The organism is Kribbella sp. CWNU-51, from assembly GCF_054073265.1.
In genome coordinates this window covers 48,773-104,903 of sequence record NZ_JBSXMZ010000026.1, presented here as the reverse complement: position 1 = coordinate 104,903, position 56,131 = coordinate 48,773, and the positions used below count along the sequence as shown (strand labels likewise).

Below are 56,131 nucleotides of genomic sequence, written 5' to 3'. Positions count from 1 at the left end.
TCCGCGCCGGCCGATCCTGCCCGGCAACAAGCTGTTCGAGTCGCTGCCCGGCGCCGCCGATCCGGCTGCGGTCACCGAGGTAGCGCACCGGACCGCCGAATTGCTGGTGCGTGGCGTCCGCAACTCCGAAGACACCGAGGTCCACGCGCGGGTGGTCAAACTGGCCGACGACTACGGCCTGGACGAACTCGCCGAACTGTGGTCCGACTCGCCGTCGGACTCCCTGCCGGGCGCGTTGTGGCGGCTGTACCTGCTGCGCTCGTGGGTGCACACCAACGCCGAAGAGGTCTCCCGCGAGTTCGCGGCCGGTCGCGAGTACGCCGAGGTGCACGCGGTGGTCGCGGGTGTCGCGGAGCCGCCGGGTCCCGCCGAGGTGCGGGACATGGTCGACGCCGTACTGCGGGGTGTCGCGACCGGGGACTTCGCGACGACCCTGGACCGGGCGGCCGCGTTCGCGCGGATCGTCGCGACCGGCCGGGCACACCTCGCCGACGACGGTCACGACCGGGTGCTGTCGGCCTCGAAGCTCGTCGAAATGGCGGATCAGCTGCAGACCGCGGCCCGGTCCGAACGCGCCGGGCAACTCTGGTAGTTGCGCGTCCCGGCTTCGGGTGCTATGGCGTCTTGAAGCCCGAGATCCCTACAGGACAAGGGGTTTGAGCGCCGGTTATACTGTTCGAGGTGTCGGGCCGGTGCAAGCCCCGGGTCCCAAAATTAGCCGCTACGAGCGGCCACGCGCCGTGAGGCGCTTCCCGGTCCGACGCCACCAACTCACCTGAAGATCACCCCGGCCGACCAGGCCGGGGTGATCTCGCTGGCTAGCGGATTCCGTAGAAACGGCTCAGGGTCTGCGTGACGGACTTACCGTTGGACTCCGTCAGTTCGACCTTCAGGGTGACGAACGCCGTCGCCTTGGAGTTGTTGACCAGGGCCACGGCTTTGGTGCCGAGGTTCACCACCGGAGTCTGATTCCAGCTCGTGCCGTCGTCGTACGACGTCCAGACGCGAGCCGACGTGAAGCGGCCGGGTTTGTACCACTGGCCCGACTCAGCGGTGATGCTGACCGGGAACACCGGGATCCGCGGTGCGCGGTCGTTCAGGTCGACAGCGAGGTCGTAGTCGGGGAAGAGCAGCGGCAACGGCTTACCCGCGTCCGCTTCGGAGCCCTTCCACTTCCACCGGGTCTCGACCGTCGACGGCGACTCCCACTTGTAGTCACCACGCTGCCACCGGTTCAGGTCGTAGACCAGCTCGAGATTCGTCGCCGCGGCCGGGACGTCCCAGACTCCCTGGCCGTAGTAGCCGTACTCCCCCAGCGACACCCCGTCCGCGAGCAGCTCGGTGCCACCCAGGTCGAGGAATCCCTGGCGCGAGAAGTGTCCCGGTTCGGTATCCGACCAACTCGCGAAATTGCTCCAGACCGTGTTCCCGTCCCGCGCCGCCGGCTCATACTTCAGCCCGGTCGTCTGATCGGTCACCAGCCCGGCCGCAACCCCGCCTTGAACCAGCTCTCGCTGTGCCGGCTGCCGGCCTTGTACGCCGTCGCCGTCGACGTCATCAGCGTCGCGAACGGCCACGCCATCGCGTCCGCATGCCCGACCATCTGCGTGACCTTCGTGTCCCGATCGGCCGTGACCAGGTGCTGCACCCGGGTCGGCGCCGCCACGGTCCCCCGGTCGCCGGTCGGGATCAGGTTGATGCTCCACGGTCGCCACACGTCGACGTACTCGGAGTAGTTGTAGGCCTTGCCCGGCGTGTAGTACGTCGCGTCGATCGTTGCCAGGTCCCGGTCCCGGACCCGATGGTCGGGCTTGCCCTTCACCTGCTGCTCGTGCGTGAACGCCAGGCTGTACAGGTACGGCGACTTCGCGCCGGCCGGTGATCCGTACTGCCAGCCCTCGACCACCTCGAAGGTGCCGCGGCGAGCCTTCGGCGTCGTGCCGAGGTAGATCGACTTCACCTGCGTGCCGTAGCCGCGGCTCGACGCGAGGATCCAGTTGTCGACAATCCGGCCGTAGGTCAGGCTGCCGCCCTTCCGTTCGGTCGGACGCTGGGTCGTCACCTTCGCCTCGGCCGCCGTCCGGGCGTCGTACGTGATCGTGGTGTCCTTCGTCAACGTGAGCTCCGGGTCGCCGAGGAACGCGTACGAATCGACGAGTCCGTTCGCGTCGTCGTGCGCGATCGTCGCGGCCAGTGAGTACGTGCCCGCCCGCAGGTGCAGCGTCTGGTCCGCGCCCTCGAAGCCGACGCGCTGCGCCGCGATGCTGTCGAGGTCGAAGACATCGAGCGAAGTGATCGACGCGGCGGGTTTGCCGTCACGATCGATCAACTTGAAGGTCACATCGACGTACTGCGGCTCGAGGTAGAAGCCGAGCGGTGTCACCACCGTGCGCCCGTCGTTGCCCGTAGCAACCACTCGCGCGCTGACCGCGCCATAGGCACCGGGGTCCAAGGCAGCGCTCGGATCGATCGTCACCGGAACATCTACCGTCGCACCGGCGGCGACCGTCGCCGACGGGTCGAAGCTGATCAGTCCCGCCGGTAGCGCTTTGCCGTTGTTGCCCCGCGCATCGGCGGTCAGTCTCAACGTCACCGGCTCGGTGCCGCTGTTGTGGTAGGTCAGCTGCTTGGTGAGCTTCTGGTCCGGCGTGTGCGGCCAGGCGAACGTGCCGAGGTCGACCGTGCCCGGACCGGTCACCTGCTGCGTGACGGCCTGGGCGACGTCGAGTTCACCGGCGCCCTGCTCGTAGATCCCGACCTTGCTCTCCGAGCGCACCGAGTTCTGCAGGGCCGCCTTCAGTTGCTGACCCTTCCAGTCGGGGTGCTGCTGCTTCAGGATCGCCGCCGCGCCGGCCACGTGCGGCGTCGCCATCGAGGTGCCGCTCATGTCGACGTACGCCGAATCGCCGCGACCGCCCGCCCGTGCCGCGGTGATGTCCACACCAGGCGCCGCGATGTCGGGCTTGACCGCGTGATTGGCCAGCACCGGTCCACGGCTGGAGAAGTCCGCGGTCGTCTGGGTCAGGTCGGTGGCCGCCACCGACATCGCCGAGGCAGCACACCCCGGGCTGCTGATCGCCTCGGACGGTCCGCCAAGGTTGCCGGCGGCAACAACGAACAGCACGCCCGACGATGCGCTGATCCGGTCGACCGCGGCCGCCATCGGATCGGTGCAGTCGACGGGTTCCGACGTACCGATGCTCATACTGATCACGTCGGCGCCTTCGGCAACGGCCCATTCCATGCCGGCGATGATCCAGGAGAGGTCACCACTGCCGGAGTCGTTCAGGACCTTGCCGGACAGCAATTGTGCGCCCGGTGCGACACCCTTGTTCCTGCCGTTGGACGCGACGCCGCGACCGGCCACCGTCGACGAGGTGTGCGTGCCGTGGCCGTCGTGGTCGGCGGCATCCGGGCTGTCGGTGAAGTTCTGCTGGGCCTTGACCGCGCCGACGAGGTCCGGGTGCTCCGCGTCGACACCCGAGTCGAGGACCGCAACCGTCGTACCGGTTCCGTCGTACCCGGCCTGCCAGGCCTGGGGCGCGCCGACGTACGGGACGCTTTGGTCGAGGGTCTTGTGGACCTTCGCGTCGAGCCAGAGCTTCTGGACGTCACGACCGGTCGAGAGCGACTGCCAGGTGTCGTGTGCGTGTGCCTTGTCGGTCCGCAGCGCGCTCGCGCCCACGGAGGAGAGCGTCCGGGTGCGCGTTGATCCGGCGGGCACTGTCTGCTGTGCGGCCCGGGCGGTCGCCTTGTAGGTCGCGATGACGGGGATCTGGCTGGTGGACGCGTCGTCGTACCCCTGCCGGATCAGACCGCTCACGTTGAAGAGTGCCTGATCCACCTTGCCGCTGTTGACCAGCCGAGCCGCACTGTCGGGTACGACGTACAGGTCCTTGCCGACTGTCCGGGTCTCGTAGCCGGCGTGGGCGGAGTCGGCGGGGACGAACCGCACACTGCTGCGTCCGGAGCCGGCTGGGGTGACCTGCACCTTGTCACCGGTGAGCAGCGTGACGACCTTCGCGCTGTCGACCTGCACCGGCAGGGTGGGTTGACCAGCGGAGCCCGGAGGACCAGCGGTGGCCGGAAGGGTGGTGATCGCGAGGAGGGCGGTAACAGTCGCGCCGACCAAGGCTTTACGGACCAGATGCATGGGGAGAACCACCTTCGGGACGGTTGACGGGTAGTCCATCGCAAAACCGCCAGCGAAGGATGGCTCTCTCCTGGCAAGATTGCGACAATTCACCAACCCGCCAGGGTCCGGCCGCCACACCGTCGTCTGCTGGGAGGCATCGTGCTCGACGTGCTCGGACTGGATGACTCCGAAGAACTCGCGTACCGCGCTCTCGTCGAGGTGCCGTCGTACGACGTCGCCGAGCTCGCGGCCCGGCTCGGCTGCCACCCGGTCGAGGCCGCACGCGCGCTGACCGCGCTGGAGACGCTCGGCCTGGCCGCCCGGTCCAGCAGCGGCGACGACCGGTACGTCGCCTCGCCACCGTCGGTCGCCCTTGCCGCCCTGGCCGTGCAACGCGAGGAGGAGTTGCGGCGGGCGCAACGCGAGATCGAGTCGCTGGCCGAGGTCTACCGGGGTACGGACGCCGAGCGTTCGGTCAGTGACGTGGTGGACGTCGTCCGCGGCGCCAAGGCGGTCGGCCAGCGGTTCGCGCAACTGCAGATGTCGGCGCGCGAGGAGGTGCTCGGGTTCGTCAAGGCGCAGATCGCGGTCGTGCCGCCGGAGGAGAACAAGGAGGAGGATGCCGCGGTCACCAGAGGCGTGCGCTACCGGGTGGTGATCGAGCGGAGTGCGTTCGACCGGCCCGGGTTCTTCGCGGCCGCCTCCGACTCGCTGAGGGCGGGCGAGGATGTCCGCGTTGTGCAGGAGCTGCCGATCCGGTTGCTGATCGTGGACCGCCGGATCGCCTTGGTGCCGCTGCTGTCCGGGGCCGGAGGCAGCATCGGCGCGCTGATCGTGCACAGCAGCGGCATGCTCGACGCACTGCTCGCCCTCTTCGACCGCGTCTGGCGTGACGGTCTCCCCCTGGTGCTGGGCACGAACGGGATGGTCGAGGGCCCGACCGACGGCCTGCCGGAGCTGGACGCCCGCATCCTCGGGCTCCTGCTCGCCGGCCTCACCGACCAGGCAGTCGCCAACCAGCTCAATCTCTCCATGCGCACCGTCCAGCGACGCGTCCGCGCACTGATGGACCTGGTGTCGGCCGACACCCGTCTCCAGCTCGGCTTCCACGCCGCCCGCCGCGGCTGGATCTGAGCCCGGACCTGCGGCGGTCAGGGTCGATCCGGGGAAAACCCCCTATCGATCCCGCGCGAACGCGGGCAGACTCGGTGGAAGTTGTAGATCGGTCGTCTGGGGTGGCCGCTGATCAGCCAGGGAGGGCGATCGGCAATGGAGGGGACAGTTACCGATGTCACCGAGGTCGTGGACGCGACCGACCTCGTACGGGTTTATGGCGAAGGGGATACAGCGGTTCACGCGCTGCGCGGTGTGGGTGTGCAGATCGAGCCCGGGCAGCTCACGGCGGTGATGGGACCGTCTGGTTCGGGCAAATCGACGCTGATGCACATCCTGGCCGGCCTGGATCGCCCGACGTCGGGCTCGGTCAAGATCGACGGCATCGAGATCACCACTCTTGGTGACGACGCGCTGACCAAGCTCCGCCGGCGGCACATCGGCTTCATCTTCCAGTTCTTCAACCTGCTGCCGATGCTCACCGCCCGCGACAACATCCTGCTGCCGCTGACGATCGCCGGCGTGAAGCCGGACCAGGAGTTCTTCGACGGTCTGGTCGCACGGGTCGGCCTCGCCGATCGCCTCGAGCACCGGCCGGCCGAACTGTCCGGCGGCCAGCAACAGCGGGTCGCGATCGCCCGGGCCCTGGTGTCGCGGCCGACCGTGGTGTTCGCCGACGAGCCGACCGGCAACCTCGACTCCCGGACCAGCGGCGAGATCCTCACGCTGATGCGGTCGTCGGTCGAGGAGTACGGCCAGACCACGGTGATGGTGACCCACGACGCCAAGGCCGCCGCGATGGCCGACCGGGTGCTCTACCTGGCCGACGGGGAGATCGTGAAGGAGACCGGCCGGTCCAACCAGCACGAGATCCTGCAGATCATCGACACGCTGGATCTGCAGTGATCCGGTTCGCGTTACAGGGCCTGCTGGCCCGCAAGCTGCGGACGGCGCTGACCGCGATCGGTGTCGTCCTCGGGGTCGCGCTGATCTCGGGCACCTATGTGCTGACGGACTCGATCACGTCCGCGTTCGACTCGATCTTCACCGAGAACTACAAGAACACCGACGCCGCCATCACCGGGAAGAACGCGATTGACGCATCCGAGGACGGGACCGTGACGGCGCCGCCGTTCGACGCCGGTCTGCTCGAGAAGGTCCGGGAGCTGCCCGAGGTCGGCGCGGCCGGCGGCGGGGTCGGCGGCGAGGCGCAGCTGATCGGCAAGGACGGCAAGGCGGTCGTCTTCGGCGGCGCCCCGAACCTCGGCTTCAGCGTCGATCCCGCGCTGCCGCAGTTCAACTCGCTCTCGCTGGTCTCCGGATCCTGGCCGGCGCCGGACGAAGTCGTGATCGACACGAAAACCGCCAAGGAGAAGGGTTTCGCGACCGGCGACACGATCCGTGTCCAGGCGCGTGGCCCGGCGCAGCAGATGCGGATCTCCGGGCTGGTCGAGTTCGGCGCCGTGTCGTCGATCGGCGGCGCGACGCTGGCCGGGTTCGACCTCGGGACCGCGCAGCGACTGTTCGACAAGCCCGGCAAACTCGACCAGATCCTGATCGCGGCCAAGTCCGGGACGAGCGACCAGCAACTGGTCGATGCGGTCCGGCCCATCCTGCCCCCGGCGACGCAGGTCCGGACCGCCGACGAACAGGCCAAGGAGGACGCGGCGGGTACGTCGAGCTTCCTGAGCTTCCTGCAGACGTTCCTGCTGGTGTTCGGCGGTATCGCCTTGTTCGTCGGCTCGTTCGTGATCGCCAACTCGCTGTCGATCACGATCGCCCAGCGCACCCGTGAGTTCGCCACCTTGCGCACGCTCGGCGCCTCGCGCCGGCAACTGCTCGGCACAGTGGTGCTGGAAGCACTCGTCACCGGCTTCGTCGCATCGGTGGCCGGACTGTTCCTCGGCCTCGCGATCGCGACCGGGCTGTTCAAGCTCTTCGATGCAGTCGGCTTCACACTGCCGAACAACGGGCTGGTGTTCCGGACCCGGACGATCGTGGTCGCCCTGATCGTCGGCGTGCTGGTCACGGTCATCGCGAGCCTGCGACCGGCCTGGCGGGCGACCCGCGTGCCACCGATCGCGGCAGTCCGCGAAGGCGCGACGCTCGCGCCCGGGCGGTTCAACCGGTTCCGCCCGGTCGGGGCCGCCCTGCTCGCCGTCGCCGGAATCGCGTTGGTGCTGGTCGGATTGTTCGCCGACGGATTGTCGACAACGGCTCTGCTGTCGCTGCTCGGTGCGGGTGTGCTGCTGCTGTTCATCGGCATCGCCCTGTTCTCGGCACGTCTCGTCCGGCCACTGGCGGTGGTGGCGGATCCGATCGCGCGCTGGTCGGTCGTCGTACTGACCGCGGTGATCTGGCCGTTCATCCTGCTGCCGTACTGGCTGATACGGCGTCTCTTCGGCCGGCACCCCGAGTTCCCCCGGGTACTGCCGGATAGGCCGGCGGTTGCGATCGGTGGACAGAACAGCAAGCGGGATCCGCACCGGACGGCATCGACCGCGGCCGCGCTGATGATCGGGCTGGCCCTGGTCACACTGGTGGCTACCTTGGGCGCGGGCATCATCCGGCCGTTCGAACAGGCTGTGGACGGGATCTTCAGCGCCGACTACGCGATCACCGCGCAGAACAATTTCAGCCCGCTGCCGCCACCGGTCGCCGCCGAGGTCGCGAAGGTGCCGGGGGTCGAGCAGGTCACCAGCGTGCGCGGTGGTGAGGCGAAGGCGTTCGGCAAGACGATCACGATCACCGCGGTCGACCCCCAGGCCCCGGACCTGCTCACCTTCGACTGGCGCTCCGGCTCGCAGGCCTCGCTCGGCGAGCTCGGCGCCGACGGAGCGATCCTCGATTCCGCGTACGCCGACGAGCACGGCCTCGTCCTCGGGTCGCGGTTCCCGATGCAGACCGCGACCGGGAAGACCCTGCAGTTGCAGGTGAAAGGTATCTTCCGGCCACCGGCCGGTGGCTCGCCGTTCGGCAACGTGACGATCTCGACGGCCACCTTCGACGCGACCAGTTCACAACCGCTGAACCTGTACACCTTCGTGAACATGAGCGGCGGTGTCACCGCCGCGAACACCGCGGCCCTGACCAGTGCGCTGAGCACGTTCCCGAACGCGAAGGCGCAGACGCGGGAGGAGTTCAAGAAGGCGCAGACCGACGGCATCAAGAGCATCCTGAACGTGCTGTACGTCCTGCTGGCATTGTCGGTGCTGGTCAGCCTGTTCGGCATCGTCAACACGCTGGTGCTGACCGTCTTCGAGCGGACCCGCGAGCTCGGCATGCTGCGCGCGATCGGCCTGACCCGCGGCCAGGTGAAGCGGATGATCCGGCAGGAGAGCGTGATCACCGCGCTGATCGGCGCGGTGATCGGGATCGTGCTCGGCCTCGTGCTCGCGTCGCTGCTGGCCGCCCGGCTGGACGAGATCTCGTTCACCATCCCGGTCCTCCAGCTGGTGATCTTCGCCGTCGTCTCGGTCGTCGTCGGAATCTTCGCCGCCATCTGGCCGGCCCGCCGCGCAGCCAAACTGAATCCGCTGGAGGCCTTGCAGTATGAGTAGTCGTCCGCGCGTCGTGTAACCCTCGGCGGTGTTAGCTTCGCTGGCTGTGAAGCGAATCGCCGCCCTGGTAGTCGTCCTCGTCCTCACCGGTTGTTCGACCGTCGAGTCGAAAGACATCCGGACCAGCGGGATCACCGCCAACCTCGTTGTCACGCTGTCCGAAGGAACTGACGCCGCGGACGTCAGCGCGTCGTTGCGGGTCGGCACGCTCACCTTCGTCGAGCTCGGTGACGGTGAGCAGATCACCGCGTCGGGCGGCGGGAAGGACGTCGGACTGCGGCATCGCCGGGCCGCGGGGGTGACCGACTACAGCAACCGCCTCGACGGCGTGGTTGCGCCGGGCACCGAAATCACGGTCGACCTCGAACGGGGCAAGAACAACGATTCGGCACCCCGGTCGACGGTGCGACTGCCCGAGCGGGTCCGCCTCGTCGCACCCGTGGCCGGCACGACCTCCTCGCGCCGCCGCGACATCGTCGTACGGTTCGAGAGCGAGCCGTCGCAGTTGCCGTCGATCCTCACCTGGACCGGCCAGTGCATCCAGCCCGGCAGCCTGGAGCTGGAGCCGGGCCGCACCTCGGCCACGATCGCCCGCGGCTCGATCAAGGCCGCCGCGACCACACCGACTCCAGGGGTCGCGGCGCCTGCGTGCCAGATCGACATCACGCTCACCCGCCGTAGCGAAGGCACGCTGGACAAGGCGTTCAAGGACGGCAGTGTCACGGCCGAGAGCCAGTCCGTCCGGCGGATCAACTCCGTTCCGTAGTCGTCCGGCGACACGCGGCGGTCACCGGCCGGCCTTTTCTCGGCTACCTTCACGAGGGCACAGGTCTTCCTGCGGCAGCCAGCCTCAGGGACGTCCGCCCAAACCTCCGAAAGGTTCCCCTCATGCGCCGCCTCCCCCGCGCGCTGCTTCCGTTCGCCCTCGTCGCCGCGGTGGTCCTGCCGGCGGCCCCGGCTGCCGCCACCCACGGCGACTTCGACATCCAGGCCCACCGTGGCGGTCTGGGGCTCACCGTGGAGAGCACGATCGCGTCCTTCTCGCACGGCCTCGAGCTCGGCGTCAGCACGCTGGAGCTCGACGTGCAGATCACCCAGGACGGGTACGCCGTGGTCACCCACGACCGCCAGGTCACGGGCAGCAAGTGCCGCGACACCGCGCCGTACACGCCGAACGACCCGGAGTACCCCTACGTCGGGAAGTTCATCAACACGCTGACCCTCAAGCAGGTCAAGCAGCTCGACTGCGGATCGCTACCGCAGGCGGGCTTCCCCGGCCAGCAGCCCGACCCGGGCGCCCGGATGCCGGAGCTGCGCGACATCTTCGCGCTCGTGCACCGCTACCACGCGTACGACGTGAAGCTGAACGTCGAGACCAAGGTGGAAGCCGGTGCGCCGTCGGAGACCGCGCCGCGGGAGCAGTTCGTCCAGGTGGTCGCGCGGGAGATCCGGAAGGCCCGCATCGCCCGCCAGGTGACGATCCAGAGCTTCGACTGGGGCTCACTGATGCGGATGCACCAGGTCGCGCCCGAGCTGCCGCTGGTCGCGCTGGACAACTTCGACTTCCTGCAGGTCGGCAAGCCGGGCAAGTCGCCGTGGCTCGGCGGCATCGACATCGACGACTTCGGGGGCGACCCGATCAAGGCGGTCACGTCGTTCGGCGCGTCGGCGATCTCCCCGGTGGACGGCTTCCCGCAGGGCGGGAAGATCACCGATCCGGCGTTCCGGCCGTACTTCACCAAGGACCTGGTGAAGGCGGCGCACAAGGCCGGCCTGAAGGTCATCCCGTGGACGGTCGACGACCCGGCGACGATCCAGTGGTTCATCGACCAAGGTGTCGACGGCATCATCAGCGACTACCCGGACCGGGTGCGCGACGTCGTCCGCGCGAACGGGTTCCGGCTGCCGCGCGCGTACGACGCTCCCGCCGTACGGGCGTTGCCGTCGGCCCACGCGCACAACGACTACGACCACCGCCGGCCACTGCAGGATGCACTGGACCGTGGGTTCAACAGCGTCGAGGCGGACGTGTGGCTGGTGGACGGTGAGCTGCGGGTCGCGCATGACCTGGACGACGCCGTGCCGGGCCGGACTCTGGAGAGCCTGTACCTGAAGCCGCTGGCCGACCGGGTGCGGGAGAACCACGGGCAGGTGTACCAGCACGGTCGCGACTTCCAGTTGCTGATCGACATCAAGAGCGACGGACCGTCGACGTACGCCGCTGTCGACGAGGCACTGCAGAAGTATCGCGGGATCAGCACGGTCTTCATGAACGGGCGGGTGCTCGAGGGCGCGGTGACGTCGGTGATCAGCGGCAACCGGCCGCTCGACGTACTGAAGGCGCAGAAGGTTCGCTACGCCGGGTACGACGGCCGCCTCGGCGATCTGCAGTCGGGGATGCCGGCGTCGCTGATGCCGCTGGTGAGTGACAACTGGACGAACGTCTTCACCTGGAACGGCGTTGGCCCGATGCCGGAGGCCGAGAAGACCAAGCTGCACGACATCGTGGTGACCGCGCACCACGCCGGCTACCGGGTGCGCTTCTGGGAGACCCCAGACACGCCAGGTGCGGCCCGCGAAGCACTGTGGGGAGAGCTGTCCGCGGCCGGCGTCGACTACATCAACACCGACGACCTGCACGGACTCGAGGACTTCTTGCGGAGCTAGGGCGTGACTTCCGTCAGGGCCAGGACGTCCTTGCCCTCACGGAAGGCCTTGCGTTGTTTGACAGCGCCGTTCCCGTCCACCAGTGCGCGCTGGATGCCGTCGCGCACCAGGTCTACCGCGTCGAGCTCCTGAAGCGCCGGCTCCACGTGCTGCCGCAGTCGCTCGACGACCTGGGACATGGGCAGTGGCTCGCCGCTTCGCACATCCAGCCCGCCACCGGTGAGGCCGTCGCGCGCTGCCAGCCAGTAGGCGGCCCGTAGTATCTCCGGCTCGAGTTTCGGCCCCCGGCCGCCGTCTTCCACCGCAGTCATCACCAGCGCACGGATCAGCGTGGCCAGCAGCACAGTCTCGTCGATGGTGAGGGGGACGTCGCTGACCCGGACCTCGACCGTCGGCAGATGCGTGGACGGCCGGATGTCCCAATAGACCATCCGTTGGTCGATCAGCGTGCCTGCCGCCATGTGCATCGCCACCAGCGCGTCATAGTGCTCGACCGACTCCAGGTACGGCGGTGGGCCGGCACACGGCCAGCGTGTCGTCATCAACCAACGCCAGCTCGCGAAGCCGGTGTCCTGTTGCAGATAGATCGGTGAGTTCGCGGTCAGTGCGAGGAGCGCCGGCAGCCACGGCCGCAGGTGGTTGCTGACCCTGGTGGCTCCCTCCCGGTCAGGTACGTCGACATGCACATGACAACCGCAGACACATTGCTCCCGTGCCAGCAACCCCCACTTGTCGGCCAGCTCCTCGTAGCGCGGTTTCATCGTGATCGGCTGAGCCGCCTCCCCGTGCGGTAGCACGCCGATCGCCAGCAGCCAAGCGCCCTCCTCGGCAGCGGCCTTGGCGAGCTTGGAGCGCATCTCCGCCAGATGCACACGCAACTCGCTCGACGTGTCACACACCGGAGTGTTGATCTCGACCATGGCTCGCGTCAGCTCGAGCTCGACGTCCTGCAGGTCCGCCACCACCGCCACGCTGCGCGGGAGCGGATGACCGCTGGCGGAAACGAGCAGGAGTTCTTCCTCGACGCCGAACGAAGGATGCCTCACCCCGAGCCGGTACCCGATCACAAACGGGTTAGGCTCTGCGGCGTGAGTCTGCCGATCGTCACCGCGACCCGCTACGTGCTGCCGTTGCGCGAGGGCGGCTCGCTCCCCGGTGTTGTCGAAGGCAACGATCTCGGCACCTACGTGATCAAGTTCCACGGCGCCGGGCAGGGCCCGAAGGCGCTGGTCGCCGAGGTGATCGTCGGCGAGCTGTTCCGCCGCCTCGGCCTGCGCGTCCCGGAGCTGAAACTGATCCAGCTCGACCCCGCGATCGGCAAGTCCGAGCCGGACTTCGAGATCCAGGAACTGCTGATCCGCAGCGCCGGGCTGAACCTGGCCGTCGACTTCCTGCCGGGCTCCTTCGGGTACGACGGCTCGGCCGGCAACCCGGGCGACGACGGGATGGCCCGGATCCTCTGGCTGGACGCGTTCGTCGCCAACGTCGATCGGTCCTGGCGGAACACGAACATGCTGGTCTGGCACAAGAACCTCTGGCTGATCGACCACGGAGCCGCGTTGTACTTCCACCACTCCTGGATGTCCGCGGAGAAGTTCGCCGGCCTCCCGTACGACGCCTCGGACCACGTGTTCTCCATCGCGGCACCCGGCGTACCGGCGGTGGATGCGGAGCTGGCGGCCGCGATCACGCCGGCCTTGCTGACCGAGGTGATCGGGCTCGTGCCTGACGAGTGGATCGATGACGGTGACCGCGAGCGGTATCTCGGCCATCTGACCGCACGTCTGGAAGACCGGTCCGCCTGGCTGCCAGGAGGTGTCCGGTGAGCATTGACCTGGTGCCTTTCGACTACGTGATTTTGCGGGCGGCGCCGCGGATCCAGCGCGGTGAGTTCGTCAACGTGGGTGCGGTGCTCTACTGCCGCGCAATGGACTTCCTGGGCGCGGCCTGGGACGTGGAGCCGTCGCGACTGAAGGCTCTGGACCCTGCGGTCGACGTGGACGTGGTGTGCGCGTCACTGGAGCAGATCCGCGCAATCTGCGCCGGTGACCCGCACGGTGGGCCGGCCGCGGCCACCCGGATCGGTGAGCGCTTCAGGTGGCTCGCCGCGCCCCGCAGTACCGTCGTACACCCCGGACCGATCCACAGCGGGCTCACCAACGACCCCGCCGCGGATCTGGACCGGTTGCTCGACGCGTTCGTGCGCTAAGCCAGCGCTGCGGACACCACCTCGCGGGCCCGCTCGAAGACCTGCTCCAGGTGGTCGGCGCCCTTGAAGGACTCGCCGTAGATCTTGTAGAGGTCCTCGGTGCCGGACGGGCGCGCCGCGAACCAGGCCGACTCGGTGGTGACCTTCAGCCCACCGATCGGCGCCCCGTTGCCCGGTGCACTCGTCAGGCGGTCCACGATCGGCTCACCGGCCAATTCGGTCGCTGTGACCGCGTCGGCGGACAAGGCTGCCAGTTTGGCCTTCTCCTCACGCGTGGCGGGCGCGTCCACCCGCGAGTACGCCGATGCACCGAACCGCTCGACCAGTTTGGCGTGGGCCTGTGACGGCGTCTCACCGGTCACCGCGGTGATCTCACTTGCCAGCAACGCCAGCAGGATCCCGTCCTTGTCCGTGGTCCACACCGTGCCGTCGAAGCGCAGGAAGCTCGCTCCGGCCGACTCCTCACCGCCGAAGCCGACCGAGCCGTCGATCAGCCCGGGTACGAACCACTTGAAGCCGACCGGGACCTCCCAGAGCCGCCGGCCCAGGTCGGCGACCACGCGGTCGATCAGCGACGACGACACCAGTGTCTTGCCGACCGCCACGTCCGGACCCCACTGGCGGTTGGCGAACAGGTAGGAGATGGCGACGGCCAGGTAGTGGTTCGGGTTCATCAGGCCGGCGTCCGGGGTGACGATGCCGTGCCGGTCCGCGTCCGCGTCGTTCCCGGTGGCCACGTCGTACTTGTCCCGCTGGGCGACCAGCGAGGCCATCGCGTACGGCGAGGAGCAGTCCATCCGGATCTTGCCGTCGTGGTCCAGCGTCATGAACGACCAGGTCGGGTCGATTCTCGGGTTCACGACCGTCAGGTCGAGCTGGTGCCGCTCGGCGATCGCGGCCCAGTAGTCCACACTCGCCCCACCGAGCGGGTCCGCGCCGATGTGTACGCCGGCGGTGCGGATCGCGTCCAGGTTGAGCACGGAGGGCAGGTCGTCGACGTAGTGGCCGACGAAGTCGTACTCCCCCGCGTGCTGACGGGCCTGCTCGAACGGCTTGCGCCGTACCTCCCGGTTGCCGCCGGCGATCAGGTCGTTGGAGCGGGCCGCGATCCAGCCGGTCGCGTCCGCGTCCGCCGGGCCGCCGTGCGGCGGGTTGTACTTGATGCCGCCGTCGCGGGGCGGGTTGTGCGACGGAGTGATGACGATGCCGTCCGCACCGGCGCCGGCACCGCGGTTGAGCCGCAGGATCGCATGTGACACGGCAGGGGTCGGCGTGAGCCGGTCCGCGCTGTCGACCAGGGTCTGCACGTCGTTGCCCGCGAGTACTTCGAGCACCGTGCGCCAGGCCGGCTCGGAGAGGCCATGGCTGTCCCGGCCAACCAGGAGCGGGCCAGTGGTCCCTTCACCGGCCCGGTACTCGCAGATGGCCTGGGTGATGGCCAGGATGTGTGCCTCGTTGAAGGCACCGTCCAGGCTCGAGCCGCGGTGTCCCGACGTACCGAAGACGACCTTCTGAGCTGGGTTCTGCACGTCCGGGGTGATGTCGTCGTACGCCTTGAGCAACGCGGCGATGTCGACGAGGTCCTCGGGCTGAGCTGGCTGGCCTGCGCGTGGGTCCATGACCTCATGCAACAAGCCCCGGCGTCAGATCACAACTCCCCGGGAGCCGTGTCTCATCCGGCGTACGGCGTCAAGAGTTGATCGACGGGAGCGTAGTCGTCGGTGAGCACCGGCGCGTTGCCGACGAAATCCGTCAGCTGGTCCCGGACCTCGGTGCCTGGTCGGAGGCCCGCCTCGATCGCGCCGACGTCGATCGGCCGGTCGGAGCCCACCAGGACGAAGTTGCCGCCGGTCCGCCCGGCGAACTCGTCCGTCGTGGCGATCACGGCCACATGCGCGAACTCCGCCTGCAGCGTCTCGACTTCGGCCTTGGCGAAGAGTGCGTTCCCGTGGTCGATCACGTTGACCAGGTAGACGCCGTCCGGCCGCAGCACCCGCTTGACGTCCGCGACCAGCTCGCGCGTGGTCAGATGCCAAGGGACGGACAATCCGCTGAAGGCGTCCATGATGACGAGGTCCTTGCTGTCCGTCGCCTCGTCCCGGACTCCGAGTCGGCCGTCCCGGACAGTGACCGAGAGATCCGGACCGGTCCGCACTCCGAGCTCTTTCTTGTCCAGCTCGACCACGGCCCCGTCGATCTCGTACACCTGGTTCTTGGTGTCCGGACGGGTCGCGGTCAGGTACCGCGGCATGGTCAAGCCGCCACCGCCCACGTGCAGCGCGTCCAAGGGTTGTTTGGCCGGCCAGCTGCCGTTGATCGCGGCGGCGAAGTTCTTGATGTAGTCGAACTCCAGATACGTCGGGTCGTCGAGGTCGACGTACGAGTGCCTGAGCTGGTCCAGGTACAGCGTCCGTCCGCCCTCACGATTGGGGTCCGCGACGACCCGGGCGCAGTGGTACGCCGTCTCGACCTCACAGGGCCGTGGCGCGACCAGAGTCAGCGTGGCACCGACCAGTGCGAGTGCCACCGGCTTCACAGCCGCTCGAGCACCTCGCAGTACGACGGTCAACGCGGCTCCGGCGACGACCAGCAGCCCACCGAGGCTGAGCACGATCGTGCTGATCGGAGTCTTCGCCACGAACACGAACCCGGTCAGCACCGTGCCCACGATCCCGCCGACCGTCGCATAGGCGGACAGCCGGCCGACCACGGTGCCGGTCTGGGCCAGACTCGCCAACCGCAGCTTCGTCACCATCGGCGTCACGGCCGCGAGCAATGCAGCCGGAGCGAACAGAGTCAGCGCGAGCACCAGGAACACGTAGTTGCTGGCGTCTTCCCGGAGCGCCTCACCGGTCCAGCGGACCACGGGGAGGATCAGCATCACCAGTGCGCCGGCGAAGAGGATCAGTGGACCCAGAGTCCGGCTCGGCGGCACCATGTCCGCGAACCGTCCGCCGAGGGCGGCTCCGGTCGCGATGGCGGCCAGCGCGACTCCGATGACCGCTGTGTTCGTCTCCAGCGTCAGCCCGATGTACGGCGCCACCAGCCGCAGCGAGACGAGCTCCAGCACCATCACGGCGGCCGAACTGCCGAACGCCAGCGTGATCGCCAACCTCTGCCCGACCGGTCCAGCTTCACCCTTGCCCACCGCGTCACCCTACCGGTCCAATGAAAGCGTGATGGACGCGAAAACCAGCGCGGAGCTGTACCACGCCAGCCGGGAACGAGTGACGGCCGCGGTCCGCGGCCTCGCCCCAGCCGATCTCGACCGCCAGGTACCCGCTTGCCCGCAGTGGAGTGTGCACAACCTCGTCTCCCACCTCGTGGGCGTCTCGGCCGACTTCGTGGCGGGCAACCTCGCCGGTGCGCCACGACCGCCCTGGACTGCGGTCCAAGTGGAATTCCGGCGCAATCTGCCGATCGACGCCGTCCTGGACGAATGGGCCACTGCGGGGCCTGCGCTCGAGCGGCTGGTGGTCAGCGGTACGACGTCTCATCCGCTCGTCTGCAATCCGTACGTCGACGCGAGTGCGCATGAGGCGGATCTGCATGGTGCGATCGGGAGTGGGCGTCCGCCCCCGGAGGTCTGGAGTGCCACCCTCGACTGGATGCTGGACTCCCCCGGACCACTGACGGTCATCACCCCGGACGGCACGTACTCGGCCGGCTCCGGCGGTCCGGCAGCAGTCGTGCGGACGTCGTCGTACGAGCTGTTCCGGGCGATCTTCGGGCGCCGCAGTGCTGCCCAGATCCAGGCGTGGGACTGGGATCGACCCGACTACGCGGCCGGGTGGAGTCTGGAGCTCCCTAGCCTGCCGCAGACCACGGTGCCGCTGAACGACTGACGTGACTAGGGCTCGTCCAGACGGGCGATCAGTGTCTTGGGGGCGATCTGCCGGTACGCGCCCTCGACCAGGTCCTCGAAGTGGTCCCAGTCGACCTCGACGTCCAGGTAGACGCCGAGCCAGCCGCGATGACCGACGTACGGCGGCCGGAAGAAGTGCTCGGGATCATCCGCGACCAGCGCCTCCTGGACGCCGGGCGGCGCCGCCATCCAGACCGCGACCCGGTCGTCATGGTGCTGATCGGCGTACATCACGAACACCTTCTTGTCGCGCACGAACCAGGTCGGCTCGCCGTGACTCGGCCGCTCGGTCGCCTCAGGCATCCCCAGGCACAGACCGCGCACGCGTTCCAGAACGTCCATCGACCTAGTGTCGCGGACCCGGGACGACAACGCCCGCTTCGTAGGCGTAGACCACTGCCTGGGCACGATCGCGCAGATCGAGCTTGGTCAGGATGTTGCTGACGTGCGTCTTCACCGTCTGCTCCGCCAGCACGAGCTCGGCCGCGATCTGCCGGTTGGACAGTCCCCGCGCGACCAGCCGCAGTACGTCGGTCTCGCGCGGTGTGAGGTGGACCGGCGTGATGGGTACGACGGGTTGGGCCCGGGCGAAGTCCTCGACCAGCCGGCGCGTGACCGAGGGCGCCAGCAGCGCATCGCCGGCGGCGACGATCCGGACCGCCGCCGCCAGCTCGTCAGGGGTCGAGTGCTTCAGCAGGAAGCCGCTCGCGCCGGCCCGGAGTGCGGCGTACACGTAGTCGTCGAGGTCGAAGGTCGTGAGCATGACGACGCGCGGCGAGTCCCCGGACGCTGCGGTCGCGAGGATCCGGCGGGTCGCGGCGAGGCCGTCCATGACCGGCATCCGCACGTCCATCAGGATCACGTCCGGGTGCAGTTCGGCCGCCAGTTCGACCGCTTCGGCGCCATCGCCGGCCTGTCCGACGACCTCGAGATCGGCCTGTGCGTTCAGCAACGCGCTGAACCCGGCCCGCACCATCTCCTGGTCGTCAACCACCAGCACCGTGATCGCCACTCGCCACCTCCTTCCCGACCGGTATCGACACCGCCACCAGATAACCGCCTTCGGGGGTCGGACCGGCGTTCACCGTCCCCTCCACGAGCGCAACCCGCTCGCGCATCCCCACCAACCCGTGTCCACTCCCCTGAGCGTCCGGCACCGCTTCCCGCGCCAGCCCGTTGGACACCTTGACCTCGAGCGCGTCGCCGACCCGCTGAAGTTCCACGCGCACAACGGATCCCGGCGCGTGCCTGACAGCGTTGCTCAACGCCTCTTGCACGACCCGGTACGCCGTCAACTCGACCGAGGGGTCGAGTCCGGTCGGCACCTCTGCTTCCAACCGCACATCCGCTCCGGCCCGCCGCGTACTCGCGACCAGGTCCGCCACCTGATCCAGCCCCGGCTGCGGTCCCAACTCCCCCAGCGGCGGCTCCACCGGCTCCCGCAACAGCCGCAACACCTGTCGCATCTCCGTCAGCGACGCCCGCGCCGCGTCGGCGATCTCGGCGAACTCCGCGCGTACGTCGTCCCGCACGTCAGGCAACCGATGCGGTGCACTGTCCGCACGGACCACCACGACCGACAGGTGGTGCGCGACGACGTCGTGCAACTCGCGGGCGATCCTGGCCCGCTCCTGCAGCCGCGACCGCTCGGCTCGCTCGGTCCGGCTGATCGTCTCCTGCTCGGCCAGCTGCCGGTTCGTCTCCGACCGCGAGTGGATCAGATCGCCGACCACGACCGCGATCGCGGACAGCACCGCCATGGTGACCAGGCCGGCCCAGCCACCTCGGTCTGGTGCGAGGACCGTCGCCACCAGACCCACGACCTGGGTGGCGGCCCACCAGCCCACCAGCTCACGGCGTCCGAGTCCACGCGCACCGACGATCGCGAGGACGAACGACTGCCCGAACGCCGCGGTGGTCCCCCACGGCCACGGCTCGTCCGTGCTGACCGGTGTCGTCACCACCGCCGTGATCGCCGTGCTCGCAAGCGATACGACCAGCGCCGCCCGTGGCCGCAGCCAGGCCAGGCCCAGGCTGAGCGCTCGCGCCATCGCCAGCGCCAGGACGGCGCCGAGCGACACGTAGTAGTGCTGACTCAGATCCATGACGGTCAGCACCAGCAACGCCGCGACGCCGAGCCCGGCGACCCACGCCCACCGCCCACGCGGCCACCGGTTCGGCATCCCCAGCTCAGCGCTCACGGTTGGACCCTAGTTCACAGCTGCTGCAGCCACGACCAGAAGAACAGCAGTCCTCCGGCCGTGAGAGCGATAGTTGCCGGGAGCACCCACCGTCGGGTCGTCGTCTCGTCGAGCCCCCGAACCAGCGCCGCCTGCAGCCACGCGATCCCGCGCAACGCGAGCAGGAACACCACGATCGCGGGCAGCGATACCGCCGCGTGCACCGCCCAGGCCCCCGCCTTCGTCGGCCCGCCCCACGTCCCGGGCCCGAACGGCCCGTCCTCCACGAACCCGTAGAACGGCCCACGCACCACCGCCGTCACCGCGAGCATCAGCAGGAACCAGCTCATCAGCCCCAGCACCGAACTGAGCAGCCCGTACCCGAACACCCGTCCTACTCCGGCCGGCGACGCTCCAGCCGCCGCCTCCTCCTGGCTCAGCAGCCGGCCCAATCTCTGCCAACGCCGAACTGCCGTCTTCGCCTCACCGAGCACCGCGTCGGCCATCGTCCGTACGCCGACCGGCACCAGCAAAGCGTCGTACGCGATCGACCTGGCCAGACGACTCAGCCGGCGGCGGCGCGCATCCGGCCGACCGGATAGCGGTCGATCCGGGGTGGTGTGCAGCGTGTCCGTCATGATCTCTCCTCGGGTCTCAAGTCCTGAGATCGAGGCTAGGAATCAGCGGCGCCCGGCACATCGGGCCAGGGAGCCAGGTCGCGGGCAGTACCCCGGTAGGGGGTCGATTGTGATCCAGGTCACAGTGACCACGATCCGGATTGTGACGTTACACGGTCAGTGCCGGATGGCGTGCACGGCTCGCAGTGCACAACGGGGGTGCCCGACGGCGCGAGCGGCGATGCCGCGTCCAACAGGAGGTTCGGACCCCATGCGCAATCGAAACCTGGCGGTGATCGCCACGCTGATCCCGGTTTTGATGCTCGCGGGCTGCGGCACCGACACCGCGTCCGGCGTCGCCGCCTCGGCCCCCGGCGCCAAGAAGGCGTCCAAGCATGCCCTCACCGACGAGGTGGGCGGGCAGACGGACCCGGCAGGCGCGGATGATCCAGTCGTCCGCGCGTACTACGACTACCGGGTCGCGCTGGACCAGATGATGCGCAGCGGCGGCAGCAAGACCAAGCAGCTCGCGCCGGTGATGACGGCGAGGGTGTTCCAGGCGATCAGCGTCCAGGCGAAGTACTACCGCACCAAGAGGCTCCACAACACCGGCATCACCACAGTCCTGTGGGCCAAACGCACCCTGGCGTCGAACGGCGTCATCGTCAGCGCCTGCTACGACACCACCGCAGCCCGCACCGTCGACGCGAAGGGCCGCGCGGTCCTGCCCGCCTCCACGCCGACGCGCTGGCTGGACCAGATGCGCGTCCAGCCGCTCCATGGCCGGTGGGTCGTCGACGGGGGCACCACCACCCCCAACGCCTGCTGACTCCCGCGGGCCGCACATCGTCTCCGGATCGCTGCCACCCGGCACACCTCGCGACCGGAGCCCCGCAGCGCGGAGAGTTCAGCTCTCCGCGCTGCTGCGTCCGTCAGGGGTGGCGGACCATCTGCTGCAGCAGTCCCTCGACCGCACCACGCAACTCGGCGTCGTGCTCGGGACCCGACCACACGACCACGCAGCCCTTGTCACCGAGCCTGCTCGCGATCAGTTCGCGCGCCGGCGTCGGATCGCCTTGATTGAGTACGACGACCAGCCGCCGGCCGTCCCGCTGCAAGCGATCCAGCAGCGGCGGCAACGTCGACCCCCGGAACACTCCGGGATCGCTCTTCACCTTGGTCTCGACCATCACCCCCCGCCCGCGCACGACCAGCAGGAAGTCGGCGCGGTCCCGGGTGAACTCACGATCGTGGTAGATCCGCGCCTTCGGCCACAGCCGCTGCAGCGCCGCGTCCACGTCGGCGTCGTACCGGGCCGCCAGCCGGCTGACCCGCGAACTCGTCCCGCGCGGCCGGAACAGCTCCGGCGTACGCCGACCGTCGCGGCGGCGCCCGAACAACGGGCGCAACCAACGCCTCAGTCTCGTGTCGATCATCGGCGGACCCCTCGACCTAGCCGGCACTCACCCCGAGTCTGCCCAGGTCACTTCCGTGGAATCCCCACCACACCCGATCGTGATCGCACCGCCACAAACCCGACGTACCGCTGACGGTTGGGCTTGCCGGCGGACGAAAAGATCCCGCGGCCGACGGCCGCGGGATCTGTCGTCGGTTCAGCCGTTCTTGATCGCGGAGACCTCGATCTCCAGGGTGACCTTCTCGCTGACCAGGACGCCGCCGCCCTCGAGCGCCGCGTTCCAGCTGACGCCGAAGTCCTTGCGGTTGATCACCACGGAGCCCTCGAGGCCGACGCGCTCGTTGCCGAACGGGTCGGTCGCCGTGCCGGTGTACTCGAACGCGATCTCGACCGGCTTCGTGACCCCACGGATGGACAGGTCCCCGGACACCACGAAGTCCGCGTCACCGGTCTGCTTGATGCCGGTGGACGCGAACGTGATCTCCGGCTGGTTGTCCATGTCCAGGAAGTCGTTGCTGCGCAGGTGGTCGTCGCGCTGGCTGTTCCGCGTGTTGATGCTCTTGGCCTGGATCGTCACCTTCCCGGACGACTTCTCCGGGGTCTCCCCGTCGATGTGGATCGAGCCCTCGAACTCGTCGAATGACCCCCGCACCTTCGTCACCATCGCGTGCCGGGCGACGAAGCCGACCCGGCTGTGCGCCGTGTCGATCGTGTAGTCACCGGACAGGGCGGCGTACTCGTTGGACATACCGGAATCCTCCAGGGAGAGTAGTTGAAGTTTTCACAGTCCAGCTTTCACCTATCGCGCCCAGATGTCTACCCCCGGTACCGCGGGTCCGGCCCGCGGACCCGGACCGCGGGCCGCGCCGGGTCCCGACCGTTGCCTGCAGCAACGGGTTATTCGGTTGCGGGGGTACGACGGCACCGGGTGTCATAGGTGGTCGAAAGATCGGAGGGACCGTCGTGGAACCGCTCAGCGCCGACGAGATCAGGCGCTCGTTCGTCAACTCGTCCAAGAGCCAGATCAAGGCGATGACGCTGCCGCCCGGGTTCACCGAACTCCCCTGGGAGTCGCTGGACTACCTCGGCTGGCGCGACCCCAAGGCGCCCAATCGCGGCTATCTGGTGGTACGGCGCGAGGCCGGCGTGATCGGCATCGCGGTGAACACCCAGGCCTCGGGTGCGCCGCGGCGCGGCGCCGGGCTGTGCGACCTGTGCAACACCGCACACCACCTCACCGACGTCGCCCTGTTCGCCGCTCGCCGGGCCGGGACGGCCGGCCGCGCGGGCAACACGGTCGGCACGTACATCTGCGCGGACCTGGCCTGTTCGCTCTACGTCCGCGGCCTGCGCGAACCCGACGTACCACAAGGAGAAACCACCGCCCCCGAGGTGCGCGCCGAGCGGCTCGCGGCGCGGATTGAAGGTTTCGTAAATCGCGTGCTTGCCTGACGTACCGGACGGGCACCGGGACACTACTCTGGAGTCCAGCAAAACCGGCCCGCGGGGGCGATAAGGAGAGCGAGTCGCGATGACCGAGTTCAGAATCACGCACGAGATCCACAAGGTTCACCCGGACATCCGCGAGATGCTCACCGCCACCACCATCGAGGCGATCAACGAGACCAGCTCCCGGTCCGCCGAGGACGCCGCTCGCGTGCTGCGCCACAAGCTCGCCGAGATCGGCGTCCACATGAGCGAGGAAGCCTGCCTGGCCGCCATCGAACGCATCCGCTCCGGCAAACAACTCCGCTTCGAGATCGAACGCGAAACCGACGACGCGGAGTGACGCCGCCGGTCCCGGGACACTAGATCTGGAGGGTTCCCGGGGTCCCGATCTCCAGCCAGTTGAGGTCCGCCTTCGCCGACGAGAACGCCGACTCGATGCCGGCGCGACCTTGCCGGAAGTGACTCCAGCCCTCGTAGTGGACCGGGACGATCGTGCGCGGCCGCAGCAGCGAACACAGCTCCACGCCGTCGCGACCGGTCATCGTGTACCGAACCGGCCCGCTGATGCCGAACTGCACGGCGCCGAGGTGCAGCAGCACAGTGCCGACCTCGCATCGGCCGCCGACCTGCCGGATCCCGTCGTACAGCACAGAGTCCCCGGAGATCCACAGCGCGCCGTGTTCCTGCCCCGGCCAGCGCAACGCGAAGCCGATCACGTCGCCGGTGATCCGGCGGCTGAGCGGCGGCCCGTGCCGGCACGGCGTCGCGGTGATCTCGAGCGGTGGTCGTCCAGGCTCCCGCAGCGTGTGGACCGCCCACGGCACCAGACCGATCGTCGCGCCGCCGAGCCGCGCAGCACCAGCCGCGGTGGTGACCACGGTGCCCACCCTCGGCAGGAGAGCCCGGCCGGCGTCGTCCAGATTGTCGGCGTGGTGATCGTGCGTCAGCAGTACGGCGTCGATCGGCGGCAGCTCGTCGACCGCGATCGCCGGCCCGGTCAGTTTGCGTGAGGCCGATCCCCAGCCGAAGGCGTAGCGTCGTCCGGGCGGGTCGAAGGTCGGGTCGGTGAGCAGCCGCCATCCCTCGACCTCGATCAACGTCGTCGGGCCGCCGATGTGGGTGATGCGTGCCTGGCTCACGAATGCTTCACTGCCCAGTCCAGGACCTCGTCCGCGATCTTCTCCCACCCGGCCTGGGCCGGCAGCAGATGCGCGTAACCGTCGTACTCGCGGATCTCGGTGATGGTCTGCGACTTGTAATGCTTGGCGTTGGAGCGCTGAATCTCCGGCGGCATGATGTGGTCCTCGGAGCCGGACACGAACAGCAGCGGCGCGCGTGCGTCGTTGTGGTAGTCGACCCAGGTGTCCTGGTGACCGGGCTGGAAGTTCGCCAGCACGCTCCCCCACAGGATCCCGCCGTTCGCGGGGATCGCGTAACGCTCGTACAGCGCCCGCGCCTCCTCCTCGCCGAACGTGTTCGTGAACGCGTACTTCCACTCGTCGTACGACAGCGGGATCGCCCGGTGCCGGTTCGCCGGGCTCTTCAGCACCGGGAACGTCGACTTCACCTGCGAGAACGGCACCACCCGGACGCCCTCGGTGGGCGCCGAGTTCAGCGCCACCCCGGCGGCTCCGAAGCCGTGGTCGAGCAGGATCTGCGTGAACGCCCCGCCGGCCGAGTGCCCGATGATGATCGGCGGCGTGTCCAGTTCGCGGATCACCGACTCCAGGTGCTCGATGATCGCCGGGACGGTCACCTTCATAATCGGGCCCGGGTCGGCGTTCAGCGCCTCCACCTCGACCTCGAACCCCGGGTAGCCCGGCGCCAGCACCCGGAACCCGCGCGCCTCGTAGTGGGTGATCCAGTGCTCCCAGCTCCGCGGCGTTACCCAGAATCCGTGCACCAGTACGACGGTGTCAGCAGGCATGATCGCGTCCCTTCCGTCCGGGATGTTGGCCGAAACCGTAGCTGTCCGTACGGCGCGCTCCGTAGGATGTGCCTGCACGGATCTGGGCTGTGTCTGCACAGTTCGCCCACCAGACTCCAGGGTCTAGGGGGTGGGCATGGCGGTGTTGCTCGACACCGCCGGGCTGCCGCGGCGGGACCGGCCCGAAGCGTTCTACGCCGCGATGATGTCGGCGAGTGTGCCGGCCCGTGTCGAGCACGAGGACCCCCACGGCGACGTGCACGCCAGGATGGACTTCTGGCAACTCGGCACGCCGGACCTGTTCCGCAACGAGGGATCCGGGATGCGCCTGGTCCGGACGCCGAAGCACGTCCGGATCGGAGGCCCGGAGCGCCTGGCCCTCGCCGTGCAGGCGATCGGGTCTGGCGTCTTCAGCCAGGGTGACGTCGATCAGCGCGTCCGCACCGGCGACCTGATGCTGGTCGATCTGACCGCGCCGTACGACTTCGCCTGGAGTGGGCATGGTGCGTCGCAGGCCTTCCAGATCGACTACGCCGACCTCGGACTGAGCGTCGAATCGGTCCGCGCGGCCGCTCAACGATTGCCCAGCAGCCCGCTCTACACCCTCGTGCTGCACCATCTCACAGTCCTGCCGAGCATCCTCGAGTCGTTGCACGGCACACCGTCGGCCGACCTGGTCGGCACGGCCACCACGCAACTCGTCCGCGCCCTGCTGACCTCGGCCGCGGATCGCGACACCCAGCCGCCGGCGATGACCGACGTACTGTTCGCCCGCATCACCTGGTACGCGCGCCGCCATCTCACCGATCCAGAGCTCAGTCCCACTCGCATCGCGGCGGAGCACAACATCTCGCTCCGCTACCTCTACAAGCTGTTCGCCGAGCACCATCTCAGCCTCGAGCAGTGGCTGATCAGCGAGCGTCTCAAGGGCGCCGCTCGCCAGCTCGCCGAGCCGGCGAGCAGGCGTCGCCCCATCGCCTCGATCGCCGCGGGCTGGGGGTTCCTCGACGCCGCGCACTTCACCCGCCGGTTCCGCCAGGCGTACGGCATGACACCGCAGGAGTGGCGCCGGCGCTAGCCGAGGTGTTCTGGGGTGAGAAGCGCGGTCAGAGTCAGGCCGGCTTCGGTCAGCGGGGCCGGGGTGGTCGAGTTGCGGTTGATGACGCACAGGGCATCGGTGATGTGAGCACCCAGAACACGGAGGTCGTTGGCGGAGAGCACGATCTGGCCGCCGGTGGTGACGACGTCCTCGACGATCGTGACCCGCCGGCCCGCGGTCTCGGCGCCCTCGGCCAGGCGGCGCGTCCCGTAGGGCTTGGCCTGCTTGCGGACGAACGCGCACGGCAACCCGGTGTGCCGGCCGAGCGCGGTCACGACCGGGATCCCGCCCATCTCCAACCCTGCCAGGACCTCGGTGTCAGCCGGCACGAGCGGCACCATCGCCTCGGCCACGGCATCCAGCAACGCCGGAACCGCCTCGAACCGGTACTTGTCGAAGTACTCACTGGTCGTCTGCCCCGACCGCAACACGAACTCCCCGGTCAGATGAGCAGTCGCATAGATCCGCCGTCCCAACTCCGCAAGCTCCACCCAAGCACCCTAACGGGCCGCATCAGCGGTCCCCCTGCCCGGTGGCCGGTGGCCGCTAGCCGGCCTTGCGTTCGGTTTGGGCGGACAGGAAGCGGCGGAAGTCTTCTGCGGAGATGATCGGGATGCTCAGCTCACGGGCGGCGCGTGCCTTCACTGACAGGCTGTCCACGTCGGCGGCCACGACGAACGTCGTGTCCGGGCGGACCGCCTCCTGCGGGACGAACCCGGCCGCCACCGCCCGGTCCCACCAAACCTCGCGTGGCGCGACCATGTCCCCGGTGAAGACCATCGTGCTCCCCAGTGGGAACCCCCTCGCCCCAGGACGAGCGGGTACGACGTACCGCCCGCCGCTCGCCCGCACCAGCGCCTCGTCCACATCGGAAGCCCGGCGCCCGAGCATCACCGCCACCTGGTCGAGATCGCTCCGCTGATCCGCAGTTATCGCGCCTCCGCCCCACGACGCCTCCGCCAGCGCGGACACGTAGTACTGATGCAAGTCGTGCACCTGCGAACGCGTCAGGCCGAGGTCGGTCGCGACCTGGACGAGCTGATCCGCGTCCGCCGCGGTGATCTCCCGATTGGCGAGGATCATGTCGAGCAGCGCGAGATACGAGTCGGCCTGTGGCGGCTCGGGGACGCGCGGCAACTGATCGACGAGCCTGCTCATCCAGCCATGCCGCCCGCCGGCATGTACCGGCCGCACGGTCGGCGCGACGTTGCTCGAGGGCAACGCCGGCCACCGCAATCGACTGACTTCCTGATAAGCCCACTGCCACGGCGGCGGTGACGGAAACGCCTTCAGATACTGGCCGAACAACTCGGCCGTGGCCCGCGTGTCGGCCAGCGCCGAATGCCATCCCTCGATCGAGATCCCCGCCGCCGCACAACACGCACCGAGCGTCCGCTTCGCGCCCGGGTAGAGATAACCGGCCAGCGCCATCGTGCACATCGACCGCTCGGTGATCAGCGGTACGGCGACACCCAGCCGGGCGAACTCCGCCCGCAGGAACCCGAGATCGAACTCGACGTTGTGCCCGACAACCATCCGGCCCGCCAGCAGCTCACCCAACGGCCGCGCGACATCCGCGAACTCCGGCGCGGCGAGCACATCGGCGGTCAGGATCCCGTGGATGTGCTGCGGACCGAGATCGCGCTGCGGATTCAGCAGCGTCACCCATTCGTGCTCGACCTGCCCGCGGGCGTCCAACAGCACGACGGCGACCTCGATCACCCGATGCCGATGACTCGGCAGCAGGCCGGTCGTCTCGGTGTCGATGACGGCATACATCCACGGGCCTCCCCCGGCTCGATGACCGACTGGAACAACCCAATCACACGTCACCGACAGTTTCCGTCCGGTCCGGAATCGGCGTCAGCGACCCGGCCGCCCGGCCTCAGTCGCCGGGGATCTCGACCGCGATCTCGTCGCCCAGCCGGGCGCCGTCGGCCAACTCGAGTTCGTCACCGCTCCAGAAGCGTCCCGGGTCGTACCAGTTGGGCCGCCGCCCGGGCAGCAACCCCATCTCCTCGTACGTCACCGCGACCACCTCGGCGCAGTACGCCGACTCCAGCTCCAGCTCCCGCGATCCGCGCCGGAACGCCGGCACCCGGCCACGCACCCACCTCGTCGCCAGGCGAGCCGTCGACGGGAACGGCGTACCGTCCAGCCGGGCCACAGTCCGCAGTACGGCGTCCTCCATCTCCCGCGTGACGGGATGATCGAGCTGCCGCAGCCAGGCCCGTTGGCCGTACTTGCGCGCCCACACCAGGACCGCGTCCCGCAGGTCGTGCAACTGCACACCGCGGTGATGCGTGCCGCTCCACACGTCCGGCAGCGACCGACCCAGCTCGGCGTGCCACATCAGCGGGGGCAGATCGTCGATCACGATCGCCATGCCGACGTGGTTGACCGGGCTGTTCGTCGTCAGCTGGATGGCGCGGTCGGCGGCTTTGTCACCACGGAACAGCCAAATGTCACCTGTTCGTGTCAGTTCCGTAGCGTCATCCAGTGCAATCCGGCTGTCCACATCGCTAGGTTAGACCGCATGAAGGTATGGAAGGTGGTAGGACTTGCGGGGCTCGTCGGCGTGGCCGCGACGGGCGTAGTGGTCGCGCGAGGCGAGCGGAAGCGTCGCGCCTACACGCCGGAAGAGGTGCGCGACCGGCTCAAGACCCGGGCCAAGGAAGCAGCGAACGCCTGACTCAGGCACGACGCTCGGCCGGTCGTGCGGGTACGCCGTAACTCGGTGGTACGGCGTAGGGTCCCGCACGGCCGGCCGAGAGTCGTTGTCGGCCGCAACCATCTCAAAGGTTGTGAAGAGCAACTTCTTTCAGGCTGCCGGCGGTGATCGTCGCGGTCTGGTAGGTGCAGTACGGCTGCCGGCGCCGATCCGTCGGCGACCCAGGGTTCAGTAGCCGCAAACCGCCCGCGGCCGTGGTGTCCCACGGGATGTGACTGTGGCCGAACACCAGCAGGTCCACGCCCGGATAGTCCTTCTCGCAGCGCTCCTCGCGTCCCTTGGCCGGCCCGGTCTCGTGGACGACCGCGACCGACAGCCCGTCGAGCGTCACTCGCGCGACCTCCGGCAACCGCGCCCGCAACTCCGGGCCGTCGTTGTTGCCCCAGCACCCGACCAACCGGGCCGCACGAGACTCCAACTCGTCCAGCAACGCGACGCTCACCCAGTCCCCGGCATGGATGACCACGTCGGCGCGCTCGACCGCTTCCCAGACCGGCTCAGGCAGCCTCTTCGCCCGCACCGGCAGATGAGTGTCCGAGATCAGCACCAACCGCATCCGCCTACTCTCTACTCCGGCAGCGACTCGATCAACTCCTTCTCCTTCGCCGGGCTCAGGCCGGCACGGCGCTCCCGGTCCAGACCGAGCTCCCGCTCCCAGGCCAGCGTGTCCACGAGGAAGTCCCGCCGCGGGCGATGCGTGAGCCCGGCCGCGAACGCCGCCGCGCCGCTGCGGCTCGACCAGCCCTCGTACCCGGGCTCGGTCAGCCACATCGTCAACGATTCCGGCCCCATGTACTGCTCGACCTTCTGCTCCTCCAACCACGTCTGCGGCGCGAGCACGACCGGTCCGGTGTGACCGCCCACCTCGCGCACGAGCTCGATCCACTCCCCGAACGGCACGACCGGGCCGACGGCATTGAACGTCCCGGTCCGCCCTTCTGTCGCACAGTCCAGCAACCAGGCGGCGAGATCGCGGACGTCGATCACGGACGTCGGCAGCTCAGGCGTGTCCGGCACGAGCAGCGGCTCCTCCGGCGCCCGGGCCGCCCGTGCCACCCACGCCCCGGCCCGATCGCTCGGGTCCCCCGGCCCACCGATCAGGCCGGCCCGCGCGATCACCAGCCTATCCCCGACCACCTCCCGCGAGGCCAGTTCGCAGGCGACCTTCGCCTCGCCGTACTGGTCCCGCCCGGCCACGTCCAGCTCCATCGGCTCCCGCAGTACGGCGGACTCGTCGGCACCCGGCGTGTCGAACTTCTCGTAGACGTTGCCCGTCGACACGTACGTCCAATGCTTGGCCCGCGGACCGAAAGCGGCCAGCGCGCCGCGCACGAACCCCGGCTGCCAGGACACCTCGAACACCGCGTCCCAGTCCTGATCGGGCACAGCGTCGTACGCATCCGGACGGCTGCGATCGGTGGCGATCAGCGTGGCGGCGTCCGCGATCGCACCACTCTCACCACGGGCGAGACAGGTGACGGAATGCCCGCGCGCCAGCGCCTGCGTCGCGATCTCGCGACCGAGCCATGCTGTCCCACCGAGGATCAGAATCTCCATGCAGGCAAGCCAATCAGGCCCGGCCGACAAAACCCAGCCACCTCTGCGTAGGGCAGAATCGACGCGCCGTGATCTCGTGCCAGCGTCACGTCACCGTAAGCGTCGACCCCTTGCGGCGCAGGCGATCCGGGCGCACTGTCGGCAGCAGGAGGCACCTCAGAATTGGTGCCATGGACAAGGGGGAGTAATGGCTGGTTTCGTTCAGATCATCGAGTACCGGACGTCGAAGCCGGACGAGATCGCGGCGCTGATGGAACAGTTCAGCAAGAACCGCGCAGCCGAGGGTGACGGGCCCGCCCCCGTCCGCGGGATCACCTGCGCCGACCGGGACGAGCCGGGGCGCTACTTCGCCATCGTCGAGTTCCGCTCGTACGAGGAGGCGATGGCGAACTCGCAGCGGGCCGACACGACCGAGTTCTCGACCAAGATGATGGAACTGTGCGACGGACCGGGCGCGTTCTACAACCTCGATCTGGTCCAGACCATGGAGTACAGCTGACCGCTGGCGGGCTCGGGCCCATCAGACACGGGCTTAGCCCGAGGTTGGTGGGTGGCCGGCGCGGTGAGGGAGGTTCGGCGCCGGCCACCCACGATCAGTCCGGGTCCGCGGCGCCGGACCCGGGCCGGCTCAGCGGAACACCCGGTACGACGACCCCCCGGCCGGCGGTGCACCGCCGTACGAACCGAGTTCACGGTCGCTGTGCAGGGGGTCGGGATCCTGTGGCTCGGGGGCGGAGTGCAGATCCGGCCACGGCCGGGGTGGGAGGACTTCGCGGGGTGGCAGTTTCAGGTCGGGATCGGGGCCTGGGTCCGGGTCGATCCACTCGACCTCGGTGGCCCCGCCGTGACCGTGGATGGCGACGACGGAGTCGATCCCGTCCCAGACGGTCGTGGTCGGATAGTCGCCGTACCAGCGGAGCGCGACCGCCCCATCGGTGAACTGCACGCCCTCGGCGACCGGACCGGTGCCACTGACACCGGAGACGTCATGATGGCGGATCAGCCGGAAGCGACGCGGACTCATTTCGGCGCTACCTCCCAGAGCCGCTCGCCCGGCAGCGCACGCTCCGGGCCTAGGTCGGTGCCGGGGATCGGATCACTGGTCACGCGCAGGCCGGCGAACCGGCGCGACATGGCAGCGGCATAGCGTTCGGCCAACTCGGCCTCGGCCCGATAGTCCGCGACGACGTGGTCCCCGAACCACACCCGCACGCGACGTCGTTCAACAACCCTGACCGCAGCAGAGGGAGGCTCACCATCAGCGTTGCCGGCCATTTCAAGGCACCCGAAGCCCGGTCAAGCCAGTTCCCATCAGCAGCCTCGAAGAACAACCCTTCACGTCAATCACATCCACTTCCCTGTGGGATTGCGTTCACAGGTAGTGACGGCCACCTCCCCACTTCATGACGCGGGTCCGCAGAAATTTCAGCGCAGGGATGTCGGGGTTGTGCACAAGCAGCATCGGGAGGTCAGGCGACCGACATCAGCCGCTCGGCCTCAGGTGACGACCCAAGGGCGCCAGGTGTCGATGGCGTCGGCGTCGAGGGAGGTGCGAGGCGGGAAAGCGTAGGTCCCGGCACCGGGCAAGTACGCCGCCACGATCCAGGACATCGCGTGGTCCAGGACCAGGGCCACGTCGGGCCGGGTCGCAGCTAGCTCATCGAACACGGCACGGGCTTCCCGGGCCTGCGCCTCTTCGTTCTTCCGGCCCGAGAGGCGTACGTCGGCCACACCCGTGTAACGGTCGATCGCCGAGACGTCTTCGGGCTTGGGATCGACCTCGCCATAAATGTTCGGCCCGACCACGAGCAGTACGTTCCCGTCGGCGGTCCGTGCACGCCCCCGGAAGAAGTGCTCGTTCTCCTTCAACTCCGGATCATCCAGCCGTTCCAGTCCCAGGACATCCGCCAACCAGCCGGCCGTTCTGTCAAGGGGCTCACGCGAGGCCAGGAAGATGGTGTCGCTCGTGGACATCAGTGCTCCTTTGTGTAGGTGACCAAACGCCCGTCACCGAGAATGACATGAACAACGCGTGCGACCGTCGAACCTGGCTGGCCGCACGCCCTCCGGAATGACCGCCAGGCAACGTCCTCGGACAGCCGCACCGGTCGACCGTCGATCAGAATCTCGCCCAGCTCCCCAGCCTGCTCGCTGGCCTCATGTATGTTCCGCTTGATCGCATTGGAGCTACCACTCTGCGGGGTCTTGAACTCGATGATCACGCCCGAATCGTGCCTGCCCTTGCGCACCATGACATCCGGATTCTTCACCTTGTCGCGGGTGTGGTCCGGCGGCCTGGCGTCGACGCGCCATCCTTCCTCGGCGAGCCGGTCCGCGATCAGCCGCTCCTTCGGATTGAACGAATTGTGCGGATCGAACACGAGCGGCGCGAAGTCCACCGTCAGCGGGCGCTGATCGAAGGCGGGGTCGAAGGCCGGCTCGTCGACGTCCGGCAGTTCGATGTCGACCACGATCGGTTGCGGGCGTTTGTCGTCGGGGTAGTCAAAGGTGGCTTCTACGCGGTCGGTGGTGATGGTGAGGGTGGCGTGTTGCCACTTCTGGCCGGCGGATTCGGCCATGGCGGCCAGGAGGGTTTTCACCGGCTCGGTGAGGTCTACTTCGATTGCGAAGTCTTGGCGGAGGTGGTCGTTGCCCTTCTCGTCTCGTTCCTCGAACTCGATCTCGCCGGACTCGGTGATGGTGATCTCTACCTCGAGTGGCTCCTCGGGGAGGTCGCGTTCGTGCTCGTCGTTCTCATGACGTTTGCGGAACTTTTCGAAGGCTTTGCGGGCGACCGTGATGAGAGGCGGTTCGTTGTCTTCGGCAACTTCGAGGTCCTCGAAGGTGGCGGCGAGGCGTTTGGTGCGGCCGTGGGAGTCTCGTTCGGCGATGTCGCCGGTGCCGCCGGTGGTCTTGTTGCGGTCGGCGGAGTTGGCTGACGGGCGGCTGGTGGTGGAGCCGTCGCCGGTGAGGTGTTCGGCCCAGGCCCGCGCCTTCGGTGGGGCCAGGGACAGGTAGTGGGCGGCGGCCTCGCAGGCGCGGGCGGCCGCGTCCAGTTGCTGAGCGGCGACGGTTGCCCGGCCGTGGGAGGCCAACAGGGCAACTTGGGCGTTCTCGCGGCAGCGGGCGGCGGTGCGCCGCAGATCGGCAACGACGGCAGGCACCTCGTCGAGGCAATCCACCAGGCCCCGAGCGACCCGTTGCAGCTCAGACGGCACGACCGGTCAGATCTGGTCGGCGTAGCTCTTGCATCCGGCCGACGCGATCTCCAGCGCCTCGGCGGCCTGCTCGACCGCTTTGCCGGCCGCGTCCAGGATCTCCGTGATGTCCCGGTCGACGCCGGTCGCCGTACCGGCGATCAGGCTCTCCACCAGCTGACTGTGCTGGGTGAACCGCAGCTTGAACCCGGCCAGGCCACCCGCTGCCTGCTTGGCCTCCATCGAGACCTGGTGCAGCTGTTCCTTGAGCCGCTGTACGTCGGACACCTAACCCACTCCCAAACTAGTTGCGCTTCTTCGGCAGCACGATCGCCGTACCGGACACGATCACCGGTACGGCGATCGCGAGCCACCACGGCAGACCGGCCGCCATCGCGACGACGACCGCGGCCGCACCACCCCAGCCCCACCACCGCGCGCCCGGCAGCCGCGGCAGGCCGAGCGCCCGGGACGCGGCCAGCATCGTGACGGCGGCGATCGCGGCCGCCTCCACTCCGGCCAGGAACGACCCGGTCACCACCCACACCACCACGAACCCGACCAGCATCAAGGCCGCGCTGATGGTACGTCGCTTCCGTCGCTCCTGCTCGGCCCGGGCCGCTGCACGGACCTCCTCCAACTGCTCAACAGTGTCGCTGAGCTGTTTGGTGATCCCGGCCGCGACGGTCTCGATGTCGTTCAGTACGCGGATCTCGGGCAACGCATGGTTCGCCCGCTTCCCGTCCACCGGCAGTCCGGCTCGCTGCAGACTCGCAGCGGCCTCCTCGGCCAGTGCGTTCAGCCGGAGCTCCAACTGCCGCCCGCGCTCGGCCATGGCGTCAGCCTCCGCCATCGCAGTGGCCTCAGCCTTCGACTTGTGTGCCGTCAGCCGGTCCTGCGCCTGCTGCGCGTCCGCACGGGCTCCTGCGACCGTCCGCAGCGCCCGCGCGTACTCAGCCCACTCCTGCGCTTCCGTCTTCATCGCCGAACCAACTCCACCGCGCGATCCACCTCGTCGGATCGCAGTGCGGCAAACGGTACGACGACCTGGGCCTCAGGATGCAGTCCGTCCCACAGCAGACCCCGGTGTGGCTCCGACGCCCACCGCACCAGCGGACCGGCCACCGCGCGCACGCCGTCCTGCGGGTGCCGGAGGAACAGGTGAGTCGCCACGTTCGCACGCCCGTACCCGAGCTGCTCGGTGCACACGTGCAGCCGATTCCACCACCCGAAGGTGATGAGCCCCTGCGCGGGTCCGTCGCGCACGATCTCCTGCAGCGCGTTCGCCGGGCTCTCGAAGAACCCCTCGGCATGAAGCTGCATCCGAGGCACGCCATGGAACCCGAACCCGAGCAGATAGGTCTCACCAACGTGCCCGTTGCGCACCGACTCCCGCAGCGAGAACAGCCGCGGCACGATGTCGGCGTGCTTGTCGACCGTCTCGACCTCGCACCCGAGCTGCCGCAATGCCTGCACCAGCGCATCCTTGCCCTCAGCAACAGCCGGCGACGAGTCCGTCCCGTCCAGGAACACGAACCGCGGCGGATCCACAGCCGCGGCCGCCGTCGACAACGCGAGCCCACTCAGCACGCCGAGTGCGTCGACCGGGCCGTCACCGAGCACGAGTACGCCGGCACCCGGCTCGGGCCGTACTTCGACCTGCACCGGCTCCTCCGTCACCGCGATCGGCAACCCGGTCCACGGCCGCCCAAGCTCGGGCTTCACCGCGGCCGCCGTGTCCGTCAATCGGGCCGGCTCGGCCAGATGGAAGATCCGCGGCGGGTGGACCGCCGTACCCGCGCGCTGCCACAACTCACGCCGCAGCGAGTCCAGCACCGCCTTGTCCGCGAAGCTGACCAGCACATGCTGGTTGTCGTCCGGCGAACCGAAGTTCGCGTTCAGCACCGCCTCGCCGCGGAACTGCAGCTCGGCCGCCGCAGTGTTCCCGCTCCGCAGGATCGCCTGCGAGTCGGCCGGCGTTGTCTTGAGCGCGATCCGGTACGGCACCTGGCCGAAGATCGAGTCCCTCCGCGTCGCCAGCCGTTTGACGCCTTCGATCGTCTGCGTCGCCAGTACGACGTGCACGCCGTACGCGCGTCCCAGCCGGACCAACCGCTCGAGCAGCTTGGCCGCCTCATCCGCGAGCTCGTCATCGTCCTCGAGCAGCACCTGGAACTCGTCCAGCACGACGAGGATCCGCGGCGGCCGATCGGGGCCGGGGGCAAGCTCCGCGATGTCGGCGACGTTGCCGTGCGACTTGAAGATCTCACTGCGCCGCGCCAGTTCGTCCGACAGATGACGCAGTACGGCGAGACCGAACGCGCGATCGCTGTGCACGCCGAGCACCCGCACCTGCGGCAGCCAATGCTCCCGGTCCCCGCCTGGACCGAGCGCGGAGAACTCGACACCATGCTTGAAGTCGAGCAGGTACATCTCCAGATCCGCCGGGTCGTAGCGCGCGGCGAGACCGTGGATCATCACGAGCAGCAGGTTCGACTTGCCCTGGCCGACGGCGCCGCCGACGAGGACGTGCGGGAGGGCCGGGTTGCCGCTGCGCAACCGCACCACCGCCGGCGTGCGATCGTCGTACCCGATCACGGTGCCGATCTCGTCCGTGACCGATTGCCACCAGGTCGAGCGGTCCGGCAGGGTCCGCTCGAAGTCGATGGTGGGGAGTACGGCGATCTCCGCGAGCTCGGCCACCACGTCACAGATGCCGGCGGCAATGTTCGCTTCGAACGGCGGATCCAGCTTCGCGGGGACGCCGGGCAGTTGCGCGACCTCGACCCGTTCGTTGGTGATGGCCACCGGATTGAGGAGATCGAGCAACTGTTTGGTCTCGACGTCCAGCTCGGCGGACGTCGACGGGTCGTGATGGACCAGGAAGCAGATGCCGCGCCGGCCGGCGGTCGCGGCCAGCCGGAGCAGGTCGCGCTGGGCGAGCGTGTCGATGCCGGCCGGGTAGTCGAACAGGATGATCAGCCGATACGGCTCGGTCACCCGCCCGGTCTCCCGGATCAGATCCTCGAACCGCTCGTGCCCGAGCTGTGCCTGCCGGCTGGCCCGCAGCGACGAGACGTCGACCAGCCCGGACAGCACAGCGTGCAACTGCTCCGCGGTATGTGTTGCCCTAGGCACCAATTGCGGATACTTCGTGGTCAGGTGACCGAGCAGACCCATCATGCCGGTCAGCTTCGGGTCGTACGCGTCGATCCTGAGCCGGAACGGTTCGGCGGCCGCGACCAGCCGCAACGCCACGCTCTGCAGAAGTCTGCGCGCGAACTCGTTGCGATCCGCGGTCACCTTCCAGCCGTTCGTCCGCAGCAGCGGCGCGACCACCGGCGTGCCGCCGTCCAGCTCACCGACCCGCACGTACGACGAGACTCCCGCGCCGACCAGTTGACGCGAACGCCAGCGCGCGTCGTTCGGCGGGATCGCGGCCAGACCGGGCGCGAGCCGGTCCGCGAGTAGGCGGGCCTTCGGCTCGGCGGTGGACAACGCTTCCGCGGTCTTGGCGTCGACGAGTGAACGCGACTCGCGCCGGGCGATCGCGGTCTGCTCCTGCAGCTGACGATGCAGCTGCACGGCTCGCTGATGCTCGGCGTACGTCAGCCGGTGTGCGTTGTCCAGCAGTTGCCCGAGCGCATGCTGGAGACCGCGGATCCGCGCCTCCAGGAGCTCCGGTGCCGATTCTGTCGTCCGCGCGGAGCGCGAAGCCGATCCGGGCGTATTTCCCCCGTCAGGCTTCTCCGTCACGAGCACCGTCCTTCCACCTTGCCCCGCGACCACTGCTTGCCTGGAGTAACCATGTCATACGGGTAATCCCAACCGTCACTCAAGGCATCAGTAGTCTCACCTGCTAATCGGGAGCCACGATCTCGAGTTCGTAGCCGTCGGTGTTGTGCAGGAAGGCGGCGTAATGCTGCGGGCCGCCGGCGTACGGGTGCCGGTCGGCGAACATCAGCGTCCAGCCGTGCCGGCCGGCCTCCGCGACGATCGCGTCAACCTCGGCCCGGCCGGCCGCGTTCAGGGCGAGATGGTTCATCCCGGGCCGCAGCCGGTCGTGCTCGCCGGCCGACATCGCCGGGCTCTGCTCGACCACGACATAGCTGCCGTCGGGGGCCGCCCAGGTCATCCCGCCGGGCCAGCCGTCACCGTCCGTCCAGCCCAGCCGATTGAGGACCCAGCCCCAGCTCTCCTGGGCCCGGGACAGGTCCGGGACCCAGATCTCGACGTGATGCACCGCGGCGACCATCGGAGCATTATCTGTGCTCGTCATCTGTGCTCTTCGCCATGGGGTTCGACACCGCCATCGAGATCAGTCCCGACAGCACCAGCCAGACCAGTGCCGCGACCAGCCACGGCCACCACGCGCGGCTCTGCGCGGCCTCGGCCACGGCCTTGCCGAACAGGCCGCCCGCCGGCGCGAAGACGAACACGAGCAACACCCGCGCGATCGTCGTCTCCCTGGTCATTTCTTCATTGTGGGAGCGGATCGCCAGGCCTGCAGAAACCTTGGCGTTTCGCGCCCCGTCACCTTTCTGTCCGTGGCAGGGTTTACCGTCTGCGGTGACAGTCGAGCATCGGGGGTTGTGGTGAGTAGCACCCGGATCGAGAGCACGGCGTACGGAGCGGCCGCGCTCGAGTGCCTGGAGGCCGTGGTCGCGCGGCTGAAGGCGGACGATCCGATGACCCCTGTCACGCTGCTGCTGCCCAACAACCTGGCCGGCGTCATCGCCCGCCGCCACCTCGCCCGCAGCGGCATCGCCGGCCTCTACCTGGCGACGTTGGAGCGACTGGCCGAGCAACTCGCCGCGGGCGTCCTGGCCCCGCGCCGGCCGGCGACCCGGCCGATCGTCGCGGCGACCTGGCGGACGGCGCTGTCGAAGGCACCGGGCATCTTCGAGGAGGTCGCCGAGCATCCGTCGACCATCCAAGCGCTTGCCTCAGCCCATCGCGAGCTCCGCGACCTCACCGACCCCGCCCTCGAGAAGGTTACGCACGCCTCGACCCTCGGCCCGGATCTCGTTCGCCTGCACCGCCACGTCACCGCCGAGCTCGCCGCGGATTGGTATGACGAGACGGATCTGTTGAGGGCCGCCGCCACGCGCATCGCGGCCTCGCCCGCCGTTGTCGGCGAGCTCGGTGCGCTCGTCCTCTTTCTTCCGCAGGAGCTCACCCAGTCCGAGGCAGCCTTCGTCGAGGCGCTCGGCACCGCCGCGGCCGATCTCACGGTGATCGTGGGGCTGACCGACGTACGACGAGCCGACCGTGCCGTCCGGCGGTCGCTCGAACGCATCGGTATCGACCTGCCGTCGTCGATCTCGAAGAACTACCCGGTCGCCACCGAGATCCTCAACGCGTCCGACGCCGACGACGAGGTGCGGTGTGTCGTCCGCGATGTGGTCGAGGCGCTCGACCACACCCCGGCGCACCGGATCGCGGTGCTGTACTCGGCCGCCTCGCCGTACGCACGGTTGCTGCACGAGCACTTCGGTGCCGCGCGGATCGAGGTCAACGGACCCGGCACCCGACCGGTGCACGAGCGCGCCATCGCGCGGACCCTCCTCGAGGTGCTCGCGCTCATCGATCAGGATCTGCCGCGCGCGGATGTGTTCCGTGCGCTCGCCAATGCGCCGACGCGCGACTTCGCCGGCAAGCGGATCCCGGTGCCGCAGTGGGAGCGGATGTCCCGGGCCGCCGGTGTGGTTCGCGGCGACGACTGGGATACCCGGCTCGCTCGGTACGCCGAGTCCGAGCGTCGTACCGCTGATCAGGAAGAGGCCGCCGAGGATCCACGTCCCGCCGCGGTGCGGCGCGCGCAGTACAACGCCTCGATGGCCGAGCGGTTGCACGCGTTCGCTTCCGAGCTCCGCCGCCGGTTGGGTGCCTTGGCGTTGCTGGAGACCTGGTCCGAGCTTGCCGGCGGAGTCCTTCAGCTCTTCCATGATCTGCTCGGCGACTATTCGTCCTTGCCGATCGAGGAACAGTACGCCGCAGCCGCGGTCGAGAGCTCGCTGAAGGGCCTGTCCACGCTGGACGAGCTGGGGACGCCGGCCGGTCTCGCCGTGCTGCGCGACGTGCTCGATCTGGAGTTGCAGCAGTCACTCCCCCGCGTCGGGACATTCGGCACCGGTGTGCTGGTGGCGCCGCTGTCGGCGAGCATCGGGCTGTCGGCGGACATCGTGTACGTCGTCGGCCTGTCCGAGGATCTGTATCCGGGGCGCGTCCACGAGGATGCGCTGCTGCCCCATCGCGTCCGCGAGGCGGCCGCGCCGGAGCTGGCGTCGTTCCGGGATCGGCTCGACGAGAAGCAACGGCATCTGCTGGTCGCGTTCTCGGCCGGGTCGCGGAAGGTGGTGGCGTCATTCCCGCGCGGCGACTTGCGTCGATCCTCGCGCCGGTTGCCGACGCGCTGGTTGCTAGGGTCGTTGCGAGAGCTGACCGGCGATCACGGGCTGCCCGCGACGCAGTGGGACAAGTACGGCGAGCGGCTGCGGACGTCGGCGTCGTACGCAGGATCGTTGACGACGGCAACCATGCCGGCGACGGAGCAGGAGTGGCAGGTCCGCGCCGCGGCGGCCCGGTTGTGGGTGAACGACGAAGTGCTCGTGCGTGCACGGGAGCTGTTGCGCGGGCGTGGGAGCAATGCCTTCACGCGGTTCGACGGGGACCTGTCCGGGGTGCCGGGTCTGCCGGAGTACGCCGTCGAGGAACGGATCGCTTCGCCGACGTCGTTGGAGGCGTACGCGACGTGTCCGCATGCGTATTTCGTCGAGCGGTTGCTGCAGGTGGAGCCGCTCGAGGCGCCCGAGGATCTGCTGGTGATCTCGCCGTTGCAGGTGGGGAATCTGATTCACAACAGTCTCGATGCCTTCGTGTCGCGATTGGCCGGTTCGCTGCCCGGGTACGGCGAGCCGTGGACGACCGAGCAGCGGTCGTTGCTGCTCGCAATCGGGGCCGATCTCGCGGACCAGTTCGAGGCCGAGGGGCTGACGGGGCATCCGCGGTTGTGGCAGCGGGAGCGGTTGCGGGTCCTCGGTGACCTGATGGTGCTGCTGACCGACGACGATCGGTGGCGGGTGGAGCGGGACGCGTCCGTGGTGGCGAGCGAGCTGCGGTTCGGGTTCGACGGTGAACCGCCGGTGGAGATCCCGGTGCCGTCCGGGCGGGTGCTGCTGCGAGGATCGGCCGACAAGGTCGATCTCGGCGCGGACGGGACCATCTATGTGACGGACGTGAAGACCGGTGGGTTCTCGCGGTACGAGGCGATCGAGTCGGATCCCGTGGCGGGCGGGACGAAGCTGCAGCTGCCGGTGTACGCGTACGCGGCGCGGGCCCGGCTGGGAGAGCAGTCCACGCCGGTCGAGGCGTCGTACTGGTTCGTCCGGCGCGGCGGGAAGCGGATCCCGGTGCCGCTGACCCCCGAGGTCGAGGCCCGGTACGTCGACACACTCGACGTGATCGTGTCGTCGATCGCGGCCGGATTCTTCCCGCCGAAGGCGCCCGAGGTGCCGGACTTCCTGTGGGTGCAGTGCCCGTACTGCAACCCGGACGGGCTCGGGCACAGCGAGGTGCGGGCGCGGTGGGATCGCAAGCGGCACGACCCGACGCTGGAGAGGTTGGTCCAGTTGATCGATCCGACCGCTCTGGAGTTGCTCGCTTCAGAGGGGGCCGGCGATGGCTGAGCAGTTGCTGGACGGTGCGGCCCGGGATCGCATCCGATCCGACACCGACGCCACACTGTTTGTCGAGGCGGGCGCCGGATCCGGCAAGACGCACGCTCTCGTCGACCGCGTGACCACACTCGTGCTGCGCGACGGCGTACCGCTGCGCACAATCGCCGCCGTCACCTTCACCGAGAAGGCCGGCGCCGAGCTGCGCGATCGGTTGCGGGTCGAGTTCGAGAATGCTCGGAAGGGCCCCGCCGGCCACCTCGCCGATGCAGCGTTGGACGACCTCGACTCGGCCTCGATCGGCACTCTGCACGCCTTCGCCCAGCAGATCCTGCTCGCCCATCCGATCGAAGCCGGCCTGCCGCCACTCATCGACGTCCTGGACGAGGTGGGTTCGTCCGTCGCCTTCGAGGAGCGCTGGGCCGAGCTGCAGCAGCTGCTGCTGGACGACGACTCGATCGCGGAGCCGCTGCTGCTCGCGATGGCGGTCGGGGTCGAGCTGAAACACCTGCGGTCGCTGGCACGACTGTTCGGGAACGACTGGGACCTGATCGCCGAACGCGTGCTGGTGGATCCACCAGAGCTGGTGTCGATGCCGGACCTGACCGGGCTGGTCGCGGCGGCGGCGCAGATCGGTGGAGTGGCCGAGTCGTGTCTGGATCCCGAGGACCGGCTGTTGCCGAAGGTGGCGCAGATCCGCGAGCTGGGGGTGATGCTGGAGGCCGCGACCGACCAGGAGACGCAGCTCGCGATCCTGCAGACGTTGCGCGGTCTGAAGGTCGGCCGGATCGGGCGCAAGGAGAACTGGCCGGACATCAACCGGGTCCGCGGCGACTGCACCGAGGTGGTCGAGGTCGCCGGTTCGCTGGTCGAGCTGCTCCTGGATGCTTGCCTTCGGCACCTTTCACACTGGATCGCCGAGCGCGTGCTGGAATCGGCCCGGATCCGCCGTGAGGAGGGGCGCCTGGAGTTCCACGACCTCCTGGTTCTCGCCCGCGACCTCCTGCGCAGGAACCCGGCTGTCCGCGCAGCCTTGCAGGAGCGCTTCGAGCGGCTTCTGCTGGACGAGTTCCAGGACACCGACCCGATCCAGATCGAGCTCGCCGTCCGGATCGCGGGTGGCGCCGAAGCAGAAGCCGAGGACTGGCGCGACGTCGAAGTTCCAGAAGGCCGCCTGTTCGTCGTCGGCGACCCCAAACAGTCGATCTACCGCTTCCGCCGCGCCAACATCGCGACGTACCTCACCGCCCAGCACCTCCTCGGCGAAACCGTCGCGCTCACCACCAACTTCCGCACCGTCGCACCCATCCTCCGCTGGATCAACACGGTCTTCGAAACCCTGATCCAACCCCAAGAATCCGCCCAACCCTCCTACCAATCCCTCTCCCCCCACCGCACCGGCCCCACCTCCACCGGAGGTTCGGCCTCCCCCGCCCCAGCCTCACCCGGCACCGCGTCGGCCCCGTCCCACCCCGACCCGGCATCACCTGGCACCGGGTCCGGCTCGTCTTCCGGCCGGGGCCAGTCAAGCTCTGCTTCACACTCGGCTCGGGCTGCCCTCACCCACGACCCCAGCACCACCGCCCCGGTCCGCGGCGACCAGCTCTCCTTCCTGGACGACTCCGACGACGACCTCACGCTCTTCGACGATCTCGTCTCGCCGGACGACCCGGCGGCATCTGCCTCACCAAGCACCCCGGTCTCCCCAGCCGACATCCCTGACACCGCCGATCGGCTCGGCGACCTCGCCACGGTCCTCCCGTTCCGGCGCCACGGCGACGACTCGGCGTCCGCCGTCGTACCGCAATCCCCCGAGCCCTACGACGAGACCGCCTCCGGCGCGAGCGTCACCGTCCTCGGCGCCGAGCCGCACAACGACCTCCCCCGCGCGCAAGCCTCCGTCCTCCGCGAACGCGAGGCGCGTGACGTCGCGGCAGTCGTCGAGCAGGCGCTGCGCGACGACTGGCAGGTGTACGACGACCGCACCGGCAACTGGCGACCCGCGGAAGCCGGCGACATCGCCGTCTTGGTCCCCGCGCGTACGTCGCTCCCGTTCCTCGAGGACGCCCTCGACCGCGCCGACATCCCGTACCGCGCCGAGGCCAGCTCCCTCGTCTACCAAACCGCCGAAGTCCGCGACCTCCTCGCCTGCGCCCGGGCCCTCGGCGATCCGAGCGACCAGCTCGCCCTCGTCACCACCCTGCGCTCACCACTGTTCGGTTGCGGCGACGACGACCTCTTCGTCTGGAAACGCTCCGGCGGCACGTTCAACCTGGCCGCGCCCATCCCCGACTCCCTCGTGACCCACCCGGTCGGCGAGGCGATCGCCTGGTTGTGGAGCACCTACAAAGCCGCCCGCTGGCTCACCCCGAGCGAAGTCCTGGCGAAGATCGTCGCCGACCGCCGCATGCTCGAAGTCGCAGCAATCGGCCCACGGGCCCGAGACGCCTGGCGCCGGATCCGCTTCGTCGTCGACCAAGCCCGCGCCTGGTCCGAGGTCGAGCACGGCGGTCTGCGCTCGTACCTGGCCTGGGCCGCCCACCAGGGCGAGGAAACCTCACGCGTCGCCGAGGCGGTCCTGCCCGAGACCGACGCGGACGCCGTACGCGTGATGACGATCCACGCCGCGAAGGGTCTGGAGTTCCCGATCGTCATCCTGTCCGGTATGACCGCGGCACCCAACCGGCAGCGCGGCGTCCAGGTCCTCTGGCCACCGGACGGCGGGTACGCCGTGAAGCTCAAATCATCCGTGCAGACCGAGGACTTCGACCTCGTCCAGCCGGTCGACGAGCAGATGGACGACTACGAACGCCGACGCCTCCTGTACGTCGCCGCCACCCGCGCACGCGATCACCTGGTCGTGTCCCTGCACCGCTCCGGCAACCGCCGCCACTCCAGCAACGCCGAGCTCCTGGCCTCCGCCGGCGGCGTCGAGGCACCCCACGCCACGCTCTTCACCAGCCCGCCCGCGGTCGAACGCGAGCCGCGTATCACCCCCGACGTCACCCCACCGATCTCCCGCACCGAATGGGAATCCCGCGCCGCCACCGCCCAATCCGCCAGCCGCGCACGCTCCGCCCAGAGCGCCTCCGGCCTGGAAGGCACCGGCCCCGACGTCGTCCTCGCCGAGGTGGATCCCGGCACCGCCAAAGCCCCGCGCGACCTCGAACTCCCCCCATGGTCCAAGGGCCGCTACGGCACCGCGATCGGCCGCGCGGTCCACGCCGTACTGCAAGTCGTCGACCTGTCCACCGGCGCCGGCCTCGAAGCCGCAGTCTCCACCCAATGCCTCGCCGAAGGCGTCCTCGAGTACGCCGACGTGGTCACCGCCCTCGTCCGCTCAGCTCTCACCTCCGACGTCGTCCAACGAGCCGCCGCCCGCGAACACTGGCGCGAGTCCTACGTCGGCACCGTCCAGCCCGACGGCACCGTCCTCGAAGGCTTCGTCGACCTCATCTACCGCGAAGACGACGGCCGCCTCACCATCGTCGACTACAAAACCGACGCCATCCCGGCAGCCGCCCTCGACGCCCGAGTCGCGTACTACGCCCCCCAACTCCAAACGTACGCAACCATCCTCCCCAACACCGCCCCGCCGGTCCTCCTCTTCCTCAACCCCACCAAGGCCATCGAACGCCGTCTCTGACCCTCCGCAGGTTGTTGCACTAGGCAACTGGCCTCGACCTGGTTGATGGAGGCGCTCGTATATTCGCTTGTGGAGCATCAGCGACAGTCCGCATCATGAGCGCATGGCTACGACCAACGGACTGTCGCTGTTGATTCCTGCTGCCGGACCGGCCGCGGGCATCCAGCAGCGCCGCGTCCGATGCCGGAGGTCGATCCCCGTCCGCTCGTGACGGCCGCGCTGCTGGCAGGCCTCTTGGCCGGCTACGGCATAGCCATGCCAGTCGGACCCGTAGGCACCTATCTCGTAGCCCTGACCGCCCGAACTTCGCTCCGAGTCGGAGCCAGCGCCGCACTGGGAGTCGCATCAGCCGACGGCGTCTACGCCCTGACAGCCGCCGTCGCCGGTACAGCCCTCGCACCCTTGCTTGTGCCGATGGTGGTCCCGCTGCGCTGGATCTCCATGGTGCTGCTGATAGGGCTAGCCACGGTCGGCGCTCTGAAGGCGGTACGGCGATACCGCGCGCCCCGCCTGGCCGGAATCGCCCAGGATCTCCCGCCAGGCGCACGAACCGCGTACCTCGGACTGCTCGGCATGACCCTGCTCAGCCCCATGACAGTGCTCTACTTCGCCGCCCTGGTACTCGGCGGCTCCGGCACGTCGGCCGCCCCCACCCCACCCGAGCGCGCCTCCTTCGTAGTCGCTGCCTTCGCAGCATCCGCCACTTGGCAACTACTCCTAGCCACCAGCGGCGCCTTACTGGGCCGAGCCCTCACCGGACACCTCGGCCGACTGCTCACCGCACTGCTCTCCAGCCTGGTGATCATCGCGCTGGCCATCCGACTGGTCTCGTCCTCACGGCCGCTCTGACGATCCAGCCGACAAGGACCTGAGGCGACGCTATCCCCTCCGCCAGTACGGCGCATCTGCAGCCGACTCTGAGCGAATCTGCAACCAATCCTGCAGCACGGCCCGTTTCTGCACGTAACCACTACCCGAGGAGGGCCGCGTGCACGTTTCGCATGTCGTCATGCTGGTCGCCAATGACATCACCAACGACACCCGAGTACTGAAGGAGGCGGTTGCCCTTGGCAAGGAGGGCTGGCGGGTCACGTTGCTGGGCGTGACGGCGTCGGGGTCGATCACCATCGACACGATCGACGGTGACGTCGTGATGATCCGGGTGCCCGGCCGATTCCTTCTCCGCGACGAACGCAACCGGCGTCGCGGTCGCCGACGCTCGCGGCGGATCCTCGCCGGCACTGTTCCCGGGTCGGTCCAGGCAGCTCGGCTGTCGGCTCGGCAGGCTGAGCTCACCGCGGAATCCGGACGTGCCAAGGCCCAGCGGATGGCCGGCTCGATGGGAACGGTCAGGTTCCAGACCGGAAAGGTGGCCCGCAAGCTACGCCAACAGAACCTTCGGCTGACGCGTACCTTCGCCGCGTTTCGCTCGCGCCTGGCCGGCTACGAAGGACGACAGGCAGCAACATTCTGGCAGCGTTGGGACCGGTGGCTCACACAACGGGCCCGACCTGTGAGCTGGCGGAGAATCATCCCGGAAGCGTACGACTACGAAGCCACCTTCGCGCAACTGCTGGATCGGCTACGCCCAGACGTCCTGCACGCCCACGACATGCACGTTATCGGGGTCGCCGTCCGAGCGGCAGGGAGAGCAGCCCTGCAGGGGCGCACTGTGAAAGTCGTCTACGACGCCCACGAGTACGTCCCTGGCCTGTCCGTCTATCCACCGCGGACGCCGCGGCTCATTGCTGCCTGGGCCAAACATGAGCGCGAGTACATCCAGAAGGTGGATCGCGTGGTCACCGTCAGCCCGGCGATCGCGCAAACGCTGCAGGCACGGCACCGGTTGGATCGTACGCCGACCGTTGTGATCAACAGCCCACCGGCTGTCGAGCCCATCGCGGATATGCCCGATATCCGCGACGCGCTCGAACTCGAGCCTTCGGTGCCGTTGATGGTCTACAGCGGCGGGATCACCCATGCGCGCGGAGTTCAAACGGCGATCGCGTCCCTCCAGCACCTTCCCGGCGTACATCTCGCAGTGGTGTGTGTACCGACCGTCAAGATGAGACCGGTTGACGAGCTACGCCGGCTGTCCACCTCGTTGAATGTCGGCGAGCGAGTCCACTTTCTCGACCCGGTGCCTCCGAACGATGTCACGCACTACCTGCGGACCGCAGATGTCGGGCTGATTCCGCTGCTGCGGTACCCGAGCCACGAGATGGCCCTACCCAACAAGGTCTTCGAGTATGTGTTCGCCGGGCTTCCGGTCGTGACGAGCGACATGCCGACGTTGCGAGACTTTGTTGGCAGTACTGGGATCGGTGAAGTCTTCGAGGCGGAGAACGCGTCGGACCTTGCTGCCAAGGTGTCACACATCTTGGCCGACGCTGCGCCATACCGCGAGCGTTGCTGACGGCAAGTTGCGTCACGAAATGTCCTGGGGCAGCCAGGCCGAACATCTCCGATCCTTGTACTACGAGCTGCTCGGGCGTCCGTCGGTCGAGACCAAGGCCACGAGGCTGGCGATCGCGCCGATGGACAGAGCGGTCCAGTGGTTGCCATGGCTGCACGATGCAGCGCTACTGCCAACGGCCATGACGCACGCGGACCTCGAAGACGTGACCCATTTGTTGACGGCCAACGACCGGTCGGCGTTCGGCAGCACCAGCATCGCGGCGGACCTACCGGTACTGGCCGCCTCCCGAGTGAAGCACGGCATCATCATCGACGACACGACCTTGCTGCCGGCGAAGGTCCCCGCCGGCTACGCAGGCCCGATCTTCGTCACCGATCAGGCTCTGGCCGACGTCTTTCCTGGGAGTCGATGGCTGCCGCCGGGCGAACCAGGCGCTGACGTGCTTCGCAAGTTCATGGCGGACTGAAACCACCACACGCCGACGCGTCGGGGGGTGCCGCATGAGCCACTGGGCCGACGGGCACGAGGAGCAGAACAGTCAGGAACAAGGCGACGAGTCGCCGGGCCAACGCCACGGTCGCCTCCGCTCAGTTGATGGTCAGTCACTGAGAGTCTATGGAGATCGGAGGCCGTGCGGAGTGCATGATTACAGGTTGTGGATAACGGGAAGTGACCCTGGCGTGTGGATGAGCGCGCGGTCGCCTACGATCTGCGGAAACAGAGTTGGAACGTTCGGATGTTGGTCCGGCCGCTGGCGGGTCTGCCACCAAGAGTGTGAGGGTGTGGCTCATGAACATCGGTACTCGCAAGATCGTCGTCGACGAGGCGATCGCGCAGTTGCGGCTGTACGCCGAGACCAACGGCGCCGTACTCCAGTACTACGACGGTCTGCCAGGGATGACGTGCGTCGGCGGTTCCGATCCTGACCAGGTGACGCTGGAGGACCTGGCCCGGACGATGGTGATCGGCGCCGACCTGCGGGCGATGGACATCCCGTGGCTGCTGGAGGTCGAGGCGGAGAAGGAGTTCGCCGCGATCCCGGTCGACGCGCGGCTGGAGGACGCGACCCCGGGCAGCGACCTGTTCGTGGCGGCGATGGCGCTGGACGAGAAGTTCACCGGCCACCGCGGCTTCGGCCACGCCAAGAAGTCGAAGCTGCTGCACCTGAAGCGGCCGTACCTCTACCCGGTCACCGACAGCTTCATCCGGATGACCTACGGCACGGCGTCGGCGGGCTCGGAGTTCCTCACCGCGGTCCACCGCGACCTGGTGAACCCGGCCAACATCCGCGACTTCAAGCTGCTGCAGGTCCGCCTGATCGCCGAGCCGCCCACGTCGGCCGCGCGGCTGCTCGGCGAGGTGCCGACGCTCCGCCTGCTCGACATCCTCGCCTCGCTGCTGGGTGAGGCTAAATAGCGCCTCGCTGCTGGTTGACGCTACATAACGCCGAGCCGCGCCAGCGGCTCCACCAGCTCGCGCTCCTCGTAGGACAGGTGTGAGAGCAGCGTGTCGTCCAGCAGGTCGACTGCTGCGCGCAGACCGTCGATGGAGCCCGAGCCGTCGACCAGCGCGACCAGCGCCTTGTCCACACCTTCCAGTACGTCGTGGATGATGCGGTGCTCGGCTTCCAGCCGGTCCACGACAGGCGCCAGCGCCGGATCGGCTCGCCTGAGGTGCGGGAAGAGCGATGCGTCTTCCAACGAGTGGTGTGTGGTCACCAGGCGGCAGTAGGACTCGCAGTACGTGCCGAGGGTCCAGTTGTTCTGTCGCATGGTCATGGTGTTGATGTGCGAGCGCGCCTGGCCGACGCCGATCGAGCCGGCAGCCACCTGCTCGACCAGGTCACGGATCTGCTCGAGCTCCGCGCGCAGATGGTCGTGTACGTCGATCAGATGCTGACCGGACGACAGTTGGTACGGCGTGTACGTGCGGTCCGGGTCGAGCGCAGGACCAGTGGGTCGCTCCGACTCAACGAGCACCTGTACGGCGCTCCGTCGTACAGCCGGAGGTGGAGTCGGCACGACGCCGAACCCATCCGCCGCACGAGGCTCGACAACGCCTCCTGAGCGAGCGGCATCGACGGCCTCGCGGACACCAGCGGCGACCTCGGCGAAGCGGCGGATGTCGTCCGGATCGTCGGAGCCGAGGATGTACGTGCTCATGCCTTCGCCCATCGTCAGCTCTGCGAGCTGATCGATCCACACCTCCTCGGGCCCCTGCAGGAAGCCACCGCTGCCACTGAACCGGCCAGACACGTTGTAGAGCCGTCGCACCGAGGCGGGGTCGCGGCCCGCCTCGACCGCGGCCTCATCGATGATCTTGTTCATCGCGGCGAGCTGGTCCGGGCCGGCGTACGCGCTGGTCGGGAGCCAACCGTTGGCGAGGCGGCCGGTGAGGGCGAGCATGCGGGGTTTGTAGGCGCCCAGCCAGATCTCGACGTCGTGTGCGGGCTCGGGACCGCGCTTGGCGCCGGAGACGGTGTAGTGCTTGCCTGGCAGCCGAATGCCACCGCCGGTCGGCGTCCAGACCTCGCGCATGATCGCGATGGCTTCCTCCAGCGCGGCGATGCTCTGGCCGGTGGTCAGGTGCGGGCCGGCGTTGGCCGCGACGGCGTCCAGGAAGCCGCCGGCGCCGAGGCCGAGCTCCACGCGGCCGCCGGTGATCAGGTCCAGCGTGGCGACGCTGCGGGCGAGGACGACGGGATGACGGAGCGGGAGGTTGGCGACGTTGGTGGTGACCTTCACGCGCTGGGTCTGGGCGGCGACGACTGACAGCAGAGTCCAGGCGTCCAGCAGCCGGGGCTGGTACGGATGATCCTGGAAACTGACGAGGTCGAGGCCGACCTGCTCGGTCAGCTGCGCCAGCGCGATCACGCGGGCGGGGTTGTCGACCGCGGGGGTCAGGAACGTGCCGAAGACCAGCTCGTGGCCGTAGTCCATGGGTTCACCTTCACCTGTCAGAGGTTCGTTCGCCAGCAAAACTACTTCGCTAGACGAATAATCTCAACCACAGAACATCTGCTGGCGAACAGGATCACACCAAGCCGAAGGCTTGCTGAGGTGTGAGGGTGCTCCCCGTGGCATAGGCGGCGCGGTAGGCGTCCTCCCCCACCGCGGATTCGACAGCCGTGGTGGCTCGCGTCAAGTCCTCGGACTCGGTCGCGGCGATCAGGTAGTTGTCACTGGCACGAGTGGCGGCAGCCGCGCCGAGGAGGGTCGCGGCGAGAGTCTTGTCGGGGTGGCAGGCCGCGATGCCTTCCAGAGCCCAGCACATGCTGCGCAACGAACCGAACTCCTCAGAGATCCGGAAGGCCTCCATGTGTAGCTCCAAGGCGGCTACACCGTCGCCCTGGAGTTCCCTGACGAAGCCGAGCTCCTCCAGCACGATCGACAAGTAGAGCACTGGCTCGCCCTGCCGGCGGGCGGCGTCGATCAAGGCCTGTAGGCGCTGCGAGGCTTCCGCAAGGGCGCCAGTACGACGGGCCGCGAAGCCCAGCACGATCTCCGCAAGGGCCTGCGTCGAGCGCTGGCCTTGTTCGGTCGCCAGCCGCAGTGCGCGCTCGCCGTGGGTCCGGGCCGACTCATAGCGGCCCTGTCTGATCGAGGTCCACCCGAGCATGCCCAGCGCGCTGGCCAGCTCAGGCCACAGTCCCAGCTCCTCCGCTATCTGCGCACTCTCCAGATGCAGCCGCGCCGACTCGTCGAAGTCGCCGACGAGCTCCGCGTGGGCGCCAAGCCAACTGGTCGCCTGCAACATGCCCCACCGGTCTCCCAGCGACCGGAAGATCCGCACACTCTCGGAAGCATCGGCAGACAACGCCGCCAGGTCAGCCCGCACGTGCGCGTGCTTCGCGCGGGCCGCAAGTACCGCAGCCACACCCCACTGGTCTCCGTCGGCCTCGAAGCTCTTCAGTGCGCTCTCCAAGAGCGTCAGACACGTCGCGAGGTCGCCCGCGTCGCTGCCGGTGTAGGCGATCCACCACTGCGCTCGAGCGTCAGCCGCATCCGCCCACCGGTCCCGCTCCCCCGCCGCATCACTGTCACCCAGGAGGTACTTGAACCCGACCCGCCAAGCCTCCGCCCGAGCAGAACCGGGCACAGCCTCCAAAGACCGCACAGCCTCCATCAGACGCCCGCGCAGGAACCAGTACCAAGCCAGCGCATCGACCATCCGCTCCGCCACATCCACCTGCTCAGTGGCGACCGCCCGATCCAGTGCGGTCCGCAAGTTGGCCGAGTCCTCATCGAGCAACTGCAACCACCGACTCTGCTCACCACCGAACAAAGCAGGTCGGGCTGCCTCGGCCAGCGACGTGTAGTACGACAGATGGCGCTGCCGCACTGTCTCCAACTCACCGAAGGCGCGCAACTTCTCCGTGCAGTACGCCGCTACCGACTCGAGCAACCGATAGCGCGGCCCATCCACCCCGTGCACGGGTACGACGAGCGACCGGTCCACGAGCCGAACCAGCACATCCAGTACGTCCGGCTCGTCACACAGCGCCGCCGCGGCCTCCGCCGTACATCCATCCGCAGGTACGGCGAGCCGTCGCAGGACGGACTGCTCATCCGGAGCGAGCAACTCCCAGCTCCAGTCGATCATCGCGAACAGAGTTTGCTGGCGCGGTGCAGCACCACGGTGTCCGGTCGCCAGCAACCGGAAGCGGTCGTCGAGGCGCGCCACCAATCCACGGACTCCCAACGCACGCACGCGCGTCGCAGCGAGCTCCAACGCCAGTGGGATCCCGTCAAGCCGCCGGCACAGCACGGACACGTCGGCAGCCGTCTCCGCGGACAGGGAGAAGCCGCGCGAGGCAGCCGCGGCGCGAGTGATGAACAGCTGGACCGCACTGCACTCGCCGAGTGCGTCCAGATCGAAAGAAGGCGACGGCACCTCAAGCGGCGGCACACTCCAAACGACCTCGCCCGCGAGGCCCAGCGGCTCACGACTCGTCGCCAGCACGCGCAGCCCCGGTGCCGCGGCCAGAAGCCGGTCTGTCAGCTCAGCAACCTCTGCGACCACCTGCTCGCAGTTATCCAGCACCAGGAGCCGAGAGCCCATCACGGCCGCGAGCCGGTCGACCACGCCGTCACTGGAGCCAGTGGAATCCCGCAGGTCGAGTGCGGCCTGTACGGCGTCTGTGAGCGAACTGCTGACCGAGATCGCATCAGGTGTCACCGCTGCCAGCTCCACCAGGACCACGCCGTCCGCAAAGCGATCCACCACCTCGGCCGCAGCAGCGAGTGCCAGGCGTGTCTTGCCTACGCCCCCAGGCCCGGTCAGCGTGACGAGACGCGAGGACGCTAGAGACGAGCTGACGTCCTGCACGGCCTCCGCACGTCCGATGAGGTCGGTCAGTTGGGCCGGAAGGTTGGTGCGAGCGTGTGGGAGCTCTTGCGTGAGGATCGACTGGTGGAGGGCAACGAGCTCGGGACTGGGATCCAGGCCGAGGTCATCCAGCAGCTGACGACGCAGCTGCTCGTAGCTCTCCAATGCCTCGCTCTGCCGGCCGCTGCGGTAGAGGGCCTTCATGTGTGAGGCCCGGAGTCGCTCTCGCAGCGGGTGGGAGATCACGAGGTCGGCGAGCTCGCTGACCGGATAGTCGCCCGAGCCGATCCGCTCCTCGTGCCACGTCTCGAGAGCGGTCAGCCTCTGCTCGGTCAGTCGGGCTATGGCTGTCTCGACGAACGGTTCGTCGGCGAAGTCGGCGTACGCGGGTCCACGCCACAGTTTGAGTGCCTCACCGAGGTCACCCGACGCAATCCGGTCGGCGAACTCCAGAGCGTCGTACGACGAACTGTCGACGGTCAGTGAGTAGCCCGCCGGACCGGAGTTGACCAGTGCGCGGCTGCCAGGCTCGGCGTCCTCGAAAGCGCGTCGGAGTTGCGAGACCTTGGCCGACAATGTGCCGGACGGGTTGCCCGGCAGGTCTGCGCTCCACAGGTCGTCGATCAGTCGGTCCGCCGGGACAGGGCGGCCCTCGTGCACCAGCAGGTCGGCCAAGAGCGCACGGACCTTCAGCCCCTGGATGACCACGGGCGATCCCGCGTCCGTCCAGGCCGTCACCGGTCCCAGCACCCCGAAGCGCATGGCCGCACCTTATTCCGATCACCGGCCCAGCGACCGGAAAGAAACCGTAAACGGTCTCCGGCAGAGTCTGTCTCATCGGAAGGAGACACGACGATGCGACTGGCAGTGATTATCGGCAGCACTCGCAACGGGCGGTTCGGTCCGACCGTGGCGCACTGGCTGGCCAGGCAGGCGGCCAAGCAGTTCGAAGTCGACATAGTCGACCTGGCCACCGCGCATCTGCCGCCCACACTGCCCGACACCGACGACGAGATGCCGACGGAGGTCGCCGTACTCGCTCCGAGGCTCGACAGTGCGGATGCGTTCGCAGTGGTGACGCCGGAGATCAACAGCAGCTTTCCGGCACCGCTGAAAACCGCACTGGACTGGTACTACGAGGAATGGCACGCCAAGCCCGTCGCAATCGTCAGCTACGGCCGGGAGAGCGGTGGGCGGTGCGCCACCGCACAGCTCCGGCAGGTCTTCACCGAACTGCAGGCCGTCACCATCCGCAACACGGTCGCACTGCCCTGCTATTGGGAGCAGTTCACCGCGGACGGCGGCTGGCCACGTCCTTCCGCCGGCTACGAGGCGGAAGCCAAGATCATGCTCGACCAGCTCGTCTGGTGGGCCGAAGCGCTCCGGGACGCGCGCTCCAAGCGTCCTTACCAACACTGAGAGAGGGATAGTCCAATGAGGAAGCTGATCGAGTCCACCTTCATCACCCTGAACGGCGTCATCGACAACCCGCAGCGCTGGAGCCCGCCGTACTGGGACGACGAGCACTCCGCCTACTCGGTGGCGCTGATGGACGGCGTCGACGCGCAAGTGCTCGGCCGCGTCACCTACGAAGGGTTCGCCGACGCCTGGTCGCAGCGCGGCGGGGACCCGTTCACGGACCACTTCAACGCGATGCCGAAGTACGTCGCCAGCCGCACGCTCACCGAGTGGAAGTGGAACGCCCAGCCGCTGGAGGGTGACGCCGCCGAGGCGGTCCGCCGGCTCAAGGAGCAGGATGGCGGCAACCTGATCAAGTACGGCACCGGGTCGTTCTCGAAGACCCTGTTGGAGAACAAGCTGGTCGACGAGTACCACTTCTGGTTCTTCCCGGTGGTGGCCGACGGCGACAACATGTTCAAGGGCATCGACCTCGAGCTCACCCACCTCGAGCTGCTCGGCACCACCACCTTCAAGTCCGGCATCGTCGTGCACAAGCTGGCGCCGAAGGCCTGATCACTCAGCACATCACGGACAGCGTCCAGCTGGTCACCGAACCATAAGGTGGCCGGCTGGACGCTTGTCTGCGTTTGCCCTGGGTACCGGTGCGACTTCGGGGATGTGAGGCGGCGCTGGGGGACCGCCTGCAGAGGGGTCCTCGCGATCGGTTTCGCCAGATCGCAGGTCCGCACCAGCAATCGGACTGGAGGTCTGATGGGTACCGTCCTGACCATAGTCATCATCGTTATCGTCGTACTCGCGGCGGCAGCGGTGTTCTTCGTCTACCAGCGCAGAGAATCGCAGCAGCTGCACGAGCGGTTCGGACCCGAGTACGAGCGTACGCTCGAGGACTCCGGTGACCGGCGCAGCGCCGAGCGCGAGCTGCGCGAACGTGAACGCCGGGTGTCGAAGCTCGACATCGTTCCGCTGAGCCGCGAGTCCGCGGAGCTCTACCGTGGCGAGTGGGTCCGGATCCAGCAGAGCTTCGTCGACCGTCCCGGATCGGCAGTCGCCGACGCGGATCGGCTCGTCCTGCGGATGATGCGCGAGACCGGGTACCCGGTCGACGAGTTCGACCAGCGCGTCAACGACATCTCGGTCGACCACCCCGAGGTCGCCGCGAACTACCGCGACGCGCACCGGGTCGCGGTCGCCCAGGCCCACGGTGAGGCCGACACCGAAGAACTCCGGCAAGCGGTGACCGCCTATCGCGCGCTGGTCGACGCCCTGCTGGCCGACAGCGCGAACGACAGCGGACACCACCGCACCCAACCGACCGACGCGAAGGAGCAAGCATGACCAGGCACGAGGACCGTCGCTTCGACCCGACGACGGACGACGACCGCGTCATGACCGACACGGACCGCATCGACCCCGGCCCTACGACGGACGACGCGCTCGGCCGTACGACGGACGACCGCATCGCGGAAGACCGCTACGACGACCGTGTGACCGACGACGCGCTCAGCCGCCCGGCGGACGACCGGTACGACGACCGGACCCCGGACGCCGGCCTGGCCGACCGCACGACCGACGACCGCACGACGGATGAGACCGTGGGCGCGTCGGCAATGGAGGACCCGTTGGTGGCTCCCGATGCGGTGGTCGACTTCCGGACCCGCTGGGAGGTCATCCAGCAGGGCTTCGTCGACGATCCGCGCAACTCCGTCAGCGAGGCGGACAACCTCGTCGACGACCTGCTCAAGCGACTCTCGGACACCTTCGACCAGCAGCACCAGGAGCTGGAGAAGCAGTGGTCCGACGGCGAGCCGTCGACCGAAGACCTCCGCTCGGCCCTGCAGCGCTACCGCGCTTTCTTCCAGCGTCTGCTGACCCTCTGACCCGGCGAACGCCAGACCGCGCGGCCCGTACGGCGAACGT

54 protein-coding genes (1 of these 54 only partly in view) are annotated in these 56,131 nt (G+C 68.5%); 25 read left to right on the top strand and 29 right to left on the bottom strand.

Features of this window, described 5'->3' with window-relative positions:
- Positions 1–592 carry the 3' portion of a hypothetical protein gene (locus ACXC9Q_RS27725; protein ID WP_457059557.1) on the top strand. Its footprint begins 14 nt before the window's first position, so the window shows 592 of its 606 coding nt (coding positions 15–606); the start codon falls outside the window, past its left edge; its stop codon occupies positions 590–592.
- Between the two features lie 226 nt (positions 593–818).
- On the opposite strand, the gene ACXC9Q_RS27720 is transcribed toward ACXC9Q_RS27725, so the two are convergent.
- A complete protein-coding gene (locus ACXC9Q_RS27720) occupies positions 819–1,478 on the bottom strand; it encodes a hypothetical protein (RefSeq protein WP_457059556.1) in 660 nt (219 codons plus the stop codon).
- A complete protein-coding gene (locus ACXC9Q_RS27715; protein WP_457059555.1) occupies positions 1,475–4,153 on the bottom strand; it encodes a S8 family serine peptidase in 2,679 nt (892 codons plus the stop codon). The genes ACXC9Q_RS27720 and ACXC9Q_RS27715 overlap by 4 nt, the downstream gene beginning before the upstream one ends.
- A gap of 141 nt (positions 4,154–4,294) precedes the next feature.
- On the opposite strand from ACXC9Q_RS27715, the gene ACXC9Q_RS27710 reads away from it, so the two are divergent.
- The 5 genes from ACXC9Q_RS27710 (at position 4,295) to ACXC9Q_RS27690 (ending at position 11,475) form a co-directional block, all read left to right on the top strand.
- Positions 4,295–5,269: a hypothetical protein gene (locus ACXC9Q_RS27710; protein ID WP_457059554.1), complete on the top strand. Its 975-nt coding sequence runs from the start codon at positions 4,295–4,297 to the stop codon at positions 5,267–5,269.
- Between the two features lie 135 nt (positions 5,270–5,404).
- Positions 5,405–6,154, top strand: coding sequence for an ABC transporter ATP-binding protein (locus ACXC9Q_RS27705; RefSeq protein ID WP_328519681.1), 750 nt, complete (start codon positions 5,405–5,407; stop codon positions 6,152–6,154).
- The gene (locus ACXC9Q_RS27700; protein ID WP_457059553.1) at positions 6,151–8,808 is read left to right on the top strand and encodes an ABC transporter permease; all 2,658 of its coding nucleotides are present in this window, start codon (positions 6,151–6,153) and stop codon (positions 8,806–8,808) included. Before ACXC9Q_RS27705 ends, ACXC9Q_RS27700 begins: the two co-directional genes overlap by 4 nt.
- Positions 8,809–8,854: 46 nt before the next feature.
- On the top strand, positions 8,855–9,574 hold the full coding sequence (locus ACXC9Q_RS27695; RefSeq protein WP_457059552.1) for a hypothetical protein: 720 nt from the start codon (positions 8,855–8,857) through the stop codon (positions 9,572–9,574).
- A gap of 122 nt (positions 9,575–9,696) precedes the next feature.
- Entirely contained in the window at positions 9,697–11,475 is a 1,779-nt protein-coding gene (locus tag ACXC9Q_RS27690; RefSeq protein WP_457059551.1) for a glycerophosphodiester phosphodiesterase family protein, read from the top strand.
- On the opposite strand, the gene ACXC9Q_RS27685 is transcribed toward ACXC9Q_RS27690, so the two are convergent.
- Positions 11,472–12,521 (bottom strand): carboxylate-amine ligase, encoded by a 1,050-nt coding sequence (locus tag ACXC9Q_RS27685; RefSeq protein WP_457059550.1) that lies wholly within the window; start codon positions 12,519–12,521, stop codon positions 11,472–11,474. The two genes, ACXC9Q_RS27690 and ACXC9Q_RS27685, sit on opposite strands and share 4 nt — an antisense overlap.
- Before the next feature lie 42 nt (positions 12,522–12,563).
- Here ACXC9Q_RS27685 and ACXC9Q_RS27680 point away from each other — a divergent pair, with 42 nt between their 5' ends.
- Both ACXC9Q_RS27680 and ACXC9Q_RS27675 read left to right on the top strand, forming a co-directional pair.
- On the top strand, positions 12,564–13,301 hold the full coding sequence (locus tag ACXC9Q_RS27680) for a HipA family kinase (RefSeq protein ID WP_457059549.1): 738 nt from the start codon (positions 12,564–12,566) through the stop codon (positions 13,299–13,301).
- Positions 13,298–13,684, top strand: a complete 387-nt coding sequence (locus tag ACXC9Q_RS27675) for a DUF3037 domain-containing protein (protein ID WP_457059548.1) — start codon at positions 13,298–13,300, stop codon at positions 13,682–13,684. Before ACXC9Q_RS27680 ends, ACXC9Q_RS27675 begins: the two co-directional genes overlap by 4 nt.
- Here the strand turns inward: ACXC9Q_RS27675 and pgm are convergent.
- On the bottom strand, positions 13,681–15,303 hold the full coding sequence (pgm, locus tag ACXC9Q_RS27670) for a phosphoglucomutase (alpha-D-glucose-1,6-bisphosphate-dependent) (RefSeq protein ID WP_457059547.1): 1,623 nt from the start codon (positions 15,301–15,303) through the stop codon (positions 13,681–13,683). The two genes, ACXC9Q_RS27675 and pgm, sit on opposite strands and share 4 nt — an antisense overlap.
- Positions 15,304–15,356: 53 nt before the next feature.
- Complete coding sequence (locus tag ACXC9Q_RS27665; RefSeq protein ID WP_457059546.1) at positions 15,357–16,832, bottom strand: fused MFS/spermidine synthase; 1,476 nt, start codon at positions 16,830–16,832, stop codon at positions 15,357–15,359.
- A gap of 31 nt (positions 16,833–16,863) precedes the next feature.
- Between ACXC9Q_RS27665 and ACXC9Q_RS27660 the strand changes: the two genes are divergently transcribed.
- On the top strand, positions 16,864–17,529 hold the full coding sequence (locus ACXC9Q_RS27660; protein ID WP_457059603.1) for a maleylpyruvate isomerase family mycothiol-dependent enzyme: 666 nt from the start codon (positions 16,864–16,866) through the stop codon (positions 17,527–17,529).
- A 5-nt stretch (positions 17,530–17,534) separates the two neighbouring features.
- Here ACXC9Q_RS27660 and ACXC9Q_RS27655 read toward each other — a convergent pair whose 3' ends face one another.
- Genes ACXC9Q_RS27655 through ACXC9Q_RS27640 form a run of 4 tightly spaced genes read right to left on the bottom strand, consistent with a single transcriptional unit; the run spans position 17,535 to position 20,367 of the window.
- Complete coding sequence (locus ACXC9Q_RS27655; protein WP_457059545.1) at positions 17,535–17,891, bottom strand: MmcQ/YjbR family DNA-binding protein; 357 nt, start codon at positions 17,889–17,891, stop codon at positions 17,535–17,537.
- A gap of 4 nt (positions 17,892–17,895) precedes the next feature.
- Positions 17,896–18,561 (bottom strand): response regulator transcription factor, encoded by a 666-nt coding sequence (locus ACXC9Q_RS27650; protein WP_329479179.1) that lies wholly within the window; start codon positions 18,559–18,561, stop codon positions 17,896–17,898.
- Positions 18,536–19,750, bottom strand: a complete 1,215-nt coding sequence (locus tag ACXC9Q_RS27645) for a histidine kinase (protein WP_457059544.1) — start codon at positions 19,748–19,750, stop codon at positions 18,536–18,538. Before ACXC9Q_RS27645 ends, ACXC9Q_RS27650 begins: the two co-directional genes overlap by 26 nt.
- A gap of 14 nt (positions 19,751–19,764) precedes the next feature.
- On the bottom strand, positions 19,765–20,367 hold the full coding sequence (locus tag ACXC9Q_RS27640) for a hypothetical protein (protein WP_457059543.1): 603 nt from the start codon (positions 20,365–20,367) through the stop codon (positions 19,765–19,767).
- Between the two features lie 250 nt (positions 20,368–20,617).
- Here ACXC9Q_RS27640 and ACXC9Q_RS27635 point away from each other — a divergent pair, with 250 nt between their 5' ends.
- Positions 20,618–21,175, top strand: a complete 558-nt coding sequence (locus tag ACXC9Q_RS27635; RefSeq protein ID WP_457059542.1) for a hypothetical protein — start codon at positions 20,618–20,620, stop codon at positions 21,173–21,175.
- 103 nt (positions 21,176–21,278) lie between these two features.
- Here ACXC9Q_RS27635 and ACXC9Q_RS27630 read toward each other — a convergent pair whose 3' ends face one another.
- Both ACXC9Q_RS27630 and ACXC9Q_RS27625 read right to left on the bottom strand, forming a co-directional pair.
- A complete protein-coding gene (locus ACXC9Q_RS27630; protein WP_457059541.1) occupies positions 21,279–21,782 on the bottom strand; it encodes a hypothetical protein in 504 nt (167 codons plus the stop codon).
- 177 nt (positions 21,783–21,959) lie between these two features.
- Positions 21,960–22,511 (bottom strand): YceI family protein, encoded by a 552-nt coding sequence (locus ACXC9Q_RS27625; RefSeq protein ID WP_457059540.1) that lies wholly within the window; start codon positions 22,509–22,511, stop codon positions 21,960–21,962.
- A gap of 215 nt (positions 22,512–22,726) precedes the next feature.
- Here ACXC9Q_RS27625 and ACXC9Q_RS27620 point away from each other — a divergent pair, with 215 nt between their 5' ends.
- Positions 22,727–23,215, top strand: coding sequence for an FBP domain-containing protein (locus tag ACXC9Q_RS27620; protein WP_457059539.1), 489 nt, complete (start codon positions 22,727–22,729; stop codon positions 23,213–23,215).
- 79 nt (positions 23,216–23,294) lie between these two features.
- On the top strand, positions 23,295–23,552 hold the full coding sequence (locus ACXC9Q_RS27615) for a hypothetical protein (RefSeq protein ID WP_457059538.1): 258 nt from the start codon (positions 23,295–23,297) through the stop codon (positions 23,550–23,552).
- 19 nt (positions 23,553–23,571) lie between these two features.
- Here ACXC9Q_RS27615 and ACXC9Q_RS27610 read toward each other — a convergent pair whose 3' ends face one another.
- Together ACXC9Q_RS27610 and ACXC9Q_RS27605 are read right to left on the bottom strand one after the other, a co-directional pair.
- Positions 23,572–24,351, bottom strand: coding sequence for an MBL fold metallo-hydrolase (locus ACXC9Q_RS27610; RefSeq protein WP_457059537.1), 780 nt, complete (start codon positions 24,349–24,351; stop codon positions 23,572–23,574).
- Entirely contained in the window at positions 24,348–25,139 is a 792-nt protein-coding gene (locus ACXC9Q_RS27605) for an alpha/beta hydrolase (protein ID WP_457059536.1), read from the bottom strand. Before ACXC9Q_RS27605 ends, ACXC9Q_RS27610 begins: the two co-directional genes overlap by 4 nt.
- Before the next feature lie 136 nt (positions 25,140–25,275).
- On the opposite strand from ACXC9Q_RS27605, the gene ACXC9Q_RS27600 reads away from it, so the two are divergent.
- A complete protein-coding gene (locus ACXC9Q_RS27600; protein WP_457059535.1) occupies positions 25,276–26,217 on the top strand; it encodes a helix-turn-helix domain-containing protein in 942 nt (313 codons plus the stop codon).
- On the opposite strand, the gene ACXC9Q_RS27595 is transcribed toward ACXC9Q_RS27600, so the two are convergent.
- The 3 genes from ACXC9Q_RS27595 to ACXC9Q_RS27585 form a co-directional block, all read right to left on the bottom strand.
- Entirely contained in the window at positions 26,214–26,729 is a 516-nt protein-coding gene (locus tag ACXC9Q_RS27595) for an orotate phosphoribosyltransferase (RefSeq protein ID WP_457059534.1), read from the bottom strand. The two genes, ACXC9Q_RS27600 and ACXC9Q_RS27595, sit on opposite strands and share 4 nt — an antisense overlap.
- Before the next feature lie 55 nt (positions 26,730–26,784).
- Positions 26,785–28,017 (bottom strand): exonuclease domain-containing protein, encoded by a 1,233-nt coding sequence (locus ACXC9Q_RS27590; RefSeq protein ID WP_457059533.1) that lies wholly within the window; start codon positions 28,015–28,017, stop codon positions 26,785–26,787.
- Between the two features lie 106 nt (positions 28,018–28,123).
- Positions 28,124–28,756 carry a hypothetical protein gene (locus tag ACXC9Q_RS27585; protein ID WP_457059532.1) on the bottom strand — a complete coding sequence of 211 codons (633 nt, stop codon included), beginning with the start codon at positions 28,754–28,756 and terminating at the stop codon, positions 28,124–28,126.
- A gap of 18 nt (positions 28,757–28,774) precedes the next feature.
- Here ACXC9Q_RS27585 and ACXC9Q_RS27580 point away from each other — a divergent pair, with 18 nt between their 5' ends.
- Positions 28,775–28,930: a hypothetical protein gene (locus ACXC9Q_RS27580; protein ID WP_328519657.1), complete on the top strand. Its 156-nt coding sequence runs from the start codon at positions 28,775–28,777 to the stop codon at positions 28,928–28,930.
- Between the two features lie 103 nt (positions 28,931–29,033).
- Here the strand turns inward: ACXC9Q_RS27580 and ACXC9Q_RS27575 are convergent, their stop codons facing one another.
- Complete coding sequence (locus ACXC9Q_RS27575; RefSeq protein WP_457059531.1) at positions 29,034–29,525, bottom strand: metallophosphoesterase family protein; 492 nt, start codon at positions 29,523–29,525, stop codon at positions 29,034–29,036.
- 11 nt (positions 29,526–29,536) lie between these two features.
- A complete protein-coding gene (locus tag ACXC9Q_RS27570) occupies positions 29,537–30,526 on the bottom strand; it encodes an NAD-dependent epimerase/dehydratase family protein (protein ID WP_457059530.1) in 990 nt (329 codons plus the stop codon).
- Positions 30,527–30,713: 187 nt separating this feature from the next.
- On the opposite strand from ACXC9Q_RS27570, the gene ACXC9Q_RS27565 reads away from it, so the two are divergent.
- Positions 30,714–31,025, top strand: a complete 312-nt coding sequence (locus ACXC9Q_RS27565) for a hypothetical protein (RefSeq protein ID WP_457059529.1) — start codon at positions 30,714–30,716, stop codon at positions 31,023–31,025.
- 129 nt (positions 31,026–31,154) lie between these two features.
- Here the strand turns inward: ACXC9Q_RS27565 and ACXC9Q_RS27560 are convergent, their stop codons facing one another.
- The 9 genes from ACXC9Q_RS27560 to ACXC9Q_RS27520 form a co-directional block, all read right to left on the bottom strand.
- On the bottom strand, positions 31,155–31,550 hold the full coding sequence (locus tag ACXC9Q_RS27560; RefSeq protein WP_457059528.1) for a hypothetical protein: 396 nt from the start codon (positions 31,548–31,550) through the stop codon (positions 31,155–31,157).
- A complete protein-coding gene (locus ACXC9Q_RS27555) occupies positions 31,547–31,738 on the bottom strand; it encodes a hypothetical protein (RefSeq protein WP_457059527.1) in 192 nt (63 codons plus the stop codon). The genes ACXC9Q_RS27560 and ACXC9Q_RS27555 overlap by 4 nt, the downstream gene beginning before the upstream one ends.
- Positions 31,739–32,023: 285 nt before the next feature.
- Entirely contained in the window at positions 32,024–32,500 is a 477-nt protein-coding gene (locus tag ACXC9Q_RS27550) for a hypothetical protein (RefSeq protein ID WP_457059526.1), read from the bottom strand.
- Positions 32,500–33,690, bottom strand: coding sequence for a hypothetical protein (locus tag ACXC9Q_RS27545; RefSeq protein WP_457059525.1), 1,191 nt, complete (start codon positions 33,688–33,690; stop codon positions 32,500–32,502). The genes ACXC9Q_RS27550 and ACXC9Q_RS27545 overlap by 1 nt, the downstream gene beginning before the upstream one ends.
- A 60-nt stretch (positions 33,691–33,750) precedes the next feature.
- On the bottom strand, positions 33,751–34,011 hold the full coding sequence (locus ACXC9Q_RS27540) for a hypothetical protein (RefSeq protein ID WP_328519649.1): 261 nt from the start codon (positions 34,009–34,011) through the stop codon (positions 33,751–33,753).
- Between the two features lie 16 nt (positions 34,012–34,027).
- Positions 34,028–34,705: a hypothetical protein gene (locus ACXC9Q_RS27535; protein WP_457059524.1), complete on the bottom strand. Its 678-nt coding sequence runs from the start codon at positions 34,703–34,705 to the stop codon at positions 34,028–34,030.
- Positions 34,702–37,479 carry an FtsK/SpoIIIE domain-containing protein gene (locus ACXC9Q_RS27530; protein ID WP_457059523.1) on the bottom strand — a complete coding sequence of 926 codons (2,778 nt, stop codon included), beginning with the start codon at positions 37,477–37,479 and terminating at the stop codon, positions 34,702–34,704. Before ACXC9Q_RS27530 ends, ACXC9Q_RS27535 begins: the two co-directional genes overlap by 4 nt.
- 103 nt (positions 37,480–37,582) lie before the next feature.
- Complete coding sequence (locus tag ACXC9Q_RS27525) at positions 37,583–38,002, bottom strand: VOC family protein (RefSeq protein ID WP_457059522.1); 420 nt, start codon at positions 38,000–38,002, stop codon at positions 37,583–37,585.
- Positions 37,986–38,198, bottom strand: a complete 213-nt coding sequence (locus ACXC9Q_RS27520; protein ID WP_457059521.1) for a hypothetical protein — start codon at positions 38,196–38,198, stop codon at positions 37,986–37,988. Before ACXC9Q_RS27520 ends, ACXC9Q_RS27525 begins: the two co-directional genes overlap by 17 nt.
- Positions 38,199–38,318: 120 nt before the next feature.
- Here ACXC9Q_RS27520 and ACXC9Q_RS27515 point away from each other — a divergent pair, with 120 nt between their 5' ends.
- The 6 genes from ACXC9Q_RS27515 (at position 38,319) to ACXC9Q_RS27490 (ending at position 48,880) form a co-directional block, all read left to right on the top strand.
- A complete protein-coding gene (locus ACXC9Q_RS27515) occupies positions 38,319–41,411 on the top strand; it encodes a PD-(D/E)XK nuclease family protein (protein WP_457059520.1) in 3,093 nt (1,030 codons plus the stop codon).
- Entirely contained in the window at positions 41,404–45,045 is a 3,642-nt protein-coding gene (locus tag ACXC9Q_RS27510) for a UvrD-helicase domain-containing protein (RefSeq protein WP_457059519.1), read from the top strand. The genes ACXC9Q_RS27515 and ACXC9Q_RS27510 overlap by 8 nt, the downstream gene beginning before the upstream one ends.
- Positions 45,046–45,300: 255 nt before the next feature.
- Entirely contained in the window at positions 45,301–45,894 is a 594-nt protein-coding gene (locus ACXC9Q_RS27505; RefSeq protein ID WP_457059518.1) for a LysE family transporter, read from the top strand.
- A 139-nt stretch (positions 45,895–46,033) separates the two neighbouring features.
- Entirely contained in the window at positions 46,034–47,461 is a 1,428-nt protein-coding gene (locus ACXC9Q_RS27500; protein ID WP_457059517.1) for a glycosyltransferase family 4 protein, read from the top strand.
- A gap of 19 nt (positions 47,462–47,480) precedes the next feature.
- The gene (locus tag ACXC9Q_RS27495) at positions 47,481–47,930 is read left to right on the top strand and encodes a hypothetical protein (RefSeq protein ID WP_457059516.1); all 450 of its coding nucleotides are present in this window, start codon (positions 47,481–47,483) and stop codon (positions 47,928–47,930) included.
- Positions 47,931–48,253: 323 nt separating this feature from the next.
- Entirely contained in the window at positions 48,254–48,880 is a 627-nt protein-coding gene (locus ACXC9Q_RS27490) for a DUF6308 family protein (RefSeq protein ID WP_457059515.1), read from the top strand.
- Positions 48,881–48,900: 20 nt separating this feature from the next.
- On the opposite strand, the gene ACXC9Q_RS27485 is transcribed toward ACXC9Q_RS27490, so the two are convergent.
- Together ACXC9Q_RS27485 and ACXC9Q_RS27480 are read right to left on the bottom strand one after the other, a co-directional pair.
- Positions 48,901–50,403 (bottom strand): LLM class flavin-dependent oxidoreductase, encoded by a 1,503-nt coding sequence (locus ACXC9Q_RS27485; RefSeq protein WP_457059514.1) that lies wholly within the window; start codon positions 50,401–50,403, stop codon positions 48,901–48,903.
- Between the two features lie 94 nt (positions 50,404–50,497).
- Positions 50,498–53,554 (bottom strand): BTAD domain-containing putative transcriptional regulator, encoded by a 3,057-nt coding sequence (locus ACXC9Q_RS27480; protein WP_457059513.1) that lies wholly within the window; start codon positions 53,552–53,554, stop codon positions 50,498–50,500.
- Between the two features lie 93 nt (positions 53,555–53,647).
- Here ACXC9Q_RS27480 and ACXC9Q_RS27475 point away from each other — a divergent pair, with 93 nt between their 5' ends.
- The 4 genes from ACXC9Q_RS27475 to ACXC9Q_RS27460 all read left to right on the top strand — a co-directional run bounded on the left by ACXC9Q_RS27475 (position 53,648) and on the right by ACXC9Q_RS27460 (position 56,091).
- The gene (locus ACXC9Q_RS27475; protein ID WP_457059512.1) at positions 53,648–54,211 is read left to right on the top strand and encodes an NADPH-dependent FMN reductase; all 564 of its coding nucleotides are present in this window, start codon (positions 53,648–53,650) and stop codon (positions 54,209–54,211) included.
- 15 nt (positions 54,212–54,226) lie between these two features.
- Positions 54,227–54,766 (top strand): dihydrofolate reductase family protein, encoded by a 540-nt coding sequence (locus ACXC9Q_RS27470; RefSeq protein WP_328519633.1) that lies wholly within the window; start codon positions 54,227–54,229, stop codon positions 54,764–54,766.
- Positions 54,767–54,964: 198 nt separating this feature from the next.
- Positions 54,965–55,549, top strand: coding sequence for a hypothetical protein (locus tag ACXC9Q_RS27465; RefSeq protein ID WP_457059511.1), 585 nt, complete (start codon positions 54,965–54,967; stop codon positions 55,547–55,549).
- Complete coding sequence (locus tag ACXC9Q_RS27460) at positions 55,546–56,091, top strand: hypothetical protein (RefSeq protein ID WP_457059510.1); 546 nt, start codon at positions 55,546–55,548, stop codon at positions 56,089–56,091. The genes ACXC9Q_RS27465 and ACXC9Q_RS27460 overlap by 4 nt, the downstream gene beginning before the upstream one ends.
- Positions 56,092–56,131: the final 40 nt, after the last annotated feature.

Bases quoted from the DNA above. Each gene is read 5' to 3' on its own strand.
- ACXC9Q_RS27625 (WP_457059540.1), bottom strand. From the start codon at position 22,511: ATGTCCAACGAGTACGCCGCCCTGTCCGGTGACTACACGATCGACACG.
- ACXC9Q_RS27480 (WP_457059513.1), bottom strand. From the start codon at position 53,554: ATGCGCTTCGGGGTGCTGGGACCGGTGACGGCCTGGACGGACGCGGGA.
- ACXC9Q_RS27655 (WP_457059545.1), bottom strand. From the start codon at position 17,891: ATGGACGTTCTGGAACGCGTGCGCGGTCTGTGCCTGGGGATGCCTGAG.
- ACXC9Q_RS27590 (WP_457059533.1), bottom strand. From the start codon at position 28,017: ATGTATGCCGTCATCGACACCGAGACGACCGGCCTGCTGCCGAGTCAT.
- ACXC9Q_RS27485 (WP_457059514.1), bottom strand. From the start codon at position 50,403: ATGGACTACGGCCACGAGCTGGTCTTCGGCACGTTCCTGACCCCCGCG.
- pgm (WP_457059547.1), bottom strand. From the start codon at position 15,303: ATGGACCCACGCGCAGGCCAGCCAGCTCAGCCCGAGGACCTCGTCGAC.
- ACXC9Q_RS27600 (WP_457059535.1), top strand. From the start codon at position 25,276: ATGGCGGTGTTGCTCGACACCGCCGGGCTGCCGCGGCGGGACCGGCCC.
- ACXC9Q_RS27475 (WP_457059512.1), top strand. From the start codon at position 53,648: ATGCGACTGGCAGTGATTATCGGCAGCACTCGCAACGGGCGGTTCGGT.
- ACXC9Q_RS27525 (WP_457059522.1), bottom strand. From the start codon at position 38,002: ATGACGAGCACAGATAATGCTCCGATGGTCGCCGCGGTGCATCACGTC.
- ACXC9Q_RS27580 (WP_328519657.1), top strand. From the start codon at position 28,775: ATGAAGGTATGGAAGGTGGTAGGACTTGCGGGGCTCGTCGGCGTGGCC.
- ACXC9Q_RS27560 (WP_457059528.1), bottom strand. From the start codon at position 31,550: ATGAGTCCGCGTCGCTTCCGGCTGATCCGCCATCATGACGTCTCCGGT.
- ACXC9Q_RS27630 (WP_457059541.1), bottom strand. From the start codon at position 21,782: ATGATCGACACGAGACTGAGGCGTTGGTTGCGCCCGTTGTTCGGGCGC.
- ACXC9Q_RS27715 (WP_457059555.1), bottom strand. From the start codon at position 4,153: ATGCATCTGGTCCGTAAAGCCTTGGTCGGCGCGACTGTTACCGCCCTC.
- ACXC9Q_RS27660 (WP_457059603.1), top strand. From the start codon at position 16,864: ATGGACGCGAAAACCAGCGCGGAGCTGTACCACGCCAGCCGGGAACGA.
- ACXC9Q_RS27565 (WP_457059529.1), top strand. From the start codon at position 30,714: ATGGCTGGTTTCGTTCAGATCATCGAGTACCGGACGTCGAAGCCGGAC.
- ACXC9Q_RS27690 (WP_457059551.1), top strand. From the start codon at position 9,697: ATGCGCCGCCTCCCCCGCGCGCTGCTTCCGTTCGCCCTCGTCGCCGCG.
- ACXC9Q_RS27640 (WP_457059543.1), bottom strand. From the start codon at position 20,367: ATGACGGACACGCTGCACACCACCCCGGATCGACCGCTATCCGGTCGG.
- ACXC9Q_RS27470 (WP_328519633.1), top strand. From the start codon at position 54,227: ATGAGGAAGCTGATCGAGTCCACCTTCATCACCCTGAACGGCGTCATC.
- ACXC9Q_RS27490 (WP_457059515.1), top strand. From the start codon at position 48,254: ATGAACATCGGTACTCGCAAGATCGTCGTCGACGAGGCGATCGCGCAG.
- ACXC9Q_RS27615 (WP_457059538.1), top strand. From the start codon at position 23,295: ATGACCGAGTTCAGAATCACGCACGAGATCCACAAGGTTCACCCGGAC.
- ACXC9Q_RS27705 (WP_328519681.1), top strand. From the start codon at position 5,405: ATGGAGGGGACAGTTACCGATGTCACCGAGGTCGTGGACGCGACCGAC.
- ACXC9Q_RS27505 (WP_457059518.1), top strand. From the start codon at position 45,301: ATGCCAGTCGGACCCGTAGGCACCTATCTCGTAGCCCTGACCGCCCGA.
- ACXC9Q_RS27575 (WP_457059531.1), bottom strand. From the start codon at position 29,525: ATGCGGTTGGTGCTGATCTCGGACACTCATCTGCCGGTGCGGGCGAAG.
- ACXC9Q_RS27495 (WP_457059516.1), top strand. From the start codon at position 47,481: ATGTCCTGGGGCAGCCAGGCCGAACATCTCCGATCCTTGTACTACGAG.
- ACXC9Q_RS27605 (WP_457059536.1), bottom strand. From the start codon at position 25,139: ATGCCTGCTGACACCGTCGTACTGGTGCACGGATTCTGGGTAACGCCG.
- ACXC9Q_RS27460 (WP_457059510.1), top strand. From the start codon at position 55,546: ATGACCAGGCACGAGGACCGTCGCTTCGACCCGACGACGGACGACGAC.
- ACXC9Q_RS27520 (WP_457059521.1), bottom strand. From the start codon at position 38,198: ATGACCAGGGAGACGACGATCGCGCGGGTGTTGCTCGTGTTCGTCTTC.
- ACXC9Q_RS27550 (WP_457059526.1), bottom strand. From the start codon at position 32,500: ATGTCCACGAGCGACACCATCTTCCTGGCCTCGCGTGAGCCCCTTGAC.
- ACXC9Q_RS27635 (WP_457059542.1), top strand. From the start codon at position 20,618: ATGCGCAATCGAAACCTGGCGGTGATCGCCACGCTGATCCCGGTTTTG.
- ACXC9Q_RS27535 (WP_457059524.1), bottom strand. From the start codon at position 34,705: ATGAAGACGGAAGCGCAGGAGTGGGCTGAGTACGCGCGGGCGCTGCGG.
- ACXC9Q_RS27465 (WP_457059511.1), top strand. From the start codon at position 54,965: ATGGGTACCGTCCTGACCATAGTCATCATCGTTATCGTCGTACTCGCG.
- ACXC9Q_RS27510 (WP_457059519.1), top strand. From the start codon at position 41,404: ATGGCTGAGCAGTTGCTGGACGGTGCGGCCCGGGATCGCATCCGATCC.
- ACXC9Q_RS27570 (WP_457059530.1), bottom strand. From the start codon at position 30,526: ATGGAGATTCTGATCCTCGGTGGGACAGCATGGCTCGGTCGCGAGATC.